The organism is Shinella pollutisoli (assembly GCF_024609765.1).
GTDB lineage: Bacteria > Pseudomonadota > Alphaproteobacteria > Rhizobiales > Rhizobiaceae > Shinella > Shinella pollutisoli.
Genome location: NZ_JANFDG010000002.1, coordinates 164,690 through 222,360 on the forward strand (window position 1 = coordinate 164,690; position 57,671 = coordinate 222,360).

Annotated in this window: 45 protein-coding genes and 1 tRNA gene (2 of these 46 running past the window's edge); 22 read left to right on the forward strand and 24 right to left on the reverse strand. The window is 66.6% G+C overall.

What is annotated here, in order from left to right; genetic code table 11:
• The 3 genes from NNZ72_RS02315 to NNZ72_RS02325 all read left to right on the forward strand — a co-directional run.
• Nucleotides 1–675 carry the 3' portion of an NAD(P)(+) transhydrogenase (Re/Si-specific) subunit beta gene (locus NNZ72_RS02315; protein WP_257312078.1) on the forward strand. The gene continues 723 nt to the left of window position 1, outside the view, so 675 of the gene's 1,398 nt are visible here — the last part of the coding sequence; its start codon lies beyond the left edge, outside the window; it ends in the stop codon at nt 673–675.
• Between the two features lie 117 nt (nt 676–792).
• Nucleotides 793–1,023, forward strand: a complete 231-nt coding sequence (locus NNZ72_RS02320) for an AbrB/MazE/SpoVT family DNA-binding domain-containing protein (protein WP_257312082.1) — start codon at nt 793–795, stop codon at nt 1,021–1,023.
• Nucleotides 1,013–1,411: a PIN domain-containing protein gene (locus tag NNZ72_RS02325; RefSeq protein ID WP_257312085.1), complete on the forward strand. Its 399-nt coding sequence runs from the start codon at nt 1,013–1,015 to the stop codon at nt 1,409–1,411. The genes NNZ72_RS02320 and NNZ72_RS02325 overlap by 11 nt, the downstream gene beginning before the upstream one ends.
• A 2-nt stretch (nt 1,412–1,413) precedes the next feature.
• Here NNZ72_RS02325 and NNZ72_RS02330 read toward each other — a convergent pair whose 3' ends face one another.
• Together NNZ72_RS02330 and rpsU are read right to left on the reverse strand one after the other, a co-directional pair.
• Nucleotides 1,414–2,280: a tetratricopeptide repeat protein gene (locus tag NNZ72_RS02330; RefSeq protein ID WP_371747672.1), complete on the reverse strand. Its 867-nt coding sequence runs from the start codon at nt 2,278–2,280 to the stop codon at nt 1,414–1,416.
• Nucleotides 2,281–2,416: 136 nt separating this feature from the next.
• Nucleotides 2,417–2,644 (reverse strand): 30S ribosomal protein S21, encoded by a 228-nt coding sequence (gene rpsU / locus NNZ72_RS02335; RefSeq protein WP_119256642.1) that lies wholly within the window; start codon nt 2,642–2,644, stop codon nt 2,417–2,419.
• A 322-nt stretch (nt 2,645–2,966) separates the two neighbouring features.
• On the opposite strand from rpsU, the gene NNZ72_RS02340 reads away from it, so the two are divergent.
• Genes NNZ72_RS02340 through NNZ72_RS02355 form a run of 4 tightly spaced genes read left to right on the forward strand, consistent with a single transcriptional unit; the run spans nt 2,967 to nt 8,119 of the window.
• Nucleotides 2,967–4,220 carry a sarcosine oxidase subunit beta family protein gene (locus NNZ72_RS02340; protein ID WP_257312094.1) on the forward strand — a complete coding sequence of 418 codons (1,254 nt, stop codon included), beginning with the start codon at nt 2,967–2,969 and terminating at the stop codon, nt 4,218–4,220.
• A 23-nt stretch (nt 4,221–4,243) separates the two neighbouring features.
• Complete coding sequence (locus NNZ72_RS02345) at nt 4,244–4,588, forward strand: sarcosine oxidase subunit delta (protein ID WP_257312097.1); 345 nt, start codon at nt 4,244–4,246, stop codon at nt 4,586–4,588.
• Nucleotides 4,585–7,578 (forward strand): sarcosine oxidase subunit alpha, encoded by a 2,994-nt coding sequence (locus NNZ72_RS02350; protein ID WP_257312100.1) that lies wholly within the window; start codon nt 4,585–4,587, stop codon nt 7,576–7,578. Before NNZ72_RS02345 ends, NNZ72_RS02350 begins: the two co-directional genes overlap by 4 nt.
• The gene (locus tag NNZ72_RS02355; RefSeq protein WP_257312101.1) at nt 7,571–8,119 is read left to right on the forward strand and encodes a sarcosine oxidase subunit gamma; all 549 of its coding nucleotides are present in this window, start codon (nt 7,571–7,573) and stop codon (nt 8,117–8,119) included. The genes NNZ72_RS02350 and NNZ72_RS02355 overlap by 8 nt, the downstream gene beginning before the upstream one ends.
• A 119-nt stretch (nt 8,120–8,238) precedes the next feature.
• Here NNZ72_RS02355 and NNZ72_RS02360 read toward each other — a convergent pair whose 3' ends face one another.
• From NNZ72_RS02360 to ilvD, 14 genes are all read right to left on the reverse strand, one after another.
• Entirely contained in the window at nt 8,239–8,727 is a 489-nt protein-coding gene (locus NNZ72_RS02360; protein WP_257312104.1) for a MaoC family dehydratase, read from the reverse strand.
• Nucleotides 8,728–8,793: 66 nt separating this feature from the next.
• On the reverse strand, nt 8,794–10,761 hold the full coding sequence (gene glgX / locus NNZ72_RS02365; RefSeq protein WP_257312105.1) for a glycogen debranching protein GlgX: 1,968 nt from the start codon (nt 10,759–10,761) through the stop codon (nt 8,794–8,796).
• A gap of 2 nt (nt 10,762–10,763) precedes the next feature.
• Nucleotides 10,764–12,395 carry an alpha-D-glucose phosphate-specific phosphoglucomutase gene (locus NNZ72_RS02370; RefSeq protein WP_257312108.1) on the reverse strand — a complete coding sequence of 544 codons (1,632 nt, stop codon included), beginning with the start codon at nt 12,393–12,395 and terminating at the stop codon, nt 10,764–10,766.
• Nucleotides 12,396–12,398: 3 nt separating this feature from the next.
• A complete protein-coding gene (gene glgA, locus NNZ72_RS02375) occupies nt 12,399–13,838 on the reverse strand; it encodes a glycogen synthase GlgA (RefSeq protein ID WP_257312111.1) in 1,440 nt (479 codons plus the stop codon).
• Between the two features lie 8 nt (nt 13,839–13,846).
• Nucleotides 13,847–15,109: a glucose-1-phosphate adenylyltransferase gene (gene glgC, locus NNZ72_RS02380; protein ID WP_257312114.1), complete on the reverse strand. Its 1,263-nt coding sequence runs from the start codon at nt 15,107–15,109 to the stop codon at nt 13,847–13,849.
• 22 nt (nt 15,110–15,131) lie between these two features.
• A complete protein-coding gene (glgB, locus tag NNZ72_RS02385) occupies nt 15,132–17,345 on the reverse strand; it encodes a 1,4-alpha-glucan branching protein GlgB (protein WP_257312116.1) in 2,214 nt (737 codons plus the stop codon).
• Complete coding sequence (locus tag NNZ72_RS02390; protein ID WP_371747673.1) at nt 17,345–19,804, reverse strand: glycogen/starch/alpha-glucan phosphorylase; 2,460 nt, start codon at nt 19,802–19,804, stop codon at nt 17,345–17,347. The genes glgB and NNZ72_RS02390 overlap by 1 nt, the downstream gene beginning before the upstream one ends.
• Nucleotides 19,805–20,018: 214 nt before the next feature.
• Nucleotides 20,019–21,212: a pilus assembly protein gene (locus tag NNZ72_RS02395; protein ID WP_257312119.1), complete on the reverse strand. Its 1,194-nt coding sequence runs from the start codon at nt 21,210–21,212 to the stop codon at nt 20,019–20,021.
• A gap of 150 nt (nt 21,213–21,362) precedes the next feature.
• Nucleotides 21,363–22,250 carry a transglutaminase family protein gene (locus tag NNZ72_RS02400; protein ID WP_257312122.1) on the reverse strand — a complete coding sequence of 296 codons (888 nt, stop codon included), beginning with the start codon at nt 22,248–22,250 and terminating at the stop codon, nt 21,363–21,365.
• A 17-nt stretch (nt 22,251–22,267) separates the two neighbouring features.
• A complete protein-coding gene (locus tag NNZ72_RS02405; RefSeq protein ID WP_371747674.1) occupies nt 22,268–24,673 on the reverse strand; it encodes a circularly permuted type 2 ATP-grasp protein in 2,406 nt (801 codons plus the stop codon).
• Between the two features lie 113 nt (nt 24,674–24,786).
• Nucleotides 24,787–28,101, reverse strand: coding sequence for a transglutaminase family protein (locus NNZ72_RS02410; RefSeq protein WP_257312127.1), 3,315 nt, complete (start codon nt 28,099–28,101; stop codon nt 24,787–24,789).
• Between the two features lie 96 nt (nt 28,102–28,197).
• Nucleotides 28,198–28,977, reverse strand: a complete 780-nt coding sequence (locus NNZ72_RS02415) for a VOC family protein (RefSeq protein ID WP_257312129.1) — start codon at nt 28,975–28,977, stop codon at nt 28,198–28,200.
• A 27-nt stretch (nt 28,978–29,004) separates the two neighbouring features.
• Nucleotides 29,005–29,739, reverse strand: coding sequence for a DUF899 domain-containing protein (locus tag NNZ72_RS02420; RefSeq protein WP_257312132.1), 735 nt, complete (start codon nt 29,737–29,739; stop codon nt 29,005–29,007).
• Nucleotides 29,740–29,847: 108 nt separating this feature from the next.
• Nucleotides 29,848–31,683 (reverse strand): dihydroxy-acid dehydratase, encoded by a 1,836-nt coding sequence (gene ilvD, locus NNZ72_RS02425; protein WP_257312135.1) that lies wholly within the window; start codon nt 31,681–31,683, stop codon nt 29,848–29,850.
• A 195-nt stretch (nt 31,684–31,878) separates the two neighbouring features.
• Between ilvD and NNZ72_RS02430 the strand changes: the two genes are divergently transcribed.
• Together NNZ72_RS02430 and NNZ72_RS02435 are read left to right on the forward strand one after the other, a co-directional pair.
• Nucleotides 31,879–32,916: a GntR family transcriptional regulator gene (locus NNZ72_RS02430; protein WP_257312138.1), complete on the forward strand. Its 1,038-nt coding sequence runs from the start codon at nt 31,879–31,881 to the stop codon at nt 32,914–32,916.
• The gene (locus NNZ72_RS02435; RefSeq protein ID WP_257312461.1) at nt 32,916–33,269 is read left to right on the forward strand and encodes a VOC family protein; all 354 of its coding nucleotides are present in this window, start codon (nt 32,916–32,918) and stop codon (nt 33,267–33,269) included. The genes NNZ72_RS02430 and NNZ72_RS02435 overlap by 1 nt, the downstream gene beginning before the upstream one ends.
• Here NNZ72_RS02435 and NNZ72_RS02440 read toward each other — a convergent pair.
• Nucleotides 33,262–34,791 carry a UxaA family hydrolase gene (locus tag NNZ72_RS02440; RefSeq protein WP_257312141.1) on the reverse strand — a complete coding sequence of 510 codons (1,530 nt, stop codon included), beginning with the start codon at nt 34,789–34,791 and terminating at the stop codon, nt 33,262–33,264. The genes NNZ72_RS02435 and NNZ72_RS02440 overlap by 8 nt on opposite strands.
• Nucleotides 34,792–34,954: 163 nt before the next feature.
• On the opposite strand from NNZ72_RS02440, the gene NNZ72_RS02445 reads away from it, so the two are divergent.
• From NNZ72_RS02445 to NNZ72_RS02460, 4 genes are all read left to right on the forward strand, one after another.
• On the forward strand, nt 34,955–35,707 hold the full coding sequence (locus NNZ72_RS02445; RefSeq protein WP_257312144.1) for a FadR/GntR family transcriptional regulator: 753 nt from the start codon (nt 34,955–34,957) through the stop codon (nt 35,705–35,707).
• Nucleotides 35,708–35,756: 49 nt separating this feature from the next.
• Nucleotides 35,757–36,905 carry a galactonate dehydratase gene (gene dgoD / locus NNZ72_RS02450; RefSeq protein ID WP_257312147.1) on the forward strand — a complete coding sequence of 383 codons (1,149 nt, stop codon included), beginning with the start codon at nt 35,757–35,759 and terminating at the stop codon, nt 36,903–36,905.
• A gap of 130 nt (nt 36,906–37,035) precedes the next feature.
• Nucleotides 37,036–37,641 (forward strand): acyltransferase, encoded by a 606-nt coding sequence (locus NNZ72_RS02455; protein ID WP_371747675.1) that lies wholly within the window; start codon nt 37,036–37,038, stop codon nt 37,639–37,641.
• Nucleotides 37,642–37,726: 85 nt separating this feature from the next.
• Nucleotides 37,727–37,861 (forward strand): hypothetical protein, encoded by a 135-nt coding sequence (locus NNZ72_RS02460; RefSeq protein ID WP_257312153.1) that lies wholly within the window; start codon nt 37,727–37,729, stop codon nt 37,859–37,861.
• Between the two features lie 99 nt (nt 37,862–37,960).
• Here the strand turns inward: NNZ72_RS02460 and NNZ72_RS02465 are convergent.
• Nucleotides 37,961–38,035, reverse strand: a tRNA-Val gene (locus tag NNZ72_RS02465).
• 95 nt (nt 38,036–38,130) lie between these two features.
• Nucleotides 38,131–38,493, reverse strand: coding sequence for a response regulator CpdR1 (gene cpdR1 / locus NNZ72_RS02470; protein WP_257312156.1), 363 nt, complete (start codon nt 38,491–38,493; stop codon nt 38,131–38,133).
• Between the two features lie 186 nt (nt 38,494–38,679).
• On the opposite strand from cpdR1, the gene NNZ72_RS02475 reads away from it, so the two are divergent.
• A complete protein-coding gene (locus NNZ72_RS02475) occupies nt 38,680–39,564 on the forward strand; it encodes an N-formylglutamate amidohydrolase (RefSeq protein ID WP_257312159.1) in 885 nt (294 codons plus the stop codon).
• 135 nt (nt 39,565–39,699) lie between these two features.
• On the opposite strand, the gene NNZ72_RS02480 is transcribed toward NNZ72_RS02475, so the two are convergent.
• A protein-coding gene (locus tag NNZ72_RS02480) for an IS5 family transposase (protein ID WP_257312464.1) occupies nt 39,700–40,481 on the reverse strand; the annotation gives its coding sequence in 2 pieces (ribosomal slippage) (nt 39,700–40,151 and nt 40,151–40,481; 783 coding nt in all).
• Between the two features lie 202 nt (nt 40,482–40,683).
• Between NNZ72_RS02480 and NNZ72_RS02485 the strand changes: the two genes are divergently transcribed.
• On the forward strand, nt 40,684–43,110 hold the full coding sequence (locus NNZ72_RS02485) for an SIR2 family protein (RefSeq protein ID WP_257312162.1): 2,427 nt from the start codon (nt 40,684–40,686) through the stop codon (nt 43,108–43,110).
• 373 nt (nt 43,111–43,483) lie between these two features.
• Nucleotides 43,484–44,257, forward strand: coding sequence for a histidinol-phosphatase (gene hisN, locus NNZ72_RS02490; RefSeq protein WP_257312164.1), 774 nt, complete (start codon nt 43,484–43,486; stop codon nt 44,255–44,257).
• A gap of 5 nt (nt 44,258–44,262) precedes the next feature.
• On the opposite strand, the gene NNZ72_RS02495 is transcribed toward hisN, so the two are convergent.
• Nucleotides 44,263–45,225 (reverse strand): alpha/beta fold hydrolase, encoded by a 963-nt coding sequence (locus NNZ72_RS02495; RefSeq protein ID WP_257312167.1) that lies wholly within the window; start codon nt 45,223–45,225, stop codon nt 44,263–44,265.
• A 431-nt stretch (nt 45,226–45,656) separates the two neighbouring features.
• Here NNZ72_RS02495 and NNZ72_RS02500 point away from each other — a divergent pair, with 431 nt between their 5' ends.
• Nucleotides 45,657–46,118 carry an Hsp20 family protein gene (locus NNZ72_RS02500; RefSeq protein ID WP_257312172.1) on the forward strand — a complete coding sequence of 154 codons (462 nt, stop codon included), beginning with the start codon at nt 45,657–45,659 and terminating at the stop codon, nt 46,116–46,118.
• A gap of 191 nt (nt 46,119–46,309) precedes the next feature.
• Here NNZ72_RS02500 and NNZ72_RS02505 read toward each other — a convergent pair whose 3' ends face one another.
• A complete protein-coding gene (locus NNZ72_RS02505; protein ID WP_257312176.1) occupies nt 46,310–47,356 on the reverse strand; it encodes a threonine aldolase family protein in 1,047 nt (348 codons plus the stop codon).
• 524 nt (nt 47,357–47,880) lie between these two features.
• Between NNZ72_RS02505 and gltB the strand changes: the two genes are divergently transcribed.
• A complete protein-coding gene (gltB, locus tag NNZ72_RS02510; RefSeq protein WP_257312180.1) occupies nt 47,881–52,587 on the forward strand; it encodes a glutamate synthase large subunit in 4,707 nt (1,568 codons plus the stop codon).
• Nucleotides 52,588–52,775: 188 nt separating this feature from the next.
• Nucleotides 52,776–54,233: a glutamate synthase subunit beta gene (locus NNZ72_RS02515; RefSeq protein WP_257312185.1), complete on the forward strand. Its 1,458-nt coding sequence runs from the start codon at nt 52,776–52,778 to the stop codon at nt 54,231–54,233.
• A 56-nt stretch (nt 54,234–54,289) separates the two neighbouring features.
• Here NNZ72_RS02515 and NNZ72_RS02520 read toward each other — a convergent pair whose 3' ends face one another.
• Complete coding sequence (locus tag NNZ72_RS02520) at nt 54,290–55,255, reverse strand: calcium-binding protein (protein ID WP_257312191.1); 966 nt, start codon at nt 55,253–55,255, stop codon at nt 54,290–54,292.
• A gap of 58 nt (nt 55,256–55,313) precedes the next feature.
• Nucleotides 55,314–55,589, reverse strand: a complete 276-nt coding sequence (locus NNZ72_RS02525) for a PepSY domain-containing protein (protein ID WP_257312195.1) — start codon at nt 55,587–55,589, stop codon at nt 55,314–55,316.
• Between the two features lie 109 nt (nt 55,590–55,698).
• On the opposite strand from NNZ72_RS02525, the gene NNZ72_RS02530 reads away from it, so the two are divergent.
• The 3 genes in view from NNZ72_RS02530 to NNZ72_RS02540 are tightly spaced (each overlapping or abutting the next) and all read left to right on the forward strand, a layout consistent with a single transcriptional unit that may run on beyond the window.
• A complete protein-coding gene (locus tag NNZ72_RS02530) occupies nt 55,699–56,028 on the forward strand; it encodes a PepSY domain-containing protein (protein ID WP_257312197.1) in 330 nt (109 codons plus the stop codon).
• A complete protein-coding gene (locus tag NNZ72_RS02535) occupies nt 56,028–56,693 on the forward strand; it encodes a response regulator transcription factor (protein WP_257312200.1) in 666 nt (221 codons plus the stop codon). Before NNZ72_RS02530 ends, NNZ72_RS02535 begins: the two co-directional genes overlap by 1 nt.
• Nucleotides 56,690–57,671, forward strand: partial view of a sensor histidine kinase gene (locus NNZ72_RS02540; RefSeq protein ID WP_257312205.1) — the 5' portion only. Its footprint extends 362 nt past the window's final position; 982 of the gene's 1,344 nt are visible here — the first part of the coding sequence; the start codon lies at nt 56,690–56,692; the stop codon falls past the right edge of the window. Before NNZ72_RS02535 ends, NNZ72_RS02540 begins: the two co-directional genes overlap by 4 nt.

Genomic DNA, 57,671 nt, shown 5'->3' on the forward strand with positions numbered 1-57,671 from the left:
CTGATCATCACCGGCGCGCTGGTCGGTTCCTCGGGCGCGATCCTGTCCTACATCATGTGCAAGGGCATGAACCGCTCGTTCATCTCCGTCATCCTCGGCGGCTTCGGCGGCGAGACGGCGGCGGCGGCCGACGACGGCGTCCAGCGCACGGTGAAGCAGGGTTCGGCCGACGACGCGGCCTTCCTGATGTCGAACGCCTCCAAGGTCATCATCGTGCCGGGCTACGGCATGGCGGTGGCGCAGGCCCAGCATGCGCTGCGCGAGCTCGCCGACAAGCTGAAGGAGCAGGGCGTCGAGGTGAAGTACGCGATCCATCCGGTCGCAGGCCGCATGCCCGGCCACATGAACGTGCTGCTCGCGGAAGCCAATGTGCCGTACGACGAGGTCTTCGAGCTGGAGGACATCAACTCGGAATTCGCGCAGGCCGACGTCGCCTACGTCATCGGCGCGAACGACGTGACCAACCCGGCCGCCCGCGACGACAAGTCGTCGCCGATCTACGGCATGCCGATCCTCGACGTCGACAAGGCCAAGACCTGCCTCTTCGTCAAGCGCTCGCTCGGTTCCGGCTATGCCGGCATCGACAACACGCTGTTCTACAAGGACGGCACGATGATGCTGCTCGGCGACGCCAAGAAGATGACCGAGGACATCGTCAAGGCGATGAACCACTGAGGGAACGAGGTCCCGAAACGAAGGAAGCCCGCGAGACGACCGCGGGCTTTTTCTTTATCGCATGGCGTCGTCCATGATATACATTGACTACATGTATATCATTGGGAGCGAGAAGCGATGCAGGTATCGAAATGGGGTAACAGCCTCGCCGTACGGCTGCCGGCCGCCGTCGTGAAGGCGCTGGAACTGAAGGAAGGCGACGAGATCGAGATTCGCGCGATCGATGCGCGCGAGTTCGAGGTGGCGCGCAAGCCGGGCCGCGAGGCGTTCCTGGCGCGGCTCAGGCGTTTCCGCGGAAGGCTTCCGGAGGACTTCGTGTTCGACCGCGACGAGGCGAATGCCCGGTAGCTTCATCGACACCAACGTGATCGTCTATCTCGCTTCGGGCGATCCCGCAAAAGCCGACCGGGCCGAAGGCATCGTCGCGGAGGGTGGAATCGTCAGCGTCCAGGTGCTGAACGAGTTCGTCAACGTGGCCCGGCGCCGGATGAGGCTGTCCTGGGAGGAAATCCACGCCTTCCTGTCGGGGCTTCGCGCCTTGCTGCGGGTGGAGCTGCTGACGCTCGCCGTTCACGAGACGGGCCTGCGGCTGGCGGAGCGCCATGGCCTCTCCACCTATGACGCGATGATCGCGGCCGCGGCTCTTTGGAATGATTGCGACGTCCTCTGGTCAGAGGACCTGCAGGACGGGATGCTGATCGACGGTCGCCTGCGCGTCGCCAATCCCTTCGTCTGACCTCACGCCGTCTTGCCGCGCGTGCGGGCGAGGCCGTCCTTGGCGGGCTGGTAGTTCGGGTCGAGGCGCAGCGCGTGCGAGTAGGATTTCGCCGCGCGGGCCATCTCGCCGCGGCGTTCGTAGATCAGCGCCTGGTTGGCCCAGGATTCGGCGATCTTGCCATTCAGCGTGATCGCGGTGTTGAAATCGGAGAAGGCATTGTCGTCGTCGCCCTGCGCGGCATAGGAGAGGCCGCGGCCGTTGTAGGGTTCCGGCGAGTTCGGCGACAGCGAGATGGCCTTGGAGAAGTCCTCGATCGCCTGCGCGTGCTGGCGGCGGGCCTGGTAGATCAGGCCGCGGTTGTGATAGGCGCGCGGATCGGTCGTGTCGAGCTCGATGGCGCGGTTGAAGTCGCGGAAGGCGTCGTCCAGCCGGCCGGCCTGGCGGTAGAGGTTGCCGCGGCCGATATAGGCGACGTCGTAGTTCGGGTTGAGTTGCAGCGCCCTGTTATAGTCGGCGGCCGCCTCCGCCTGGTTGCCGAGGCTGCGCTGGATCAGCGCGCGGTTGGCGTAGGCCTGGTGGAAGCGCGGGTTGAGCGCGATCGCCTGGTTGAAGTCGTCGAGCGCGCGGCGCGGCTGGCCGGCGCGGCCATAGGCGGAGCCGCGCGTGTTGTAGCCTTCCGGATCCTGCGGGTTGGCGGCGATGACGGAGGAGAGCGAGGCTATGTTCTCCTGCGATCCCTGCTCGCGCTCGACCTTCAGCACATCGGTGGAGGAGGCGGTCGACTGGCAGCCGGCGAGCATGCCCGCCATGCAGGCCGTCATCAGCGCCGCCGCAAGCGGCAGGCGCGCGCGTGCGGACAAGGTTGCGGGAAGTGCTGCCATGGTCAAGTGCTCGTCCTCAAGAGGGAATCCGGCCGGCCCGGCGGAGAACGCGCCCCGCCTCTGCCCCAACGTCAAAAAAGGCGGCGGCGAATACCTCGCCCCCGCCCGGTCTTGCATCCGAAAACGTCGAAAAAACGACCGATCAACGGGCGCCAGGACGACCGCCGATGAGGCCTTCGCGCTGGGCGCGCTTGCGGGCCAGCTTGCGGACGCGGCGGACGGCTTCGGCCTTTTCGCGCGCACGCTTCTGCGACGGCTTTTCGTAGTAGTCGCGCATCTTCATTTCCCGGAAGATGCCTTCGCGCTGCATCTTCTTCTTGAGAGCGCGGAGAGCCTGATCAACGTTGTTGTCGCGGACAAGTACCTGCACGTGAGAATCCCGTTCCTTTGTTCAGTTGTGAGCCGTGCGAGTGAAGGGTCGCCGGGCAAATGAATAACCTTCGTGCAGCCCGTGAGGCTGACGATTGGGGCGTCGGATAACAGATCGGTGACGGGAAGTCCAGTCTCGGCGCGGCGCGGCGCGGATATTTCCGCTTTCCCGCCGCAAAAAGGCTCCATTGGCGACATGTCGCATGCGGTACAAGGCGCGCCTGAATGCGTCGCAACCGATACGTTGTCCGGCCGCGAGATTTGCTTTCTATCTGGTCAGGAAAACACGGCCGGTCGCGGCCGGCAGGACGGAGCAGATTCGGATGCGCAAATATTCGGTTTTCGCCGTGGCGCGCGAGGCGATGCGCGGCCACAAGGGATGGGAGGCGCAATGGGCCTCGCCCGAGCCGCGCAAGGAATACGACGTCGTCATCGTCGGCGCCGGCGGCCACGGGCTGGGGGCTGCCTACTACCTCGCCAAGGAGCACGGCATCACCAATGTCGCGGTGATCGAGAAGGGCTGGCTCGGCGGCGGCAATACCGGCCGCAACACGACCATCATCCGCTCGAACTATCTCTATGACGAGAGCATGGACATCTACGAGCACTCGCTGAAGCTCTGGGAAGGGCTTTCGCAGGACCTCAACTACAACGTCATGTATTCGCCGCGCGGCGTCATGATGCTGTCGCACAACGTCCACGACAAGCAGTCCTTCCAGCGCCACGTCCATGCCAACCGCCTGCACGGCATCGACAACGAATGGCTGACGCCGGAACAGGCCAAGGCCTATTGTCCGCCGCTCGACATCTCCGCCACCGCCCGCTACCCGATCAACGGTGCGGCGCTGCAGCGGCGCGGCGGCACGGCCCGCCACGACGCCGTCGCCTGGGGCTATGCGCGCGCGGCCTCCGACCGCGGCGTCCACGTCATCCAGAACTGCGAGGTCAAGGGCATCCGCCGCGGGCAGGACGGCGCGGTGACGGGCGTCGAGACGTCGAAGGGCTTCATCGGCGCCAAGAAGATCGGCGTTTCGGCCTCCGGCCACAACTCCGTCATCATGGCGATGGCCGACGTCAAGCTGCCGCTGCATTCCGTGCCGCTGCAGGCGCTCGTCTCCGAGCCGATGAAGCCGATCTTCCCCTGCGTGGTCATGTCCAACTCGGTGCATGCCTATATCTCGCAGTCGGACAAGGGCGAGCTCGTCATCGGCGCCGGCACCGACCAGTACAACTCCTATTCCCAGACCGGCGGCCTGCAGATCATCACCCACACGCTCGACGCGATCTGCGAGCTCTTCCCGATGTTCCGCCGCGTCAAGATGATGCGGCAATGGGGCGGCATCACCGACAACACGCCGGACCGCTCGGCGATCCAGGGCGTGACGCCGGTGCCGAACCTCTTCGTCAACTGCGGCTGGGGGACGGGCGGCTTCAAGGCGACGCCGGGCTCGGCGCACCTCTTCGCCTATCTCATCGCGAGAGGCGAGCCGCACAAGCTGGCGGCCGGCCTGACGCTCGACCGCTTCCGCACCGGCCGGCTGATCGACGAGGCCGCCGCCGCCGCCGTGGCGCACTGATCCCACGGACAGGAGAGACCCTTATGCTTCTGATCTATTGCCCCTATTGCGAGGAAGAGCGCTCCGAGCTGGAATTCCGGCACGGCGGCGACGCCCATATCGCAAGGCCGGCTAACATCGCCGACATCACTGACGAGGCGTTCCAGGACTACTTCTTCCTGCGCGACAACCCGAAGGGCCTCATCTTCGAACGCTGGCGCCACATCCACGGCTGCGGCCGCTTCTTCAACGCGGCGCGCGACACGGTGAGCGACAGGTTCTTCGCAAGCTACAAGGCCGGCGAGCCGAAGCCCGACCTGCCGGGCGTCGCACCGGCTTCCGAAAAGACCGTCGAGACCTACGAAGCCACGGAAGGAAACGCGCAATGAGCGGCGCCAATCGCATTGCCGGTCAGGGCCGCCTGACGCCCGCGAGGACCGCGCGCTTCACCTTCGACGGCGTGAGCTACGAGGCGCTCGCGGGCGACACCGTCGCCTCGGCGCTGATCGCCAACGGCGTCCACCTCGTCGGCCGCTCGTTCAAGTACCACCGCCCGCGCGGCATCCTCTCGGCCGGGGCCGAGGAGCCGAACGCGCTCGTCGACGTCGCGCGCGACGCCGCGCGGCGCCAGCCGAACGTGCGCGCCACGGTGCAGGAAGTCTTCGACGGCATGAAGGTGGAATCGCAGAACCGCTGGCCGTCGCTTTCCTTCGACATCGGCGGCATCAACGACTTCTTCTCGCCCTTCTTCGCGGCGGGCTTCTACTACAAGACCTTCATGTGGCCGAAGGCGGCCTGGGAGAAGCTCTACGAACCCTTCATCCGCCGTGCCGCCGGCCTCGGCGTCGCGCCGACGGAGGCCGATCCGGACCACTATGCCAGCCGCTACGCCTATTGCGACGTGCTGGTCGTCGGCGCCGGCGTCGCCGGCCTGTCGGCGGCGCTTGCCGCCGCGGAGGCCGGCGCGCGCGTCATCCTCTGCGACGAGCAGCCGGAAGCGGGCGGCGCGCTCCACTTCGACACCTCCGTCACCATCGACGGCAAGCCGGGCTACGACTGGGCACAGGCGACCGCCGCGCGCCTCGCGGCGATGGAGAACGTCACGGTGCTCAGCCGCACCACGGCCTTCGGCTACTACAACCACAATTTCGTCGGGCTGGCCGAGCGCGTCACCGACCATCTGGCGCGGCCGGACCGGAAGCTGCCGCGCGAGCGTCTGTGGCAGGTCCGCGCCAAGCGGGTGATCCTGGCGACCGGCTCGATCGAGCGCCACATGGTCTTCGCCAACAACGACCGGCCCGGCATCATGCTGGCCTCGGCAGCGCGCACCTATCTCAACCATTTCGGCGTCGCCGTCGGCCGCAAGGTCGGCGTCTACACGGCGAACGATTCGGCCTACGAGGCGGCCTTCGACCTGAAGCGCGCCGGCGTCACCGTCGCCGCCATCGTCGACAGCCGCGACAAGCCGGGCGAGGCGGTGCTGGCCGAGGCGCGCAAGCTCGGCATCGAGGTGCTGACGGGCCATTCGGTGGTGAACACCAAGGGCCATCGCCGCGTCTCCTCCATGTCGGTCGCCCGCAACGGCGGCGGCGCGGCGCGCTGGATCGCGGTCGATGCGCTGCTGATGTCGGCCGGCTGGACGCCCTCCGTCCATCTCTTCTCGCAATCGCGCGGCAAGGTCGCCTATGACGCGGCGAGCGGCCGCTTCCTGCCGGGCACCTACGCGCAGGACTGCCTCTCGGTCGGCTCGTGCAACGGCACGGACGGCCTGCAGGCGACGATCGAGGAGGCGCTGGCCGCCGGCGAGCTGATGGCGCGCGCCACCGGCAACGAGGGCGGCGCCAAGGTCGAGCTTTCCGGCGAGAATGCCTTCGAATGGTCCGGCGGCATGGCCGGCGCCGGCGAGGGGGCGGGCGTCGACACGACCGTCAAGGCCTTCGTCGACTTCCAGCACGACGTCTGCGCCAAGGACATCCGCCTTGCCGTGCGCGAGGGCATGCACTCGATCGAGCACATCAAGCGCTTCACCACCACCGGCATGGCGACCGACCAGGGCAAGCTCTCCAACATCCACGGGCTCGCCATCGCCTCGGAGGTCTTGAACCGCGAGATCCCGAAGATCGGTCTCACCACCTTCCGCGCGCCCTACACGCCGGTGACCTTCGGCACGCTGATCAGCCATTCGCGCGGCGAGCTGTTCGATCCGGCGCGCAAGACGCCGATGCATGCCTGGGAGGAGGCGCACGGCGCCGTCTTCGAGGACGTCGGCAACTGGAAGCGCGCCTGGTACTATCCGCGCGCCGGCGAGACGATGCACGACGCGGTCAACCGCGAGTGCCGCACGGTGCGAGAGGCGGCCGGCGTCTTCGATGCCTCCACGCTCGGCAAGATCGAGGTCGTCGGCCCGGATGCGGCCACCTTCCTCAACCTGATGTACACGAACGCCTGGGACACGCTGAAGCCCGGCCGCTGCCGCTACGGCATCATGCTGCGCGAGGACGGCTTCGTCTATGACGACGGTGTCGTCGGGCGGCTCGCCGAAGACCGCTTCCACGTCACCACAACGACGGGCGGCGCGCCGCGCGTCATGCACCACATGGAGGACTATCTCCAGACGGAATTCCCGCATCTCAAGGTGTGGCTCACCTCGACCACCGAGCAATGGGCGGTGATTGCCGTGCAGGGGCCGAAGGCGCGTGAGATCATCGCGCCGCTGGTGGAGGGCATCGACCTCTCCAACGAGGCCTTCCCGCACATGAGCGTGCGCGAGGGAAAAATCTGCGGCGTGCCGACCCGGCTCTTCCGCATGTCCTTCACCGGCGAGGCGGGCTACGAGGTCAACGTGCCGGCCGATTACGGCCAGGCCGTGCTGGAGGCGATCTGGGCGCGGGCCGAGCCGCTCGGCGCCTGCGCCTACGGCACCGAGACCATGCACGTGCTGCGTGCCGAGAAGGGCTACATCATCGTCGGCCAGGATACCGACGGCACGGTGACGCCCTATGACGCCGGCGTCGGCTGGGCCGTCTCGAAGAAGAAGACGGATTTCGTCGGCATCCGCGGCCTGAAGCGCCCGGACCTCGTCAAGGAGGGCCGCAAGCAGCTCGTCGGCCTGCTGACGAAGGACCCGACGGTCGTGCTGGAGGAGGGCGCGCAGATCGTTGCCGATCCGAACCAGCCGAAGCCGATGACCATGCTCGGCCACGTCACCTCGTCCTACTGGTCGGAGAACTGCGGCCGGTCGATCGCGCTGGCACTCGTCGCCGGCGGCCAGGCGCGCATGGGCCAGACGCTCTACGTGCCGATGCCGGACCGTACCATCGCGGTGGAGGTCTCCGACATGGTGTTCATCGACAAGGAAGGAGGCCGCCTCAATGGCTGATACCGCTCTTCGCCTCCCGCCGCTTGGCCTCCGCCACGGCGGTTCCGCTGCCGCCCGCGTCACGCCCGCGGCCCCCGCGACGCGGCTTTCGCTGCGCGCCGGGCCGGAGGCCCTCGACGCGCTCTCCGCCGCCTTCGGCCTGACGCTGCCGACGCGGCCGAAGGGTTCCGCCTTGGCGAACGGCCGCCATGCGCTCTGGCTCGGGCCGGACGAGTGGCTGCTGATCGACGAGAACGAGGCCGACCTGATGGCGGTCGCCGCCGGCGCTTCGGCGCTCCATTCGGCGACGGATATCTCCCACCGCAACACGGCGATCCTCGTCTCCGGCCCGGCGGCGGCCGGCGCGATCGCCAGCGCCTGCCCGCTCGATCTCGGCAACGCGATCTTCCCGGTCGGCGCGGCAGCGCGCACGGTGCTCGGCAAGATCGAGATCGTGCTCTTCCGCTCCGGCGAGGAGGATTATCGCGTCGAGTGCTGGCGCTCGTTTGCACCCTACGCCTTCGGCCTGCTGTCCGAGGGCGCGGAGGACGCGGGGCTTTGACGGCCTGAACGGGTGCTTCTGCCTCGCATGGGCGTCGAGGATTGGGGAAAACGGTGCGGCATATCCTTCTCCCCGTTTACGGGGAGAAGGATATGCCGGCAGGCCGGATGAGGGGCAGCTCACGCCGTCGTCGGCCGGTCCTTCGGGTCGAACTGGATGATGGTGATCCAGTCCGCGGTGAGCGCGGGCTTCTTCTCGTTCTCGATCTCGACGGTGACGTCGTAGCGGACGGCGAGCATGCCGGCGCCGCGGAAACGGGCTTCGGCAAGCAGGAAGCGGCCGCGCACGCGCGCGCCGCTCCTCACCGGCGCGAGGAAGCGTACCTTCTCGAAACCGTAGTTGATGCCCATCGTCTGCTCGGCGATCTTCGGCACGCAGTCGAAATTCATCGCCGACAGCAGCGACAGCGTCAGGAAGCCGTGGGCGATGGTGCCGCCGAAGGGCGTCTCGGCGGCGGCGCGCGCCGGATCGGTGTGGATGAACTGATGGTCGTCCGTGGCCTCGGCGAAGCGGTCGATCGTCGCCTGGTCGACCGTGATCCAGCGCGAGACGCCGAGCTCCGTTCCGACGAGGGCCGCGACGTCCCTGAGATGGATTTGCCTGGGCATGGAGATTTCCCTTACCGGTCGAGCCTTCCCCGTTTCTAGCCCGGGGTCCTGTGCGATCAATGACATTCAGCGTCTTTCGACAAAAATCTCCACTGTCCGGGGCTCGATCATGCCGGCGAGCGGCCGGTCGGCGACGAGGAGGCTCGTCCAGCCCGCGCCGCTGTCCGGCAGGGCGAGCGCCTGCTCGGCATGGGTGCGGTTGACCGCGACGGCAAGGCGGGTCTCGCCGCCGCGTTCGGCATCCGTCGTGCGGATCAGCATCAGCAGCGTGCCGGCGAGCGGCGCCTCCCAGTCGGCGGGCGCCATGGGCTCGCCGACGAAGGTCAGCCATTCCACGTCGCCGTCGCCGGTGAAGAAGCGGGTCTCGCCAAGGGCGGGAAAGCGCCTGCGGATCGCCGAGAGCCGGGCGGCGTGCGCGACGAGGTCGTCATCCATCCGCGACCAGTCGATCCAGGTGATGGCGTTGTCCTGGCAATAGGCGTTGTTGTTGCCCTGCTGGCTGCGCCCGCCCTCGTCGCCGGCCGTCAGCATGATCGTGCCGCGCGAGAGGAAGAGGCTCGCAAGCAGCGCCCGGACGTCGGCACGCCGCGCGGCGAGCACGGCCGGGTCGGCCGTCCCGCCCTCGGCGCCGTTGTTCCAGGAATGGTTGTCGTTGTGGCCGTCGCGGTTCTCCTCGCCGTTCGCCTCGTTGTGCTTCACCGCATGCGAGACGAGGTCCATCAGCGTGAAGCCGTCATGGGCGGCGAGGAAATTCACCGAGCGGGTCCGCGTTCCGCCGTGGCGGGAGAAGACGTCGGAGGAGCCGGAAAGCGCGGTGGCGAAGGCGCCGAGCCTGCCGTCGTCGCCGCGCCAGAACAGCCGCATGTCGTCGCGGAAACGGTCGTTCCATTCGAGGAAGGGGGCCGGGAAATTGCCGAGCTGGTAGCCGCCGGGGCCGACGTCCCAGGGCTCGGCGATCAGCACGCGGTCGGTGAGCAGCGGATCGGCGCGCATGTCCGCGAACAGCGCGGCGGCCGGGGTGAAGCCGTCCGCCTCGCGGCCGAGGATCGTCGCGAGGTCGAAACGGAAGCCGTCGACGCCGGCGTGCCGCACGAAATGGCGCAGGCTGTCGAGGATCAGGCGGCGCACGACCGGGTGCTCGCAGGCGATGGTGTTGCCGCAGCCGGTATCGTTGACGAGTTCGCCCGGCCGGCCGGGGAGGTGGCGGTAATAGGTGCGGTTGTCGAGGCCGCGGAAGGAGAGCGTCGTGCCGTGCCGGTCGCTCTCGCCGGAATGGTTGAAGACGAGGTCGAGGATGACGCCGATGCCCCCGGCGTGGAGCGCGGCCACCGTCGCGGCGAGCTCGGCCATGCCGCCCGGCGCGAGGCGCGGGTCGAGCGCCATCGGCACGACGGGATTGTAGCCCCAGCTGTTGGAAAGGCCGAGCGGCGGCAGGTGGCGCTCGTCGATCCAGGCGGTGACCGGCATCAGCTCGACCGCATCGACGCCGAGGCGCTTCAGATGGGCGAGCACGGCGGGGTGCGCAAGTGCTGCGACCGTGCCGCGCTGCGTCTCCGGCACGTCGGGGTGGAGCTTGGTGAAGGCGCGCACGGCGATCTCGTAGACGAAGCCGCCCGGCCGGAAGAGGGGCGGGGCAATAGCGACGGGCGCATCGCGGGTGACGACGGCCTTCGGCACGAGGTCGGCGGTGTCCTTGCCGAAGAGGGTGAGGCGGGCGTCGTGCACAAAGGGGCGGTCGAGCTCCTTCGCGTAGGGGTCGACCAGAAGCTTTGCAGGATCGAACCAGAGGCCGTCCTCCGGCGCGAAGGGGCCGTCGGCGCGGAAGCCGTAGCGGGTGCCTTCGGCCGCGCCCTCGACGAAGACGCGGTGGAAGCCGTTCTCGTCCCGGCCCATGGCGAGACGGCACAGTTCCCTGTCGCCGCCGTCGAACAGGCAGAGCTCGACGCGGGCGGCATGCTGCGAATAGACGGCGAATTCCACCCCGTCGCCGGAGAGCGTGGCACCGGGCGCGAAGGTGGGGGCGGAGATCGCCATGGTCAGGTGATCACGCTCGGCGCATTGCGGCCCGTGCGGCTTCGGATGCCGGCGATCTCGTCGGCGACGGCGATCAGGTCGGCGAGCGCCTCCTGCGTGTCGAGGCCGTGGCGGGCGGGGTCGGGCTCGAAGCGCTCAATGTAGACGCGCAGCGTCGCGCCCGAGGTGCCCGTGCCGGACAGGCGGAAGACCACGCGCGAGCCGCCCTCGAAGAGGATGCGGATGCCCTGGTTGCGGCTCACCGACTTGTCGACCGGGTCGTTATAGGCGAAGTCGTCCGCCGTCTCGACGGTGAGCGTGCCGAAGGTCTTTCCGGGCAGCGTGGAAAGCTGGTCGCGCAGGTTCGCCATCAGGCCGTTGGCGGCTTCCGTCTCGACCTCCTCGTAGTCGTGGCGCGAATAGTAGTTGCGCCCGTAGGTCGCCCAATGCTGGCGGACGATGTCGATGACGCTCTCCCTGCGCACGGCGAGAATGTTGAGCCAGAGCAGCACGGCCCAGAGCCCGTCCTTCTCGCGCACGTGGTTGGAGCCGGTGCCGGCGCTCTCCTCGCCGCAGATTGTCGCCAGCCCCTCGTCCAAGAGGTTTCCGAAGAACTTCCAGCCGGTCGGCGTCTCGTAGAGGCCGATGCCGAGCTTTTCGGCAACGCGGTCGGCCGCCCCGCTCGTCGGCATGGAACGGGCGATGCCGGCAAGCCCCTCGGCGTAGCCGGGGGCGAGATGGGCGTTGGCGGCGAGCAGCGCGAGGCTGTCGGAGGGGGTGACGAAGATGCCCTTGCCGATGATCAGGTTGCGGTCGCCGTCGCCGTCCGAGGCTGCGCCGAAGTCCGGCGCGTCGTCCGCCATCATCGTCTCGTAGAGCGCGCGGGCGTGCACGAGGTTCGGGTCGGGGTGGTGGCCGCCGAAATCCGGCAGGGGCACGAAGTTCAGCACGGAACCCTTGGCGGCGCCCAGCCGGTTTTCGAGGATCTCCTTGGCATAGGGGCCGGTGACGGCGCTCATGGCATCGAAGACGACCTGGAAGCCGGAGGCGAGCAGCTCGCGGATCGCGGGGAAATCGAACAGGCTCTCCATCAGCTCGGCATAGTCGGCGACGGGATCGATGACCGTCACCGTCATGCCCTCGATCTCCTGGCTGCCCTCCACGTCGAGGTTGACGTCCGGCACGTCGGCGATCCTGTAGCTGTCGATGGATTTCGTGCGGGCGAAGATCGCGTCGGTGATCTTCTCCGGCGCCGGGCCGCCGTTGCCGATGTTGTACTTGATGCCGAAGTCCTCGGTCGGGCCGCCGGGATTGTGGCTGGCGGAGAGCACGATGCCGCCGAAGGCCTTGTTCTTGCGGATGACGTTGGAGGCGGCGGGCGTCGAGAGGATGCCGCCGCGCCCGACCAGCACGCGGCCGAAGCCGTTGGCCGCCGCCATCTTGATGGCGAGCTGGATGACCTCGCGGTTGTAGAAGCGGCCGTCGCCGCCGATCACCAGCGTCTCGCCCCGGAACCCTTCGAGCGAGTCGAAGATCGACTGGATGAAGTTCTCGGCATAATTCTGCTGCTGGAAGACGGGGACCTTCTTGCGCAGGCCCGAGGTGCCGGGCTTCTGGTCGCCATAGGGCTTGGTCGGAACGGTCTTGATGGTCATGGCTCAGGCTTTCGAAAGAAGGCTGGAATAGAGATCGGCGTAGAGCTTCGCGCTCTTTTCCCACGAGACGTCGGATTTCATGCCCTGACTCTGCAGGCGCGTCCAGGTTCCCGGCCGGTGCCAGGCGGCAAGCGCGCGGCGGATCGCCTGGCGCAGGCCGGCGGCGTCGATCGGCGTGAACTGGAAGCCGGTGGCGACGCCCGCGGAAAGGGCGGCCTCGTTGGCGTCGATGACGGTGTCGGCAAGGCCGCCGGTGCGCGCGACGATCGGCACGCAGCCGTAGCGCAGCCCGTAGAGCTGGGTCAGCCCGCAGGGCTCGAAGCGGGAGGGGATGAGGATCGCGTCGCTGCCTGCCTGCATGAGATGCGACAGCGGTTCGTCATAGCCGATGACGATGCCCATCCGGCCGCGATGGCGGGCGGCGGCGGAAAGCAGCGCCCCTTCCAGCCCCTCGTCGCCCGAGCCGAGCACGGCGAGCTTGCCGCCCTCCTCGACGATCCAGTCGGCGACCTCGGCGATGAGGTCGATGCCCTTCTGCCAGGTGAGGCGGCTGATGACGCAGAAGATCGGGCCGTCGTCGTGATCGAGGCCGAAGCGGTCGGCGAGGGCCTTGCGGTTTGCAGCGCGCTGCTTGAGGGTCGTGGCCGTGAAGGTCTTGGCGATGAGACGGTCGGTGCCGGGGTTCCAGACATCGGTGTCGATGCCGTTGACGATGCCGGTGAGATCGCCGGCGCGGGCGTTGACGAGACCGTCGAGGCCCATGCCATATTGCGGCGTCATGATCTCGGCGGCGTAGGTGGGGCTTACCGTGGTGACGGCCCAGGCGGTGCGCAGCCCCCCCTTGAGGAAGCCGACGTCGCCGTAATATTCGAGCCCGTCGACGCTGTAGGCCTCCGCGGGCAGGCGCAGCTCCGCGAAGATGTCGGCGCCGAACTGACCCTGGAAAGCGAGGTTGTGAACGGTGACGACGGTCGGGATATGCTGGAGGCCGGTATAGCGCATGTAGACGGCGGTCATCGCCGCCTGCCAGTCGTGGGCGTGGACGATGTCCGGCGTCCAGTCGGCAATGAGCCCGCGGGCGATCTCGGCGCCCGCGAGCGAGAGCGCGGCGAAGCGCCGCCAGTTGTCGGTGAAATCCTTGCCGACGGCGTCGACGTAGGGGCCGCCCGGCCGGTCGAAGAAGCCCGGCGCGTCGAGCACGAGGATGTCGAGCCCGGCATGGGTGGCGGAAAGCACCCGCGCCGGCTCGCCGAGCAGGTCGTCGAACGTGGCTGCGACCGTGACGTCGGCGAGCTTGGCCATCACCGCCGGATAGCCCGGCACGAGCGTGCGCATGCGCGTGCCGTGGCCGGCGAGCGCCAGGGGAAGCGCGCCCGCCACGTCGGCCAGTCCCCCGGTCTTGATCAGCGGGAAGACTTCGGATGCCACCGAAAGGATGTTCATCGCGGGCCTCAAAGCTCCAGCTTGTCGATCATGGCCTGGGTGATGAGGCAGATGCCGTTGCCGGAGCGGCGGAAGCGCTTGGCGTCGAGCTCCGGGTCCTCGCCGACGACAAGACCTTCCGGAATGACCACGCCGCGGTCGATGACGACGTTCCTCAGCTGCGCGCGCCGGCCGATCAGCACGTCCGGCAGCACGACCGCGCCTTCGAGCCGCGCATAGGAATTCGCGCGCACGCCGGTGAAGAGCAGGCTGCGGTGCAGCGTCGAGCCGGAGATGATGCAGTCGCCCGAGACGAGCGAGGAGATCGCCGAGCCGCGGCGGTTCTCGTCGTCATGGACGAACTTCGCCGGCGGCTTGATCTCGGCGAAGGTCCAGATCGGCCAGGAACTGTCGTAGATGTCGAGCTCGGGGGTGATGTCGGTGAGGTCGATGTTCGCCTGCCAGTAGGCGTCGACGGTGCCGACGTCGCGCCAGTAGGCCTCGCGCTCGAAGTCGGAGCGCACGCAGGAGGCGGTGAAGCGGTGGGCGACCGCCTTCCCGTTCTTGACGATGTAGGGGATGATGTCCTTGCCGAAGTCGCGGCTCGAATTCGGGTCCTCGGCGTCGCGGCGCAGCATCTCCATCAGGAACTTCGTGTGGAACACGTAGATGCCCATGGAGGCGAGCGCGAAGTCGGGATTGCCGGGAATGCCCGGCGGGTCGGCGGGCTTCTCGACGAAGTCGATGATCTGGTCCTTCTCGTCGACATGCATGACGCCGAAGCCGGTCGCCTCCATGCGCGGCACTTCCAGGCAGCCGATCGTCACCTCAGCGCCGGAATCGACGTGCTGTTGGAGCATCAGCTCGTAGTCCATTTTATAGATGTGGTCGCCGGCGAGGATGACCATGTATTCGACGCCGTAGTCCTCGATGATGTCGATGTTCTGGTAGACGGCGTCGGCGGTGCCCTCGTACCACTGCGTCTCGGAGACGCGCTGGCTCGCCGGCAGGATGTCGAAGCTCTCGTTGCGTTCCGGGCGGAAGAAGTTCCAGCCGCGCTGCAGGTGGCGGATCAGCGAGTGCGCCTTGTACTGGGTGGCGACGCCGATGCGGCGGATGCCGGAATTCAGCGCATTCGACAGCGCGAAGTCGATGATGCGCGCCTTGCCGCCGAAATAGACGGCCGGCTTGGCGCGCCGGTCGGTGAGTTCCTTCAGGCGGCTTCCTCGCCCGCCCGCAAGAACATAGGCCATCGCGTCACGGGCGAGGGGTTGATTCCGCTTCTGCTCCATAGGTGTCCTCCCGACAGTCTGATCATGTGTCCAGCTCGAACATCACCGTCGCCAGCGGCGGCAGGGTGATGGCGGCCAGGATCCTCTCGTTCCCGTGCTTGACGGCCTCAACGGCGCCCCCGTTCCCCTTGCCGCTGCCGCCGTAGATCTCGGCGTCGGTGTTGAGGATCTCCCGCCAGCGGCCCTCCACCGGCAGCGGAATCGCGTAGTTCTCCCGATAGACGGGCGTGAAGTTGGTGACGACGGCGACCGGCTTCTCGCCCGGCGCCTTGCGGAGCCACGCGAAGACGGAATTGTCGCGGTCGTCGGCGATCAGCCACTCGAAGCCCTCGCCCTCGCAATCACGGGCATGCAGCGCCGGCTTGGCGCGGTAGGTGCCGTTGAGATCGCGCACGAGGCGGCGCATGCCGGCATGCGCCGGATATTCGAGGAGGTTCCAGTCGAGCGCGCGCGCCTCGCTCCATTCCTGCCACTGCGCGAATTCCTGGCCCATGAACAGGAGCTTCTTGCCGGGATAGCCCCACATGAAGCCGTAATAGGCCCTGAGATTGGCGAACTTCTGCCAGTCGTCGCCGGTCATCTTGGCGATCAGCGAACCCTTGCCGTGCACTACCTCGTCATGGGAGAGCGGCAGCACGAAATTCTCCGTGAAGGCGTAGAGCAGGCCGAAGGTCATGTCGTTGTGGTGGAACTTGCGGTGCACCGGCTCGCGCGAGAGATACTGCAGCGTGTCGTGCATGAAGCCCATGTTCCACTTGAAGCCGAAGCCGAGCCCGCCGGCATGCACCGGATGCGAGACCTTCGGCCAGGAGGTCGATTCCTCGGCGATCGTCAGGATGCCGGGATGAGCGGCATAGACATGGGCGTTCATCGACTGCAGGAAGCGGACGGCCTCCAGGTTCTCGTTGCCGCCGTATTCGTTCGGCACCCATTCGCCGTGCTTGCGCGAATAGTCGAGATAGAGCATCGAGGCCACCGCATCGACGCGCAGGCCGTCGAGGTGGAACTTCTCCGCCCAGTAGAGCGCGTTGTTGATGAGGTAGGCGAGCACCTCCTGCCGGCCGAAATTATAGATCGCCGTGTTCCAGTCGGGGTGGAAACCCTTGCGCGGGTCCTCGTGCTCGTAGAGCGCGGTGCCGTCGAATTCGCGAAGCCCATGTGCGTCGGTCGGGAAATGCGCCGGCACCCAGTCGAGGATGACGCCGAGACCGACCTTGTGGCAGCCGTTGACGAAGCGGGCGAAGCCCTCCGGCTCGCCGAAGCGGGCGGTCGGCGCATAGAGGCCGGTCGTCTGGTAGCCCCAGGACGGGTCGAAGGGATATTCCGAAATCGGCAGGAACTCGATGTGGGTGAAGCCCATGTCGACGCAATAGGGGATCAGCCGGTCGGCGAGCTCGTCCCAGGTGAGCATGCCGCCGTCGTCGTGACGCTGCCAGGAGGCGGCATGGACCTCGTAGATCGAGATCGGCTGGCGGCGGGCGTCCGCCTTGGCCCAATGGGCGAGATGCGCCTCGTCTTCCCATTCCTGCGCGATCTCGCCGGTCGTCATCGAGGCGTTGGCGGGGCGCAGCTCCGAGCGGCGGGCGAAGGGGTCGGCCTTGAGCGGCAGCACCTCGCCGTGGATGCCGACGATCTCGTACTTGTAGGCATGCCCCTCGGTGATGCCGGGCAGGAAGATCTCCCAGATGCCGGTGTCCCGGCGCAGCCGCATCGGATGGCGCCGGCCGTCCCAGTCGTTGAAATTGCCGACGACCGAGACGCGCCGGGCGTTCGGCGCCCAGACGGCGAAGTGGAAGCCCTCGACGCCTTCCAGCGTCATCGGATGGGCGCCCATCTTGTCGAACAGGCGCAGGTGCGAGCCCTCGCGGATGTAGTAGTCGTCCATCGGCCCGAGCACGGGGCCGAAGCTGTAGGGGTCGATCGCGGTCCACTCGCCGCCGCGGTTGCGGGCGCGGTAGAGGATCGGCTGGCGCTTCTTCACCGAGACGATGCCTGCGAAGACGCCGGCCGGATCGAGCCGGGTCAGCGTGCCGATCTCCTTGCCGGCGAGCGTCTCGGCGACGACCTCCTCGGCGCCGGGCAGGAAGCAGCGCGCGACGAACCTGTCGCCCGCCGCGTGCAGGCCGAGGACGGAGAAGGGATCGGGATGCCGGCTTCCCAGAATTGCGTCTATGTCCGCTCTCGCCAGAAGCTCGGACGGCGTTTCCGTCGGGCCTTTCGTCGGCGATGCGGTCATCACACTCTCCAGATTTCCTTGGCGTATTGGCGGATGGTGCGGTCGGAGGAGAACCAGCCCATGCGCGCGGTGTTGCGGATGGTCTTGGCGTACCAGGAGGCCTTGTCGGCCCAGATGGCGTCCACCTCGCGCTGCGCCTTCGCATAGGCGTCGAAGTCGGCGGCGACCATGAACCAGTCATGGTTGTAGATGCCGTCGACGAGGCCGGCGAAGCGGTGCGGGTCGTCGGGCGAGAAGACGCCGGAGGAGATGGCCGACAGCGCCTGCGACAGCTCGCGCGAACCCTCGATGACGGCGCGGGGATTGTGGCCGTCGGCACGGACCTTGGCGACCTCCTCGGCCGTCATGCCGAAGATGACGATGTTGTCCTCGCCGACATGGTCGCGCATCTCGACATTGGCGCCGTCGAGCGTGCCGATCGTCAGCGCGCCGTTCAGCGCGAACTTCATGTTGCCGGTGCCCGACGCCTCCATGCCGGCGGTGGAGATCTGCTCGGAGAGGTCGGCGGCCGGCACCATGATCTCGGCGAGCGAGACGTTGTAGTTCGGCACGAAGACCACCTTGAGCAGGCCGCGCACGGAGGGATCGTTGTTGATCACCTTCGCCACGTCGTTGGCGAGCTTGATGATCAGCTTGGCGTTGTGGTAGCTCGGCGCCGCCTTGCCGGCGAACAGCTTCACACGCGGGACCCAGTCCAACTCGGGATGCGAGCGGATCTGGTCGTAGAGCGCCACGGCCTCGATGATGTTGAGCAACTGGCGCTTGTATTCGTGGATGCGCTTGATCTGGATGTCGAACATGGCGGCCGGGTCGATGCGCACGCCCATGCGGCTGCCGACGAGATTGGCGAGCCGGTTCTTGTTCTCCCGCTTGATCGCGGCGAAGCGGGCTTGGAACTCGCGGTTCTCGGCGAAGCCGTCGAGCGCCTTCAGCGCCTCCAGGTCGTCCATGAAGGCATCGCCGATCGCCTCGCGGATCAGGCTGAACAGGCCGGGATTGCACTGCATTAGCCAGCGGCGCGGGGTGATGCCGTTGGTCTTGTTGTTGATGCGATCCGGATAGAGCTTGTGCAGGTCGGCGAAGACCGTCTCCTTCATCAGTTCCGTATGCAGCGCCGACACGCCGTTGATCGAATGCGAGCCGACGAAGGCGAGGTTGCCCATGCGCACGCGGCGCTCGCCCGATTCCTCGATCAGCGAGATGTTGCGGATGCCCTGGTCCTCGAAGCCCTTCTCCTTGCGCGCCTCGATGAGGATCTTGGCGTTGACGGCGTAGACGATCTGCATGTGGCGCGGCAGCAGGCGCTCGAACAGCGGCACCGGCCAGCTCTCCAGCGCCTCCGGCAGCAGCGTGTGGTTGGTGTAGGAGAAGGTGCGGCGGGAAATGTCCCAGGCGGCGTCGAAGTCGAGCCCGTGCACGTCGGTGAGGAGGCGCACCAGCTCGGCGACGGAGACGGCCGGATGCGTGTCGTTGAGCTGGATGGCGACGGCGTCCGGCAGCGAGGTGAAATCCGGATATTGCTGCAGGTGGCGGCGCAGGATGTCCTGGAGCGATGCGGAGGAGAAGAAGAACTCCTGCCTGAGACGCAGCTCCTGGCCGGCGGGGGTCGCGTCGGCCGGATAGAGCACGCGCGTCAGGCTCTCGGCCTTGTTGCTCTCGCGCAGCGCGCCGATGTGGTCGCCGGCGTTGAAGGCTTCGAGCAGGATCGGGTCGATCGGGTTCGCCGCCCACAGCCGCAGCGTGTTGACGCGCTTGGCGCGCCAGCCGACGGCCGGCGTGTCGTAGGCGGTGGCGATGACGCGCTCGGCCGGCTTCCAGACGAAGCGCTGCTTGTCCTCGCCGATGGCGATCGTCTCGACCGAGCCGCCGAAGCCGATCTCGTAGGAGCTCTCGCGGCGCTCGAATTCCCAGGGGTTGCCGTGGGCGAGCCAGGTCTCCGGCAGCTCGACCTGCCAGCCGTCCGCCATCTGCTGGCGGAACAGGCCGTGGACGTAGCGGATGCCGTAGCCGTAGGCCGGCACGTCGACGGTCGCCATGCTCTCGATGAAACAGGCGGCGAGCCGGCCGAGGCCGCCGTTGCCGAGGGCCGCGTCCGGCTCGATCTCGGCGATGACGTCGATGTCGACGCCGAGCGAGGCGAGCGCGTGGCGCATCTCGTCCATGATGCCGATATTGGTCATGGCGTCGCGCATCAGCCGGCCGATCAGAAATTCCAGCGAGAGATAGTAGACGCGCTTTGCGCCCGTCGCATAGGTGCGCCGGGTGGAGTCCATCCACTTGTCGGTGATGCGGTCGCGCGCGACGAGGATGGCGGCCGTCAGCCAGTCGTGCGGCTTGGCGACGTTGGGGTCCTTGCCGATGCGGTATTTCAGGCGTTCGAGGATTTCCGTCGCAAGCTGTTCGCGATCCGACGACCGGGGGGCGGGGGCGAGGTCGTTTGTGGATACCCGGTTCATCATCGGCTCGCTTCGCCCCTTATTTTCTCTTCGATCGCCGACGCGAAAATCGACTTTAAATCAATTAATGCATCTATCCGAAGCGCTTGCAATATGCCTTTTCAAGAAAGCCTGTGTGCGCCGGACGCATGGCGGGAAGAGCCGCGGCGACGACGGAAAGGCCCGCCGACGCGGGCTGCGTGGCGGGCCTCGAGCGGGCGGAACGGCCGGTCTGCGGTCACTTCGTCAGGCGGGACACCACGGCGGAAGTGCGCTCGCCGATCGCCTTGAAGGCCTTGACGAGGGCGGCCATATCCTCCGCCTCGAAATAGTGGCTGGCGCTCGTCGCGCAGTATTTCAGAAGCTCCTGGCCGCGGTCCGGCGCCATGAAGGCGACGGTGTAGACCTCGATCTTGTCGTTGCGGGCATTGTCGCAGATGGTCTTGGTCTTGGTGTCGTCCGACTTGTTGTTGTTGTCGCCGTCGGTCATGAAGACGATGTATTTCGTCGGGACCTGGCCGTTCTTGTTCTTGTGGGCGGTGTTCTCGGAGGCTTCCTTGAGCTTCTCGTAGGCCGTCTTCATCGCCCCCGTCGAGGCCGTGCCGCCGTCGGCGACGAGGTTGTTCACGTAGGTGAGGGCGGTGGACACGCCCCAGTCGAGCGTGGTCGGCGTGTAGGAGTAGAGGTCATAGGAGACGGCGGCGGTGCGGACGTAGGTCTTCGTCGGGTCCGCCACCGTGAGCTGGGTGAAGAGGCTTGCGACCGCGAGCTTCAGCGCGGCCATCTTCGGGATGTAGCAGGGGCTCGACGGCGAGACCTTCTTGCCCCAGTTCTTCTCCGTCCAGTTGATGCAGGAGGAGACCGACGTGTCCTTCTCGTTGGTGATCCAGGCCATCGAGCCCGACTTGTCGAGCACGAGGAACATCGACAGCGCGTTCTTCGATTCCGTGGCGCTTTCGGCCGTGCTCTTCGAGGTCAGGGTCGCCGAGGTCTGGCCGAGCAGCCGGGTGAAGGCGTTGAACTCGAGCGTGTGGTTCATCGACACCTCGACCTTGAACGACTTGCCGGTGCCGACCAGCGCCTTCTCGGTGATGTCGATGAGGGTCTCGGATTCAATGTCGTTCTCGTCCTTGGAGCTGCTGTCGACCGTGTTGCCGCCATGCACCTGCGTCTTGAGGAAGCGAAGCGCGACCAGCCTCGCCTCCGTCGCCGTCATGCCGTCGTTGGCGAGGGCGGAGGCGGCCGCGAGCGCCGCCGAATCCGTCGCGTCCTGAAGGGCCGCCTTGGTCATGACCATGTTGGTCAGATCCATCGCCACCCCGCCTGCCGCGAGCATGATCGGGAAGATGATGGCGGTCATCATCGAGAAGTTCCCGAAGCGGTCGCTCAGGAAACGGGAACCCAATGTCCGTTTTTGCGCATTCTTCGTCATGAGGAATCTTCCGCCATTGTCGTCACGTGGGCGAAAGCTACCAGCGAAGTGTTATTTAACGGTTCGGCTGCGTGGTATAGTTTTCGTAAAATTGCGCGCGTCCCGCAAATCCGGCGCTTGTCGTTGTTTACAAACGGGATTTTTCTCCGCTCAGGCCGTCTGGCGCACGGGGATGACGTCGACGGCCTGGGTGGTCTTGTGCTGGCCGTAGCCCTTCAGCACGCCGATGACGGGCGCGACGTCCGCATAGTCGCGGCCATGGGCGACGACGATGTGGTCGGAGCCGGAGGGCATGTCGTTGGTCGGGTCGAGCTCCATCCAGCCGTTGACGCGCCCGCACCAGAAGCGCACCCAGGCATGCATGGCGTCCGCGCCTTCGAGCCGCTCCTTGCCGGGCGGCGGGATCGTGCGCAGGAAGCCGCTGACATAGCCGGCCGGGATGCCGAGGCTGCGCAGCGCCACGATCATGACATGGCTGAAATCCTGGCAGACGCCGCGCTTCAGGCGGAAGGCCTCGCGCGGCGTGGTGTCGACGCTCGTCGCCTTGGTATCGTAGGTGAAGTCGGCATGGATGCGCGCGCAGATCGCCGTCGCCGCGGCGCGGATCGTCATGTCGGGCGTGACGATCGCGCGGGCGTAGTCGGAAATCTCCGGGCAGGCGGGCAGGCGGGGGCTCGCGCCCGTGTAGTGGTGCGGCGCGCCGGCGTCGAGCGACCAGTAGCCGGCGATATCCTCGGCGAGGCCGGAGACCGGGGGCGAGAAGTCGGCGGCCGGCTCCGGCGTCTCGACATGGACGCGGGCCTGCATACGGATGTCGAGCCGGTCGTGCGGGCTGCGGAAGAGGATCGAGCTCATCGGGTTGTCGAAGAAGTCCGTCCGGTCGGCGCGCTCGCCGGGCGCCGGATCGACGGACAGCGCGCCGGCGACGAGACGCTGGCGGCCGGGGATGGAGAGCGGCAGCACGCGCACCATGTGGCGGCCGCCGGAAACGGGCGTGTCGTAGCGGTAGCCGATGGTGAGGTTCACGTCGTAGAGCATATGCCGGTTGCCTCCGCTCAGCCGAGATAGGTCTGGCCGAGGATATCGGAAAGCCGTTCCAGCTCGGTCTCGAAACGGCCGTAGATCCTGTCGCTCATCCCTTCCGGCGTCATCACGGCGAGCCCGGCATGGAGCCGCATCGCCTCGCGGTAGAAGGGCGACATCTGGCCGTTGACGAAGGCGTTCGGAAGCTGCTCGACCTCGTTCTTGATCTCGTTCAGCTGGTAGAGGACAGAGCGCGGGTTGAGCGGATCGAGCGCAAGCAGGTCGGTGACGGTGAGCCGCGCCGTCGCCACCGCGTAGCGTCGCCTGTGGGTCATGACGCTGTCGCCGATTTCCAGCAGCATGTCGAGCGCGCCGTCGGGCGCGTCCTCGCCGGACAGGTGGCCCAGGAGCCGCGTCATGTGCAGGCCGCGCTCCAGGTAGCGGCCGATCGACAGGAAGCGCCAGCCGGTGAAGCGGTACATGTTCTCGTGCACGAGGCCGGCGAAGCCGGCGAGCTTGCGCAAGAGCACCGTCATGGCCCGTGTGGCGTCGTCGCCGGGCTCGATGCTGGTGTGGAAGCGGCGGGCGGTCTTCGACAGGTCGTTGAGCGCCAGCCAGCCGTCCGGCGAGAAGCGGTCGCGGATGGCGCTCGCCGAGAAGACGGCGCTGTCGATGTTGCGGATGAGGCTGGTCGGCACGGGTTCGGCCGTGTCGATGTCGAGGGCGTCGAGGTAGCGTGTGACGTCCTTGAGGAGCGGCTGCCCGGGATCGGCATATTCGGCGTAGCGGCCGTGCCAGGCGCGCAGGATGCGCAGCGCCCCCTCCGCCCGCTCGATGTAGCGGCCGAGCCAGAACAGGTTGTCGGCCGCCCGGCTCGGCAGGCTGCCCGGCATGGTGCGGGTGAAGTTCCTGTCGGCCGGCAGCAGCGTCGAGCGTTCGACCGGCCGGGGACTGACGATCCAGACGTCGGCGGCCGAGCCGCCCCGCTGCATGGCGATCGCCGCCACGTCGTCGCCGGCGCCGATGCGGGCGAAGCCGCCCGGCATGATCTGCCAGCCGTCGCGGGTGCGGGCGGCGAAGACGCGCAGGCTCATCGGCCGCGGCACGAGCCTGCCGCCGACCCAGGCGGGCGTGGTGGAGAGCGTCACCGCCTCTTGGCCGACGAGGTGCGCGCCGTCGCTCGCGAGCCATTCCATGATGGAATCGCGTGCGGTCTCGCGCAGCGTCGAGCCCAGCACCGAGCGGCCCTCGTCGTCGAAGAAGGGGCGGGTGGAATAGGCCGGGCCGATCACCATGCGGCCGATATGGGCGGCGACATGGGCGCGCTCCGTCTCCTGCCCGCACCACCAGGTGGCGACGGACGGCATGATCTGTTCCTCGCCGAGCACCTGGCGACAGATGTTCGGCAGGAAGGCGAGCATGGCGCGGGTCTCGACGATGCCGGCGCCGAGCGCGTTGACGATGCTGACGGAGCCCGCGCGCAACGCCTCGACGAGGCCCGGCGTGCCGATATGGGAGTTCTGGTCCAGTTCCAGCGGGTCGGCGAAGGAGGCGTCGAGCCGGCGCCAGAGCACGCCGATGGGTTTCAGGCCGGCGACGGTGCGCACCATCACCTTGCCGCCGACCACCGTCAGGTCCTCGCCCTCCAGCAGCATGAAGCCGAGATAGCGGGCGATATAGGCGTGCTCGAAATAGGTCTCGTTGGCGAGCCCCGGCGTCAGCACGGCGATGCGCTCCTCCGGCGACTGGCGGCTTGCCTGCAGCGTGTCGCGGAAGGCGCCGAAGAAGCCGGCGAGCCGGTGGGCGTGGGTCTCGGCATAGACGTCGGAGAAGGCGCGGGCGGTGGCGACGCGGTTCTCCAGCGCGAAGCCGGCGCCGGACGGGGCCTGCGTGCGGTCGGAGAGCACCCACCAGTTGCCGTCCGGCCCGCGGCCGATCTCGAAGGAGACGAAGTGCAGGAAATGGCCGCCGGCGGGCTTAACGCCGACCAGCGGGCGCAGGAACTCGGCGTTCTCGCCGACGAGCGCGGGCGGCAGCAGGCCGTTCGCCACCAGCTCGTTGCGACCGTAGATGTCGGCGACGACGGCTTCCAGCAGCTCGGCGCGCTGGACGAGGCCGCGGCTGACCCCGGTCCATTCCGCCTCGTCGATGAGGACCGGGATATGGGAAAGCGGCCAGGCGCGGTCGACGTCCGCCTCCTTGCCGTAGGAGCGGTAGAAGACGCCGGCGTCGCGCAGGTAGCGGTCGGCGCGGGCGAAACGGCCGGCGAGCTCCGTCTGGTCCATGCGGCCGAGCGCGGCGAGGAAATGGCGCCAGACGGGGCGCACGGCGCCGTCCGCGTCGATCATCTCGTCGGCGACGCCCGGCAGCGGCGCATAGCCGTGCGCCGGCACCTCGATGCGTCCTGCCTCTGCCTTCGTCGTCTTCAACCCGTCCACTCCGTCCGGAGGCTAGAGCGTTTTCGCTGTTCTTCGAACCGCGAGAACGCTCTATCTTTGTTTCTGCGCATTGTCCTTATGCAAAACCGCTTCGCACTTTTGCTGGAAATGCTCTAGATGCCGGGCGGCCGGCGCAGATCCAGCGTCAGCGGGAACTCCGCCGCCGGCGTCTCCTGCCGCACCGCATAGGTGCCCGCCTTGTGCCCCCATGGCTCGAACCGCGCCAGCCGGCGCGCCTCGGCCTCGTTTCCGTTCACGGGGAAGGTGTCATAGTTGCGTCCGCCCGGATGGGCAACGTGATAGATGCAGCCCCCGATCGCCCGCTGCGACCATGTATCGTAGATGTCAAACGTAAGCGGTGTGTTGACGGGCAGCACCGGATGCAGGCCGGAGGCGGGCTGCCACGCCTTGAAGCGCACGCCCGCCACCGCCACACCGTTCGTGCCGGTGGGGCGGAGCGGCACGGGCCTGCCGTTGCAGGCGACGGTATAGCGCTCGGGATTGGTCGTCTCCAGCTGCACCTGCAGGCGCTCCACCGAGGAATCGACATAGCGCACGGTGCCGCCGATCGCGCCCTGCTCGCCCATGACGTGCCAAGGCTCCAGCGCCTGCCGCAACTCCAGCGTCGAGCCCTGGTAGTCGACCGCGCCGCAGAAGGGGAAGCGGAATTCGAGCTGGGCGGCGAACCATTCCGGCCGAAGCTCGAAGCCGTGCGCGCGAAGGTCGGAAAGCACGTCGAGGAAATCCTGCCAGACGTAATGCGGCAGCATGAAACGGTCGTGGAGCGCCGTGCCCCAGCGCACGAAGCCGCCTTCGGCCGGCGCCTTCCAGAAGCGGGCGATCAGTGCACGGATGAGCAGTTGCTGGGCAAGGCTCATGCGGGCGTTCGGCGGCATCTCGAAGCCGCGGAACTCGACGAGACCGAGCCGCCCGGTCGGCCCGTCCGGCGAGAACAGCTTGTCGATGCAGATCTCCGAGCGATGGGTGTTGCCGGTGACGTCGGTCAGGAGATTGCGGAACAGGCGGTCGGTGAGCCAGGGCAGGGGCGGCTCGCCCTTGCCGGGGGCGGGCACCTGGGCGAGCGCGATCTCCAGCTCGTAGAGCGAATCATGGCGGGCCTCATCGATGCGCGGGGCCTGGCTGGTCGGGCCGATGAACAGGCCGGAGAAGAGATAGGAGAGCGAGGGGTGGCGCTGCCAGTGCAGCACGAGGCTTTTCAACAGGTCGGGGCGGCGCAGGAACGGGCTGTCGTTCGGGTTCCTGCCGCCGACGACCACGTGATTGCCGCCGCCGGTGCCGGTGTGGCGGCCGTCGATCATGAACTTGTCGGCGCCGAGGCGCGACAGCCGCGCCTCCTCGTAGATCGCCGTGGTGATGCCGACGCACTCGTCCCAGCTCGATGCGGGATGGATGTTGACCTCGATGACGCCGGGGTCCGGGGCGACGCGGATGACGTTGAGGCGCTCGTCGTGCGGCGGCGCGTAGCCCTCGATATGGACGGCCAGGTCGAGGCGGGCGGCGGCGCGCTCGGCCGAGGCGACGAGGTCGAGATAGTCCTCGACGTCGACCGTCGGCGGCATGAAGACGCAGAGCCGGCCGTCGCGCGGCTCGACGGAGATGGCGGTTCGCACATGGCCGTCGATCTCGTCGGCCGATTGCGGCACGATCGTCTGGCGCGTGCCTTCCCGCGGCTGGAACAGCGCCGCCTGCCGTGGATTGCCGGCGAAATCCGGCAGGTCGCCGCGCTCGACCGTCGGGTCGGTCGGGTTGATGTAGGGATAGGATGCGGCCGGCAGCCAGGGCAGCGAGCCGAGCGGCAGGCGGTAGCCGACCGGGCTGTCGCCGGGCACGAGGAACAGCCGGCCGCGGCGGGTGTGCCAGGCCTCGCTCAGCCAGCGGCGGGGCCCGGCGCGGCTGTTCCAGGCCTGCACCGGCAGCACGTAGCCGGTCGGTTTCGTCAGGCCGCGGTCGAAGACGCGGGCGATGCGGCTGCGCTCCTCCGGATCCTCGAGCTTCGAGTTCTCCGGATCGACGTTGCCGGGCAGCTTCGCCTCCTTCAACAGCCATTCGGCCGGGTCCTCGAAGGCGGGCACGACCATGCCGGCGTCGATGCCGAGCTCGTCGGCGATGGCCGCAAGCAGCCGTCCGGCATCCGCCTCCGTCACCGTGTGGTCGCTGCCCTCCTCAGCGATGAGCGCCGGGTCGCGCCAGATCGGCCTGCCGTCGCGGCGCCAGTAGAGCGAGAAGGTCCAGCGCGGCAGGCTCTCGCCCGGATACCATTTGCCCTGGCCGTAATGCAGGAAGCCGCCCGGCGCGAAGCGTTCGCGCAGCCGCCGGATCAGCGTGTCGGCCTTCTCGCGCTTGGTCGGGCCGACGGCGGCTGTGTTCCACTCGTCCGATTCGAAATCGTCGATCGAGACGAAGGTCGGCTCGCCGCCCATGGTCAGGCGCACGTCGCCTTCGCCAAGCACCCGGTCGACCTCGCGGCCGAGCGCGTTCAGCGCCTCCCAGCTCTCGTCCGAGAAGGGTTTGGTGATGCGCGGATGCTCGGCGACCCGGTCCACCCGCATGTCGAAGGCGAACTCGGTGTTGGCCTCGCCAAAATAGTCGCCGGAAATCGGTGCGGCGTTGCGGTAATGCGGCGTGGCGGCAAGCGGGACGTGGCTCTCGCCGGTGAGCAGGCCCGAGGTCGGGTCGAGGCCGATCCAGCCGGCGCCGGGGATATAGACCTCGCACCAGGCATGCAGGTCGGTGAAGTCGACCTCGGTGCCGGAGGGGCCGTCGAGCGCCTTCAGGTCCGGCGTGAGCTGGATCAGGTAGCCGGAGACGAAGCGGGCGGCGAAGCCGAGGTTGCGCAGCACCTGCACGAGCAGCCAGCTCGAATCGCGGCAGGAGCCGCGCGCGAGCGTCAGAGTTTCCTCCGGCGCCTGCACGCCCGCCTCCATGCGGATGACGTAGCCGATCTCCTGCTGCAGGCGCGCGTTGAGCCCGACGACCATGTCGACGGTGCGCTGGCGCGAGCGGTCGACCGTCGCCATGAAGGCGTCGAGCGCCGGACCCGCCGGCTCGGGCGTGCGATAGATATTCAGGTCCTCGCGCAGGTCCTCAGGATAGTCGAAGGGCCAGTGCTCGGCCTCCTCCTCGACGAAGAAGTCGAAGGGATTGTAGACCGTCATGTCGGCGACGAGGTCGACCTCGATCTTCAGCTCCGTCACCGGATCGGGGAAGACGTAGCGGGCGAGGTAGTTGCCGTAGGGATCCTGCTGCAGGTTCACGAAGTGATTGGCCGGCGAGACCTTCAGCGAATGGCCGATCACCCGCGTCCGGGAGTGAGCGGCCGGCTTCAGCCGGATGATCTGGGGTCCGAGACGGACCGGTCTGTCGTATCTGTAATGGGTAAGGTGGTAGAGTCCGGCCTTGATCGACATACGCTGGTTTTTTCCCCTCGGTGGCGGTCTTCGCCGCCATCGCGGGGAGTTTGTGCAATGCGAAGAGAGATTGCAAGCGCTTCTCCGGCGCGGGCGTCAGCGTTTCATCGAGACCAGCGCGAAATAGGCGCCCTGCGGATCGAAGCAGTTGAGGATCCAGGCGCCGCCGGGAACCTCCATCGGCCCCATCAGGATGCGCCCGCCGCCCTCGGTCACGCGGCTGCCCGCGGCATCGAGGCCGTCGACGACGAAATAGAGGCCCCAGTGCGGCGGCGCCGGCATCTCTGCGGGCTTCGTCATCATGCCGCCCACGGCATCGCCGCCGCGCACGGAAAAGATCTGGTAGACGCCCTTGCCGCCGCCCTCGGCCATGTCGTAGGCCGTGTCCTTCGTCCAGCCGAACAGCTCGGAATAGAAGGGCCAGGCCTCGTCGAGGTCGCCGGCCATCAGCTCGTGCCAGCCGATGTGGCCGGGCGTCATCATCGGCGGCGCCTCCGGGTCGTCGTCGTCCGTGCTGAACAGGCAGAAGATCGCGCCATGCGGATCGGCGACGACGGCGAAGCGGCCGACGCCCGGGATGTCGGCCGGCGCGCGATGGACCGTGCCGCCCTTGTCGGCGACGGCCCTGGCGGTCTCCTCGATGTCGCCGGCATAGACATAGGCGCTCCAGGAGGGCGGCATGCCGGCGGCCTCGGCGGGAATCGCCATGAGACCCGCCACCTGCCGGTCGCCGGCATAGGCGAGCGTGTAATTCTGTCCCGGCATGCCGGAATCGCGCGTGGTCCAGCCGAGCACCGAACCGTAGAAGCGCTCGGCGGCGGGAACGTCGGTGGTCATCAGCTCGTACCAGCAGAACTTGCCGTGGTTCTTGTGCATGGGATCGTCCTCGTGCTTGCGGTTGGATCAGCTGCAGCAGGCATGCGGCTTGGCGGCAGTCTCGTATTCGTCCTTGCGCTTGACGAAGCTCAGCGTACCGGTCTCGTTGCGGCCCTTGGGCGCGCGGTCGAGGATCATCAGCGTGCCGAGCAGCTCCTCGCCGCCGCGGGCGTAGTCCGAATAGGTATGGTAGACGGCGCCGTCCTCGTCCTTGAAGAAGGCGCTGAGGCCCGGGAGCTCGTCGTTCGCGTCGGCCGCCTCTATTTCTTTATAATTGTAGAACACCTTGCCACTGGCAAGCTGCTCTTTTGTGAAGGAGACATGATAATCGAAATTGAAGTCGCTGCCATGGGAGGAGACCCAGGGGAATGTCCAGCCCATGCGCCGGCGGTAGGCCTCGATCCTGTCGAGCGGCGCGCGCGAGACGGCGATCAGGGTGACGTCGTGGTTGTTGAGATGTGGCAGCGTGCCGTCGAGATGGTCGCAGAGGAAGGAGCAGCCGGGGCAGCCCGCCTCCCAGTCCGGCCCGAACATGAAATGATAGACGACGAGCTGGCTGCGGCCGTCGAACAGGTCGGCGAGCGACCTGCGGCCGGAAGGCGTGTCGAAGACGTAGTCCTTCCCGACCTTCACCCAGGGCAATGCCAGGCGGGCGGCGCGCACCCTGTCGCGCAGCTTCGTCTCCTCCTTCTCCAGCGCCAGCAGCGCCCTGCGTGCGGCGAGCCACTCCTCTTCGGATACGATCGCGTGGTCGGGTCTCATGCGCGCAACTCCTCCTCGCGGGTGCCTTCGACGAATGCGTTGGTATCAACATTTTTTGCCGATGTCAAAAGCGGGCGCGGCCCGGGAGGGCCGCGCCCGCCGGAGGGATCATTCCGGCAGGATGCGCACGGCGCCCTTGTCGGCGCTGGCGGCGAAGGCGGCGTAGGCCTTGAGCGCGGTGGTGACGTTGCGCTTGCGGGGTGCTGCCGGCTTCCAGCCGAGCCGGTCCTGCTCGGCGCGGCGGGCGGCGAGTTCGGCTTCCGGGACCGCGAGGTTGATCGTGCGGTTCGGGATGTCGATCTCGATGATGTCGCCCTGGCGCACCAGGCCGATCGCGCCGCCCTGGGCGGCTTCCGGCGAGGCGTGGCCGATGGAGAGGCCGGAGGTGCCGCCGGAGAAGCGGCCGTCGGTGATGAGCGCGCAGGCCTTGCCCAGGCCCTTCGACTTCAGGTAGCTCGTCGGATAGAGCATCTCCTGCATGCCGGGGCCGCCCTTCGGGCCTTCGTAGCGGATGACGACGACGTCGCCGGCCTTCACCTCGCCGCCGAGGATGCCCTTCACCGCCGCGTCCTGGCTCTCGTAGACGACCGCCGGGCCGGTGAATTTCAGGATCGATTCGTCCACGCCAGCCGTCTTCACGATGCAGCCGTCGAGCGCGATGTTGCCCTTGAGGACCGCAAGGCCGCCGTCCTTGGAGAACGGGTGCTCGACGGAGCGGATGACGCCCGCCTCGCCGTCGGTGTCGAGGTCGTCCCAGCGGGCCTCCTGGCTGAAGGCCACCTGGGTCGGGATGCCGCCCGGGGCGGCCTTGAAGAAGGTACGCACCGTCTCGCTGTTGGTGCGGGTGATGTCCCAGCGGTCGATGGCGTCGCCGAGCGTCTCGGCATGCACGGTCGGCGTGTCGCGGCGGATGAGGCCGCCGCGGTCGAGCTCGCCGAGGATGCGCATGATGCCGCCGGCGCGGTGGACGTCCTCCATGTGGACGTCGGCCTTGGCCGGCGCGACCTTGGAGAGGCACGGCACCTTGCGCGACAGCCGGTCGATGTCCTCGAGGGTGAAGTCGATGCCGCCCTCGTGGGCGGCCGCCAGGATATGCAGCACTGTGTTGGTCGAGCCGCCCATGGCGATGTCGAGCGACATGGCGTTCTCGAAGGCGTGCCTGTTGGCGACCGCGCGCGGCAGGATGCTCGCGTCGTCCTGCTCGTAGTAGCGGCGGGCGAGATCGACGATCAGATGGCCGGCCTCGACGAAGAGGCGCTTGCGGTCGGCGTGGGTGGCGAGCGTCGAGCCGTTGCCGGGCAGCGACAGGCCGAGGGCTTCCGTCAGACAGTTCATCGAGTTGGCCGTAAACATGCCGGAACAGGAACCGCAGGTCGGGCAGGCGGAGCGCTCGATCGCCTTGACGTCGTCGTCGGAGACGCTGTCGTCGGCGGCGGCGACCATGGCGTCGACGAGGTCGAGCGCGTGCTTCTTGCCGTGGAGGACCACCTTGCCGGCCTCCATCGGCCCGCCGGAGACGAAGACGGACGGGATGTTGAGGCGCATGGCGGCGTTCAGCATGCCGGGGGTGATCTTGTCGCAGTTGGAGATGCAGACCATGGCGTCGGCGCAATGCGCGTTGACCATGTACTCGACCGAGTCGGCGATGATCTCGCGGCTCGGCAGCGAGTAGAGCATTCCGTCATGGCCCATGGCGATGCCGTCGTCGACGGCGATCGTATTGAATTCCTTGGCCACGCCGCCGGCCGCCTCGATCTCGCGGGCAACGAGCTGGCCGAGGTCCTTCAGGTGCACGTGGCCGGGCACGAACTGGGTGAAGGAGTTCACGACCGCGATGATCGGCTTGCCGAAATCTCCGTCCTTCATGCCGGTCGCGCGCCAGAGGCCGCGGGCACCGGCCATGTTGCGGCCGTGGGTGGTGGTTCGGGAGCGATATGCGGGCATGATCTGGTTCCTTGGACAGTCGGACACGGCCGCCCGCGAGGGGCGGCAGCCTTGCGTTGCGTGTTCCCTATCGCAAAACACCCCGCGCGTCACGAAAGGATTGCGGTTTTTTCGCCGCGCGGGCGCAATTTCCTTGCTTACCGCGACGGAAACATGACCGTTGTCGGCAGAATGCATTTGTGAGATGGTCCGCGCATGGACGGCACGAGGCAGGCGATGGCGGCAACAGGCGGCGAGGCCGCGGCGGACAGCGGACCGCTCTATCTGCGCATCCGCGACGCGCTCGCAGGCGCCATCGCCGCCGGGCGGCTGCCGAAGGGCGCGCTGCTTCTCGAAGGCCCGGTCGCCACCGTCTTCTCCTCCACCCGCACGCCCGTCCGCCAGGCCTTCGCGCTGCTGGAAGCGGCGGGGGCGATCCGCCGCTTCGAGGGGCGCGGCTTTCTCGTCGGACAGGGCCGCGGCGGGCCGCGGCGCGTGGCGCTGACCCCCGACATGCTCGGGCTCGGCGAGGAGGCGCAGGGGCTGCGCAAGGCGCCGGCCTGGGAAGCGATCTACGAGGCGCTGGAGCGGGAGATGGTGCATCTCTCCGTCTTCGGCCGCCACCGGATCAACGAGGTGGAGCTCGCCCGCGCCCGCGGCGTCGGCCGACAGGTGGCGCGCGACGCGCTGACCCGGCTGGAGGCGCTCGGCATCGTCGAGAAGGACGAGCGCATGCGCTGGACGCTGGTGCCGCTCGACGAGACGCGCATGCGCGACCTGCACGACATCCGCCTCGCGCTGGAGCCGCTGGCGCTCGCCCAGGCCGCGCCGCGCATTCCGGCCGATGTGCTGGAGGAGACGATCCGCCGCCATGAGGCCGCGCTTGCCGGCTATCCCGACCTGTCGGTGGAGGCGATGGACGGGCTGGAGACGGACCTGCACATCGTCCTTCCCGGCTACGGCCCCAACCGCGAGCTTTCGATCGCGCTTCGCCGCGCGCGCTTCATGCTCAACGTCAGCAAGCACGTCATCGGCGTGTCGCACCGGATGCCGGCGCGCGAGCCCTTCATCGCCGAGCACCTGACGGTCCTGCGGGCGCTTGCCGCGGGCGATGTTGCGGATGCGGCGGAGGCACTACGCGAGCATATCGCGGTGTCGCTGTCGAAGGTGATCCGGCGGGTGGGCGAGTTGCGGGAATCGCACCGGCCGGAGACGCCGGCCTATGCGAGCCCCGCCGGGCGGGGAGGGGCATGATGAAGGTCAAGCGCATCGTCGCCAACATCGCGACGGCGGAGCCGGCGGCGGTCGCCGGCTTCTACCGCGACGTTCTGGGGCTCGACCTCCTGATGGACCACGGCTGGATCGCCACTTGGGGCACGGAGGGCGCGGCCCGGCCGCAGGTGAGCTTCGCCTGCGAGGGCGGTTCGGGAACGCCGGTGCCGGCGCTCTCCATCGAGGTGGACGACGTAGATGCGGTTCACGCGGCCGCCATCGCCGCCGGCCATCCCGTCGAATACGGGCCGGCCGACGAGCCCTGGGGCGTGCGGCGCTTCTTCGTGCGCGATCCGGCCGGCACGCTCGTCAACATCCTCATGCACGTCACGTGACGGCGCCGACCTGCCACGGCACGAACTCGTTGTCGCCGTAGTCGTAGGCCTCGCTCGCCGTCTTGCGGCCGGAGGCCGTCTCGATCACGAATTCGAAGATGCGCCGTCCCGCCTGCTCGATCGTCTCCGTGCCGTCGACGATGGTGCCGCAATTGATGTCCATGTCCTCCCTGATGTGCTCGTACATGGGCGTGTTGGTGGCGATCTTGATGCAAGGCGCGGGCTTGTAGCCGGAGACGGAGCCGCGGCCGGTGGTGAAGGCGACGAGGTTGCAGCCGCCGGCGATCTGGCCGGTGACGGCCGCAGGGTCGTAGCCGGGCGTGTCCATGAAGACGAAGCCGCTTTCCGTCACCTGCTCGGCATATTCGTAGACGGCGTTGAGCGGCATGGAGCCGCCCTTGGCGACGGCGCCGAGCGATTTTTCCAGGATCGTCGTGAGACCCCCGGCCTTGTTGCCGTGCGAGGGGTTGTTGTTGAGCTCGGCGTCGTTCTTCGCCGTGTATTCGCGCCACCAGTCGATGCGCGACAGCAGCTTCTCCGCCACCTCCGGCCGGGCGGCGCGCCGCGTCAGCAGGTGCTCGGCGCCGTAGATCTCCGGCGTCTCGGAGAGCACGGTCGTCGCACCCTCCCTCACCAGCATGTCCGATGCGACGCCGAGCGCCGGGTTGGCGGAAATGCCGGAATAGCCGTCCGAGCCGCCGCATTCGAGCGCGAGCCTGATGCCGGAGAGCGGCTGCGGCGTGCGGCGGATGCGCGAGACGTCCGGCAGCATGTCGTCGATCATCTCGCAGGCGGCCTCGATCGTCTTGCGGGTGCCGCCCTGGTTCTGGATCATCATCGTGCGGAAGGTCTTGCCCTCCTCCAGTCCGGCCTCCTCGACCATCGGGCCGTACTGGAAGGTCTCGCAGCCGAGCCCGATCATCAGGATGCCGCCGAAATTGGGGTTCTTCGCATAGCCCTTGAAGGTGCGGGTGAGGATGCGCCCGCCCTCCGACTTGAGGTTCAGCGCGCAGCCGCCGCCATAGGTGAGCGCCACGACGCCGTCGATGTTCTCGTGGCCCGTCTCGCGGAAGCGGCGGGCATAGTGCTCCGCCACGTAGCGCGAGACGGTGGCGGAACAGTTCACCGTCGACAGGATGCCGATGTAGTTGCGGGTGCCGATGCGGCCGTTGCCGCGGTCGTAGCCCTCGAAGGTGCGCCGCTCGGCCTCCGGCACCATGACGGGCGGGGCGTTGTCGACGCAGAACTCGTGCTTCAGCGCCACGTCGAGGATGGCGAGGTTCTGCAGGTGGACGTGCTCGCCCGGACGGACCGCCCGCGTCGCATAGCCGATGATCTGGCCGTATTTCAGCACCGGCTCGCCTTCGGCGATCGGCGCGATCGCCACCTTGTGGCCGCGCGGGATGCGCTCGAGCGCGCTGACGCCGTTCACCAGCGGCCGGCCGGCGTCGACATTCGCCGGCACGACCCCGACATTGTCTTTGGCGTTGAGAACGAGAATGGCGGGGACTTCTGCGAGCATGGCGGTTCCTGCGAGCCTGTGGGGACGGGCGACAATGTGCACTTTGTCGGCAAAAGTCAATATTCCGGCCGGCATTTATTCATCATACGAATTTCTTGTATTTGTATGATAATATGCTAGGCTTGCTTCCATCGGGACAGGCATCGTTTTTCGAGAGGGCGAGGTGGCGGGAGGCAGGCAGGACGAGGGGCATCGGCCGTCGCTGCGGCGCCCGCGCGTGCGCCACACCGTAACGGCCGCGATCGGCGCCGACATCTGCGGCGGGCGGTATCCGCCGGGCACCGTGCTGCCGCGCGAGAACGACCTGTGCGCGACCTACGGCGTCAGCCGCACGGTGGTGCGCGAATCGCTGAAGGTGCTGGAGACCAAGGGCCTCGTGCGCGGGCGGCCGCGCGTCGGCACCATCGTCTGCGACCGGGCGGAATGGAACGTGCTCGACGCGCAGATCCTCGAATGGATGGGGCCGGACGTGCTGTCGGCCGATCTGCTCGGTGCGATCCTCGAGGCCCGCCGCACCGTGGAGCCGGCCGCCGCCGGCCTTGCCGCGGAGCGTGCGAGCGCGCAGGAGATCGCCGACCTGGAGCGCGCCTGCGACGAGATGGCGGCGGCAGCCGACGACCTCGAAACCTTCACGGTGGCGGACGCGCGCTTCCACGAGATCCTTCTCCGGGCGAGCCACAACCAGGTCTTCCACCAGCTCTCCTCGATCATCCATGCCGCGCTCTCCCATGCGCTCCACGTCTCCAACCGCGCGGCGGCGCAGCGCGAGGAGGCGCTTTCCGTGCACCGCGAGTTGGTGGACGCGCTCCGGCTGCGCGACGCCGGGCGGGCGCGGGCCTGTTCGCTGCGCATCCTGGACCTTGCCGCGCGCGACCTTTCGACGGCCATCGGCGCGGGCCGCCCGCCCGGCCCGTGAGGCGCGGGAAGCCCCATTCGAAGACTTTGAAACACGAGGGATGGACCCCATGAAGATCACGAAGCTCACGACCTATATCGTTCCGCCGCGCTGGCTGTTCGTGAAGGTGGAAACCGACGAGGGGATCGCCGGCTGGGGCGAGCCGGTGGTGGAAGGCCGGGCGCTGACGGTGGAGGCGGCGGTGCACGAGCTCTCCGACTATCTCGTCGGCAAGGACCCGCTGATGATCGAGGACCACTGGCAGGTCATGTACCGCGCCGGCTTCTATCGCGGCGGCGCCGTGCACATGTCGGCGCTCGCCGGCATCGACCAGGCGCTCTGGGACATCAAGGGCAAGGCCTACGGCCAGCCGATCCACGCGCTGCTCGGCGGCCAGGTGCGCGACCGCATCAAGGTCTACAGCTGGATCGGCGGCGACCGGCCGTCCGACGTCGCCAACAACGCCCGCGAGGTCGTCGCCCGCGGCTTCAAGGCGATCAAGCTCAACGGTTGCGAGGAGATGCAGATCGTCGACACCTGGGACAAGGTCGACAAGGCGGTCGCGACCATCGCCACGATCCGCGAGGCGATCGGGCCCCATGTCGGCATCGGCGTCGACTTCCACGGCCGCGTGCACCGGCCGATGGCCAAGGTGCTGGCGAAGGAGCTCGAACCGTTCAAGCTGATGTTCATCGAGGAGCCGGTGCTGTCGGAGAACCGCGAGGCCCTGAAGGAGATCGCCAACCATTGCTCGACGCCGATCGCGCTCGGCGAGCGGCTCTTCTCGCGCTGGGACTTCAAGTCGGTGCTGTCGGACGGCTATGTCGACATCCTGCAGCCCGACCTCAGCCACGCCGGCGGCATCACGGAATGCCGCAAGATCGCGGCGATGGCGGAGGCCTACGACGTGGCGCTGGCGCCGCATTGCCCGCTGGGGCCGATCGCGCTCGCCGCCTGCCTGCAGGTGGACGCCGTCTCCTACAATGCCTTCATCCAGGAACAGAGCCTCGGCATTCACTACAACCAGGGCAACGACATCCTCGACTACATCTCCAACAAGGAGGTGTTCCACTATGCCGACGGTTTCGTGTCGATCCCGCAGGGTCCCGGCCTCGGCGTCGAGGTGGACGAGGCCTATGTGATCGAACGGGCGAAGGAGGGCCACCGCTGGCGCAATCCCGTCTGGCGCCACGCCGACAGCAGCGTCGCGGAATGGTAGGATCGGATACCGCCCGTACGGCGACGTGCCGTGCGGGTGGCCGCCGCCTCTGGCGCAAATCTTTCCGATCTGCTTGATTGCGGCCCGCGGTTGCATGAAGGGCGGCCGAATCGGAGGAATTGTGACGTTCGTGCTGTTTTTCGTCGATCTGCTGGGGCGCTTCCGGCTCTGGCGCTTCTCTCGCCGCAACATCCTGGAAGGGCGGCCGAAGCGGATCACAGGCCCGCTCGTGATCCTGTCCACCGGCGGCAACCGGCTGGTGTTCGAGGACGACGTGGAGCTGCGCGGTGCGGCCATCGTCTTTTCCGGCAGCGGCAATACGATCGTCTTCCGCAAGGGCGTCAGCCTGTGCGGGCAGTTCGCGGCCTCGGTCGGCGGCGCCATCGACATCGGCGAGGGCACGCGCTTCAACAAGCCCTGCCGGATACGCGCCCAGTCGGGCAGGTCCATCCGCATCGGCAGGAAATGCCTGTTTGCCAATGTCGGAATCCGGACGTCGGATATCCACAAGATCATCGACGGCAAGACGCGCAAGCGCGTGAACCCGCCGGCCGACGTCGTCGTGTCGGACCGCGTCTGGATCGCCGAGAACGCCGCCGTCTACAAGGGCGTCACCATCGGCGCCGATGCGGTCGTCGGCGCGCATTCCGTCGTCACGCGCGACGTGCCGGCGGGCTCGGTCGTCGCGGGCGTCCCGGCGCGGGTGATCCGGACGGGGATCACCTGGAGGCGATAAGGCCGCCCGGGTTGTGGACGGAACCGGCGCGAGCCCGTATCTCTTGATTCGACAGGTCATTCACAGAAGGCACAAGGAGAAGATCATGCGCCTCACATCCGGTTTGCTCGCCGCCGCGCTCGCGGTCCTGACGCTTGCAGGCTGCAGCAGGACGGCCGGCGACAACACCACCTACGCCCGCCCGCCGGCCTCCTCCGGCTTCCAGATCCCGATCGACTGACCGGCGGCCCCGTCTTCCGCCGGAGGACGGGGCACGGCCCGGACGCGGCCGACACGAAAAAGGCCTCCCGGTCTCCCGGAAGGCCTCTGGAAATTCGAATGGTGGGCGTGACAAGGATCGAACTTGTGACCCCTACGATGTCAACGTAGTGCTCTCCCGCTGAGCTACACGCCCATCCGATGCGGCGCATAGACCACAAAACCGCGTCTGGCGTCAATAGGCTTTCTGAAGCTTTTTTTCGCCGCCGATTTTGCGGTCTTTTCCGCGTGTTAGGCGGCGAGCATCTTGTTGACCTCGTCGACCAGATCGCGCAGGTGGAAGGGCTTGGAGAGCACCTTGGCGTCCTTCGGCGCCTTGGAATCCGGGTTGAGCGCGACGGCGGCGAAGCCGGTGATGAACATCACCTTCAGGTCGGGGTCGAGTTCCGTCGCGCGGCGCGCAAGCTCGATGCCGTCCATCTCGGGCATGACGATGTCGGTGAGGAGCAGCGAGAACGGCTCCTCGCGCAGCCGGTCGTAGGCGCTCGCGCCGTTGTCGTAGGACATCACCTTGTAGCCCGCCTTTTCCAGCGCCTTCACCAGGAAGCGGCGCATGTCGTTGTCGTCTTCTGCGAGGAGAATCTTGGGGGTCATGGAATCCGGGAGCCGTTGCTGTGTTTGTCTGCCCTTTCGGGGCGTTCGGTTACGAAAGCGCACTCCGGTAAATATCCGGTGAATGTGGCGATACAAGTCCGGCGTGCGGCTTGCCAGTATGGACACGGGCGCGGTCGGCTGGCAACATGGCGGCACAGCGGATCGCGGGCAGGGCAAAGGGTACAGATGGCGGCGGATACGAGCGAAAACAGCGACTTCGAGGTCCTCGAACCGGTTTCGCAGACGCTTCCCCTCGTGTTCAACTCGCCGCACAGCGGACGGCGTTATCCACAGGACTTCCTCGAAGGCTCGCGGCTCGACGCGCTCGCCATCCGCCGCTCCGAGGACCACTACGTCGACGAGCTGTTCTCCGTCGCCCCCGCGCTCGGCGCGCCGATGCTGGTCGCCCATTTCCCGCGCGCCTTCCTTGACGTCAACCGCGAGCCCTACGAGCTCGATCCGCGCATGTTCGAGGGACCGCTTCCCTCCTATGCCAACATCAATTCGATCCGTGTCGCCGGCGGGCTCGGCACGGTGCCGCGCGTCGTCGCCGAGAACATGGAGATCTACCGCCGCCGCATGTCCGTCGACGAGGCGCTCGACCGGATCGAGACGATCTACAAGCCCTATCACGCCTGCCTGCGCCGGCTCGTCGTGCGCACCCACGTGGCCTTCGGCTTCGCCGTCCTGATCGACTGCCATTCGATGCCCGGCAACATCCGCGTGGCCGGCTCCGGCGTCAGGCCCGATTTCATCATCGGCGACCGCTACGGCACGAGCGCATCCGGCGAGCTCTCGCGCACGGCGACGCGGCTGCTCGAGGACATGGGTTTCTCGGTCGTGCGCAACAAGCCCTATGCCGGCGGCTTCATCACCGAGCACTACGGCCGGCCCGCCAAGGGCCTGCACGCGCTGCAGATCGAGGTCAACCGCGGCCTCTATGTCGACGAGGCGACGCTCGCCAAGCGGCCGGACTTCGCCGTCGTCCAGACCGCGATCGCCGGCTTCCTCGAGGCGTTTTCCGACTATGTCGAGGAATACGGCGCCGACCGCTCGCTCGCGGCCGAGTGAGGTCAAAAAAAACCGCGCTTGCGGCGCGGTTCAAGTCTAAACAAGATGTGATGAAGGAACGCACAACGCCGGGTATGAAAATCGCTATGGCGACTCGCTTTGGGTGAAGAGCATTCGCGACACATTGATGGGGTACTAGGTCCTGTTGACAAAGTGTGGTAGCCATATTTTTGCGGCAGCCAGGGCGAGGAATGCTGAGAAGGATTTTCGGGTCTTGTCGTATCGGGTCGCGACGCGACGGAACTGCTTGAGGCGGTTGAACATCCGTTCGATGCGGTTCCGGTCTTTGTAACCCTGGAAATCGCAGGCGGGCGGGTTCTTTCGGTTGGCCTTCGGGGGAATGACCGGCCTGATCCCGTGGATCAGGAGTTCCTCCCGCAGAAAGTCACCGTCGTAGCCTTTGTCGGCAAGGAACAGCCTCGGCTTGCTGACTGGTATCGCCAGCAAGTCAGGAACGGCGTTGTAATCCGATGCCTCGCCGCCTGTCAGGACAAAGCCAAGAGGGCGTCCTTGACCGTCTGCACGGGCGTGGATTTTCGTCGTAAAGCCGCCGCGTGATCGACCAAAAGCCTCCTGATAAGTCCCCCTTTAGCGCCCGCAGCCTGAGAGTGGCCGCGAACCGTGGTGCTATCGATCATGTGCTGCCAGTCATCCGTCAGCCCCAGTTCGACCAGGGTTTCAAGCAAAGCGTCCCAAACGCCTTGTTCTGCCCAACGGCGGAAGCGCACATAGACCGAATTCCACTTGCCGTAGCGCTCATGCATGTCGCGCCAGGGGCATCCGACCCGAAGAACATGCAGCATCCCGTTCAGGTATCGTCGATTGTCGTGCGAGGGCCGGGACTTCCTACCGCGTTCGGTAGGCAATAACCCCTCGATGATCCGCCATTCCATATCCGTGAGGTCGCCGCGAGCCAGAACCGCCTCCTAAAAGGTAGTCTTGAATCACGCTTCCGCTGATTTGGGAATCCACTTTGTCAACAGGGCCTAATTGGAGTAAATAATTTTTCAAGAATAAGTATCTCTTTTAAGAGAAATAGAATTCAAGGTTTGTTTTAAAAAATTTGCGAGAAAACAACACTCCTGTAGAGTGGTTTATAAATATGGAGAAAGATAAGCGATGGTTGTTGACGAGTTTCCCAGGAATTTCGATCCCACTAGGTGCATCCTGTTTCTCGGGGCAGGATTTTCTGCGGACGCCTTGAACAAGGCGGGAGGGAAGCCTCCTGTAGGGCGCGGCTTAGAAAGGGAGGTGAAAAAGCTTGCGAAGCTCGATGAGGATGACAGCGCGGATTTGATGGACGCGGCGGGATACGCGCTGAAGCAGGGCGCTGATCTTTATGGGCTCCTGGAGGGATTGTATACCATTCGAGCGCTGACGCCGCTACAGCGCGCAGTCCTAGCCCAGCCTTGGCGGCGCATCTATACGACGAATTACGACAACTCGGTCTCGGTCTTCAGAACGGAGCAGGGGAAAAGTGCGACGAACGACATATTCGATATCGCTGATCATGCGCCACGGCAACTAAGGCAAGGTGCGGTCGTTCATTTGCATGGCTCGATATCCAAATGCCAACCGGCCAATGTGGACGAGTCTCTGGTCTTGTCCAGAAGGTCGTACGTCCAGCAGCGCGTGAAAAAGTCAGCCTGGTGGGAGTGGTTTGATAGGGATATCAGGATTTCACAGTTCATATTCTTCTTGGGATATGATCTGAATGATTTCGAGCCTGCCGGTTACTTAATAAAATACCCTGGCATGAAAAATGTTCGGCATTTTATCCTGAGGGATGCAAGAAGCCCGGTCGCTTCATCGAAATTGGCAGACTACGGCATTCGTCATCCATTCGAGATGGCCGGCTTCGTCGATCGACTCTCCAATGCAAAGGTGATGCCGACCCCCAGGCATGAGAATGAATTGCAGGCGTTTCGCTATGTAGATTTGTCAAAGGACGACAAGCTTGTTTCAAAGCCTACCTCTGCGGAAATTCAGGAATTGCTTGCGTTCGGCAAGCTGAGATTTGATGGTATCCGTGTTACTGCCCCAACTTCTGAATATGTTGTGTTCCGTGATAAGTTAATTGGCCGCTGTATCGATTTGTTGAGCGAAAAAACCACCCTGATCATTCATAGTAAGATTGGGAATGGGAAGTCGGTTCTGGCGAATGAATTGAAAATAATCATGGCGCAGGGAAAATGGAACTGCTTCGAAGTTCGCGAGAATGTTACCCCGCCTCCCCAAGATTTTGAATTCTTACTGAACATGGAGGAGGTCGTTGTCTTCTTCCCGAGTTATGACAGTGCTGTCGCGAACATGCATCTCTTTGTAGATATGGATGCGAGTACACGGTATGTTGTGGAGATGCAGACTAGTACGCTTCAAGTTCGTTTCCAAGAAGTGAGCCGCCTTCTTGGAAGCAGCATCGCAAGAATCAACATAGATGAATTGGATAAGGGGGAGTGTGAAAAACTGCGCTCACTCTTGGAGGAGGCGGGGTTGTCCTCATTGGCGAAATCCGACCGGATAAAGAAAGGGCTGGAATTCCGTGACTTCTTGCTTTTTGCTTTCGAGGAGCCGGAAATCGCGGCGAGACTACGGTCTGTTATCGAGCCGATGCTTTCGAAGAGGGAAGCGAGGAAGGTTGTATGTGTTAGTGCGATTTTCAAGGCGGCAGGTCAGCAGGTCGATACAAGCTTCATTATAGACGCGACGGGGGAGGATCCGTACACGGTTATGACCGAATTGGGGGAGAAGGCTTGGGACCTTTTCAGGTATGACATTGATCAGGTCGAACCTCACTCCGCTGTGGTTTCAGAGCATCTTTTAAAGAAATATATTCCGCCAAAGGACTTCACTGACGAGATACTGAATCTTGCTCGCGAAGCCGCCCGACGATTGGATGAATCCGATGACTACAGTTCCGAGCGATTCCGTCGAGCCAGAGCGCTGCTGTCCTCGGTCATCCGGTTTAGTTTCATCGAAAGCGTGATCGGGAAGGGGCCGGACAAGCGCGCACTCGTAAAAAAAGTATATGAAGGCTGCCGCCGAGATGAGTTGGTGAAAAAGGAACCGCTCTTCTGGTTGCAATACTCGATATTCTGGCAGGATGAAAAGCGTTGGGACCTGGCGGAATCACATATGGTCGAGGCTTATGAGAGAGGATCCGCCCGACCAGGCTTTAAATTCTATCAGTTGGACACCAACAATCTTGGCTTACTGTGTGACATTGAGCGCTTTTCTCTGGCTGGAGAGGCTATTTCACGCTTCGACAAGATTGTTGAAGCTATGGAGAAATGCGGAGAAATGGTGGACGATGGCAACCATAGGGACCACGTCATCAAGGCTTTCCTGAAAGTTGAGGCGATGGTTAGGGTACGAGCACGGGACTTCACCCGATCCCAGGCAACGGCGCTAACATATGGACTCAACTTGATCATCCAGAAGCTCGAGGCGCTGACGCCGAGTGAGCGGGCGATCTGGGGAACCGATCCGTGCAAGGATAGCTTGAAGAGCAGCGTAGAGATTCTTACCGCTAGATATTATCACTGAGAACGCAGGATTGTTCACTTAATCCGCTCCACAGCGGCGAAATCTACGGGACGGCTGTCGGCATTAGAGTGTTGAGCCGGAAAAAATTCAATATTTTAAAAAAATCCAGTATTTTCAAAGGATTGTAAGTTGAATCAGTAAAAAAAACCGCGCTTGCGGCGCGGTTCAAGTCTAGGGAGGAAACACCCAAGGAGGGTATTTACAGTCACGGGTGACTGTGAGGAAAAGATAATGTTGCGGCGCACAAAAGTCAAGTGCGTCTGCAGCATGAAATTGCCGTCCGTCAGGCATCGTGCCATTTCAATCCGTTTCCGTTTTCCCGGACGATGCTTTATGGAGAAGGCCGGTTTCCTCCTTGCCGAAGAGATGTGACATGCTGCCTGACCGTGCCTTTTTCGACCTTCTCGCCGATGCCGCGAGGAAGGAGACCCTGCCGCGCTTCCGCGTCGGCGCCGACGTGATCGACAAGGGGGCTTCGGTCTTCGACCCGGTCACGGAGGGGGACCGGGCGGCGGAGGCGGCGATCCGCGCGCTGGTCGAGACGCATTTTCCCGACCACGGCATCCTCGGCGAGGAGCACGGCTCGGTCGGGCTCGACCGCGAGTATATCTGGGTCATCGACCCGATCGACGGCACGCGCGCCTTCATCTCCGGCGTGCCGGTCTGGGGCACGCTGATCGGCCTCTACCGCAACGGCGAGGCGGTGATGGGCCTCGTCGACCAGCCCTTCACCGGCGAGCGCTACTTCGCCGACGGCTCGGCCTCGCGCTACTCGGGCCCGGACGGCAGCCGGGTTCTCGCGACGCGCGATTGCGGCGCGCTCGGCAACGCCATCCTCTTCACCACCTCGCCGCATCTCTTCACGGACGGCCGCAAGGACCGTTTCGAGGCGGTGCAGCGAGAGGTGCGCCTCGCCCGCTACGGCTGCGACTGCTATGCCTATGCGCTGCTGGCGGCCGGCCATATCGACCTCGTGGTCGAGTGCGAGCTGAAGCCCTACGATGTCGGCGGCCTGATCCCGGTGATCGAGCAGGCGGGCGGCATCATCACCAGCTGGGACGGGGGACCGGCGGAAATGGGCGGCGAGATCATCGCGGCCGGCAGCCGCGCGGTCTACGAGCAGGCGATGGCGATCCTCAAGGCCTGAGCGGCTCACGCGCCGAGGCTCGTACCCTCGTCGTCGCTGCCGGGGATGAAGGCCTCGATCGCCGCCAGCGCCTGGGCGCGGTAGCGGTCGGCCTCCTGGAAGAGCTCATGGCGGGCGCCGTCGATCTCGATCAGCCGGCCGGCGCGGAAGATGCGGGCAAGCGCCCCGACCGCCCGGCGCGGCACCAGCGCGTCCGCCGTCGGGCAGAGCAGCAGCGTCGGGATGCGGATGCGCGTCAGGTGCTCCTGTCTCGTCACCCGGCCCATGGCGCGCAGCACCTCGTCGAGCCAGCGCGCCGTCGGCCAGCCGACGGCAAGCTCGGGATGGGCGGCGAGGATCCCGGCATTGCGGGCGAAGCGGCGGGCGTCGGAGGTCAGCACGTTGCCGTCGAAGCCGAGCGGCGATGCGGCCCGGCGGAACGTGTAGCGGCCGAGGCCGGAGAGCGCGGCGAGGCGGGCGATGACGGCGATGCGGCCCTGGCTCATCGACTGGCCGGCGAGCGCCACGAAGGGCGACGAGAGCACCATGCGCTCGATGCGGTTCTCCATCAGCGGCGCCTGCGACAGCGCCACCAGAGCGCCGGTCGAATGGGCGACGATGAAGAAGGGAAGCCGCGCGTCCGGCAGCACCACCTGCTCGAGGAAGAGCGACAGGTCCGCCTCGTAGTCGGCAAAGCGCAGGAGATGGCCGGCGCGGCTGTCCGTCAGCAGCCTGTCCGAGCCGCCCTGTCCGCGCCAGTCGAAGGTGGCGACCCACAGGCCGCGCGTCGTCAGGTCCTCGATCGTCTCGAAGTATTTCTCGATGCACTCGTTGCGGCCCTGCAGCAGCACCACCGTTCCCTTCGCCTCCGGCTGGCGGCAGCGGAACACCGCGTAGCGGACCTTCACGCCGCCGCGGCCCTCCAGGAAGCCCGCGAAGTGGTTTTTGGGAGCGGGGTTGCCGGCGGTGGCGTGGAGGATGGAGTCCATGGCGGGAGCGGGTCTCGGCAGGCGTCGATGCCAAGATGGATAGGCGGTCGGCCCGGTATCGTCAAAGAAAAAAGCCGGCTGCATGCGGGCAACGGGGGTGGCGGCGCATGCAGTCCGGCATAATTTGACCGGAGAGGAAGGGACGTTATCGCTCCGGTCGTCGAAGGCTCACGCTTTCGATGATGGCATTCTGGCAGGGCGAAGCTGAACGATATCCGAAGGAGCCGTTCATGCGCCGTTCATCGTCTTTTCGCGGCTTTTCCCCTTGAAGGCCGTGGCGCGGATTCCCATCTCGATGGCACGGGCGCCGAAAGGGCCCGTCGCGGTTTCCGTCGCCTTTCCGGGGCGGAGGCCCGATGAACCGGGGCCGCACTCTTGGAAATCGGGTGCCGCCTTCAACGATCGCAAACCGTTGCTCACAGGAGGACACCATGCGTCACGTCGATTTCTCCCCCCTCTACCGCTCCACCGTCGGCTTCGACCGTCTCTTCACCATGCTCGACAGCCTCGGCCAGCCCGACCAAGCCCAGAGCTACCCGCCCTACAACATCGAGCGCACCGGCGAGAACACCTACCGCATCACCATGGCGGTGGCCGGCTTCGACGAAAGCGAGCTTTCGATCGAGGCGCGCGAACATGCGCTGACCGTCAAGGGCGAGAAGAAGGAAGAGGCCGCCGACGAGGGCCAGTATCTCTATCGCGGCATCGCCAAGCGCGCCTTCGAGCGCCGCTTCCAGCTCGCCGACCACGTGGAGGTGCGCGCCGCCTCGCTGAAGAACGGCCTTCTCCACATCGATCTCCTGCGCGAGATCCCGGAAGCCATGAAGCCGCGCCGCATCGAGATCGCCGCCGTCCAGCGCGAGCCGAAGCAGATCGAAGCGCAGAGCAGCTAAGCCCGCGCGAAGGGATGCAAAAGGGGGCGGTGCCGCAAGGCACCGCCTTTTTTGTTTGGCGAGCCCCCTCATCCGCTTGCCGGCTCCTTCTCCCCGACGGGGGAGAAGGAGGAATGCCGCGAGCACCCCGATCCTTTCTCCCCTGTGGGGAGAAGGTGCCCGAAGGGCGGACGAGGGGGGCGTTTCCGGAGCTAGAGGGCGGAGAGGAAGCCGGCGATTTCCTCGTCCGTCGTGGCGAAGCTGGTGACGAGGCGGATCAGGGTCTCGTCTTCCGCCATCGTCGCCTTGACGGCGGGGCCGGCCGGCCAGTCGTAGAAGACGGCGCCCTTGTCGCGCAAGGCCTTGATCGCGTCGTTGCGGACGATCGCGAACAGCTCGTTGGAGCCCGTCGGCCAGGCGAGCCGCGCCGTGGCGGAGCGGCCGATGCCCTCGGCAAGCCGCGCCGCCGTGCCGTTGGAGCGGCGCGCCAGCTCCAGCCACAGGCCGTCGCGGAAATAGGCCTCGAACTGGGCGGCGATGAAGCGCGACTTGGAGAAGAGCTGCGCGGAGCGCTTGCGCAGGAAATGCATCTGCCGCGCCTTGCCCGGATCGAACAGCACCAGCGCCTCGGCGCACCAGCAGCCGTTCTTCGTGCCGCCGAAGGAAAGGATGTCGACGCCGCGCTTCCAGGTCATCTCCGCCGGCGTCGTGCCGAGGTGGACGAGCGCGTTGGCGAAGCGCGCGCCGTCCATGTGCAGCGGCAGGCCGGCCTCGCCCGCCACCGCGGCGAGCGCCGCGATCTCGTCCAGCGTATAGGCGGTGCCGGCTTCCGTTGCCTGGGTTATGGTGACGGCCATCGGCTGGCCGCCGTGGATGAAGTCCGGCGGGAAGCGGCCGATGGCGGCGGCAAGCGCGTCCGCCGGCATCTTGCCGGCGGGGCCGTCGACCGGCTGGAGCTTCGCGCCGCAGGCGAAGAATTCCGGCGCGTTGCACTCGTCCACGTTCACATGCGCCTCGCGATGGCAGAACACCTGTCCGCCGGGGCGGGTGACGCTCGCGAGCGCCAGCGAATTGGCCGCCGTGCCGGTGCCGACGAAGAAGACGGCGACGTCGCGCTCGAAGATCTCCGAGAAGGTCTTCTCCACGCGCTTGTCGAGGTCGCTGGTGCCGTAGGCGGAGGCGAAGCCGGCGGCGGCCTCGACGAGGCTCTCGGCGATTGCGGGATGGGCGCCGGCCCAGTTGTCGGAAGCGAAGAACATGCGGTTTCCAGTGCTGCGGGGACGTTCGGGCGGACCATAATCCAGATACGGCGGCGATCAATCGCCGGTCGCGGCCGGACCCCGGCTTTTCACCGAAATCGAAAGGAACGGAAAGAATCGTTCGGAAAAGCGTAATTTAATTTCAGGCAAGCGGAGGCAAACGGCAATTTTTCTTCATGACGTCGTGAATATTTGGCATGATGGCCTTGCGGATAGGGGTGCTTTCTGGCATAGAGCCTATGAAATAGGACAGTGTTGCTGTCCTATTTCGGTCAGTGACCGAACAGGCCTCTTCCACCGATGTCGGAGAAGGCCGGGATGGCGCCGGACGGGAGGTTCCCGACGATCCGGCGGCTTGCGACGGTCCGATGCCTGGTCCGCCGTCGCACATGTCCGCGGCGGGACAGGTTCATGCACAGACGACGCCCGCGGGGCCGGATTGCGAGACGCGCAAGCCGGCGGCCGCGCGGGTGCCACGCTTGCCCGCTGAAGAGGGGCGCAGAGGAGTGAAGACGATGGTGGTGATGACTCAAGCACGAGATTTGCGGCAGTCCCGGGCGCAGGCGACTGCGGCGGGCGCCAAGACGCGCGCTTCCACCCCGGGCCTGCCGAAAAAACAGGGACTTTACGATCCGCGCAACGAGCGGGACGCCTGCGGCGTCGGTTTCGTGGCGCACATGAAGGGCATCAAGTCGCACCAGATCGTCAAGGACGGTCTCTTCATGCTCGAAAACCTGACGCATCGCGGCGCGGTCGGCGCCGATCCCCTGATGGGCGATGGCGCGGGTATCCTCGTCCAGATTCCGGACCGTTTCTTCCGCGAGGAGATGGCGAAGCAGGGCGTCACCCTGCCCAAGGCCGGCGAATATGCCGTGGGCCACATCTTCATGCCGCAGGACGAGAAACTGGTCGCCCATTTCAAGAAGACGCTCGCCGACGTGACCGCCGAAGAGGGGCAGGTGCTCCTCGGCTTCCGCGACGTGCCGGTCGACAATTCCTCGCTCTCCAAGGCGCCCGAGATCGTGGCGACCGAGCCGCGCCACGTGCAGGTCTTCATCGGCGCCGGCCGGGATGCCGCCACCAACGACGAGTTCGAACGCCGGCTCTTCACGCTGCGCAAGGTCGTCTCCAACCGCATCTACGACGAATATGCGGGCGAGGAGAGCAATTTCTATCCCGTCTCGCTGTCCTCGAAGACCATCGTCTACAAGGGCATGTTCCTCGCCTATCAGGTGGGCGCCTATTACAAGGACCTCGCCGACCCGCGCTTCGAGAGCGCGGTGGCGCTCGTCCACCAGCGCTTCTCCACTAATACCTTCCCGTCGTGGAAGCTCGCGCATCCCTACCGCATGGTCGCCCATAACGGCGAGATCAACACGCTGCGCGGCAACGTCAACTGGATGGCGGCGCGGCAGGCCTCCGTCTCCTCGCCGCTCTTCGGCGACGACATCACCAAGCTCTGGCCGATCTCCTACGAGGGCCAGTCGGATACCGCCTGCTTCGACAACGCGCTCGAATTTTTGGTGCGCGGCGGTTACTCCATGGCGCATGCCGTGATGATGCTGATCCCCGAAGCCTGGGCCGGCAACCAGCTCATGAGCCCCGAGCGCAAGGCCTTCTACGAATACCACGCCGCGCTGATGGAGCCGTGGGACGGCCCGGCGGCGGTCGCCTTCACCGACGGACGGCAGATCGGCGCGACGCTCGACCGCAACGGGCTTCGCCCGGCGCGCTATCTCGTGACGGACGACGACCGCGTCATCCTCGCCTCGGAGGCCGGCACGCTGCCGGTCGCCGAGGAGAACATCGTCCGCAAGTGGCGTCTCCAGCCGGGCAAGATGCTGCTGATCGACATGGAGGAGGGGCGCATCATCTCCGACGAGGAGGTGAAGTCGCAGCTCGCCGCCAAGCATCCCTATCGCGAATGGCTCGACCGCACCCAGATCATCCTGGAGGACCTCGGCCCGGTGGAGCCGCGGGCGCTGCGCCGCGACGTGTCGCTGCGCGACCGCCAGCAGGCCTTCGGCTACACGCAGGAGGACACGAAGCTGCTGATGTCGCCGATGGCGACGACGGGGCAGGAGGCGATCGGCTCGATGGGCACCGACACGCCGATCTCGGCGATGTCCGACAAGCCGAAGCTGCTCTACACCTATTTCAAGCAGAATTTCGCGCAGGTGACGAACCCGCCGATCGACCCGATCCGCGAGGAGCTGGTGATGAGCCTCGTCTCCTTCATCGGCCCGCGCCCGAACATCCTCGACCACGGTGGTGCTGCCAAGGCCAAGCGCATGGAGGTGCGCCAGCCGATCCTCACCAACGGCGACCTGGAGAAGATCCGCTCCATCGGCCATGTCGAGGATCGCTTCGACACCAAGACGCTCGACTTCACCTACGATGTCTCGCGCGGGGCCGAGGGCCTGCCGGAGATCCTCGACCGGCTGTGCGAGCGCGCCGAGCAGGCCGTCGGCAGCGGCTACAACATCATCGTGCTCTCCGACCGGCAGATCGGCCCGGACCGGGTGGCGCTGCCGGCGCTGCTCGCCACCGCCGCCGTGCATCACCACCTGATCCGCAAGGGGCTTCGCACCTCGGTCGGCCTCGTGGTCGAATCGGGCGAGCCGCGCGAGGTGCACCATTTCTGCCTGCTCGCCGGCTACGGCGCGGAGGCGATCAACCCCTATCTCGCCTTCGACACGCTTCTCGACATGCACAAGCGCGGCGAGTTCCCCAAGGAGGTCGATGCGGAGGAGGTCGTCTACCGCTACATCAAGGCGATCGGCAAGGGCATCCTCAAGGTCATGTCGAAGATGGGCATATCGACCTACCAGTCCTATTGCGGCGCGCAGATCTTCGACGCGGTCGGCCTCTCCTCGGAGCTGGTGGACAAGTACTTCTTCGGCACGGCGACGACCATCGAGGGCATCGGCCTCGACGAGATCGCGGTGGAGACCTTCAACCGCCATCGCTCCGCCTTCGGCCGCGATCCGCTGCTCGCCAACACGCTCGACATCGGCGGCGAATACGCCTTCCGCATGCGCGGCGAGGAGCATTCGTGGACGCCGGACGTGGTTGCCTCGCTGCAGCATGCCGTGCGCGGCAATGCGGAAGACCGCTACAGGGAATTCGCCGGCTTGGTGAACGCCTCGTCGCTGCGCATGAACACGATCCGCGGCCTGTTCTCCATCAAGGGCGAAGGCCGCAAGCCCGTGCCGCTCGACGAGGTGGAGCCGGCGGCCGATATCGTCAGGCGCTTCTCGACCGGGGCCATGTCCTTCGGCTCGATCTCCCGCGAGGCGCACACCACGCTCGCCATCGCCATGAACCGGATCGGCGGCAAGTCGAACACCGGCGAGGGCGGCGAGGAGGCCGACCGCTACCTGCCGCTGCCGGACGGCTCGATGAACCCGGAACGCTCGGCGATCAAGCAGATCGCGTCCGGCCGCTTCGGCGTGACGACGGAATATCTCGTCAATGCCGACGTGCTGCAGATCAAGGTGGCGCAGGGGGCGAAGCCCGGCGAGGGCGGCCAGCTTCCCGGCCACAAGGTCGACGCGACGGTCGCCAAGACCCGGCATTCGACGCCGGGCGTTGGCCTGATCTCGCCGCCGCCGCACCATGACATCTATTCGATCGAGGATCTGGCGCAGCTCATCTACGACCTGAAGAACGTCAACCCCGAGGCCGACATCTCCGTCAAGCTCGTCTCGGAAGTGGGCGTCGGCACGGTCGCGGCGGGCGTCGCCAAGGCGCGCGCCGACCATATCACGATCGCCGGCTTCGACGGCGGCACGGGGGCCTCGCCGCTCACCTCGCTGAAGCATGCCGGTTCCCCCTGGGAGATCGGCCTTGCCGAGACGCACCAGACGCTGGTGCTGAACGGGCTGCGCTCGCGCGTCGCGCTCCAGGTCGACGGCGGCCTCAAGACGGGGCGCGACGTCGTCATCGGCGCGCTGCTCGGGGCCGACGAGTTCGGCTTCGCCACCGCCCCGCTGATCGCCGCCGGCTGCATCATGATGCGCAAGTGCCACCTCAACACCTGTCCGGTGGGGGTCGCCACGCAGGACCCGGTGCTGCGCAAGCGCTTCAAGGGCACGCCCGAGCACGTCATCAACTACTTCTTCTTCGTCGCCGGGGAGGTGCGCGAAATCCTTGCCTCGCTCGGCGTGCGCTCGCTCAACGAGATCATCGGCGCCTCGGAACTCCTGGAGAAGGAGCGGATGATCTCGCACTGGAAGGCGAACGGCCTCGACTTCTCCCGCATCTTCCACAAGGTCGATGCGCCGAAGGAGAAGACCCACTGGACCGAGCGGCAGGATCATCCGATCCACGACATCCTCGACCGCAGGCTGATCGAGCAGGCGAAGCCAGCGCTCGAAGCGAAGACGCCGGTCGCAATCGAGGTGGACATCAAGAACGTCGACCGCTCGGCGGGGGCGATGCTCTCCGGCGCGGTCGCCAGGCGCTACGGCTTCAAGGGGCTGAAGGACGATACGATCTCCGTGCGCCTCAACGGCACGGCCGGGCAGTCCTTCGGCGCCTTCCTCGCGCGCGGCATCACCTTCGATCTCGTCGGTGCCGGCAACGACTATGTCGGCAAGGGCCTGTCGGGCGGGCGCATCGTCGTGCGGCCTCCGGAGGGAAGCAAGACGCTGCCGCACGAGTCGATCATCGTCGGCAACACGGTGCTCTACGGGGCGATCTCGGGCGAGTGCTACTTCAACGGGGTGGCCGGCGAGCGCTTCGCCGTGCGCAATTCCGGCGCGGTCGCCGTCGTCGAGGGCGTGGGCGACCACGGCTGCGAATACATGACGGGCGGCGTCGTCGTCGTCATCGGCCAGACGGGGCGCAACTTCGCCGCCGGCATGTCGGGGGGCGTGGCCTATGTGCTCGACGAGGAGGGCGATTTCGCCCGCCGCTGCAACATGGCGATGGTCGAGCTGCAACCGGTGCCGGAGGAGGACGACATGCTGGAGAAGCTGCACCACCACGGCGGCGACCTCATGCACAAGGGCATGGTCGACGTCTCCGGCGACATGACGCGTCACGACGAGGAACGGCTCTACCAGCTCGTCTCCAACCACCTGCACTATACCGGCTCGCCGCGGGCCAGGGAGATCCTCGACCATTGGGCCGAGTACCGACCGAAATTCCGCAAGGTCATGCCGGTCGAGTACCGCCGTGCGCTGGAAGACATGGAGCGGATGCAGACCGCGGAAGCGGCCGAGTAGTCTCGGCAAAAGCCCCTCATCCGCCTGCCGGCACCTTCTTCGCGTAACGGGGAGAAGGGACACGCGGCAAGGCGGTGCGGCATCTTCCTTCTCCCCGCCTGCGGGGAGAGGTCGCGGCAGCGGGATGAGGGGCCAACCCTGGCGTCCGATAGGCGCTCGTTGAAAACACCAGGATTCAGGACAATACGATGGGCAAGGTTACAGGTTTTCTGGAGATCGACCGGCAGGTGATGAAGTACCAGCCGGCATCCGACCGCATCCGCCATTTCCGCGAGTTCACCATTCCGATGTCGGACCCCGAGGTCCAGAAGCAGGCGGCGCGCTGCATGGATTGCGGCGTTCCCTATTGCCACGGGCCGACCGGATGTCCGGTCCACAACCAGATCCCCGACTGGAACGATCTCGTCTATAACGGCAACTGGGAGGACGCGATCCGCAACCTCCATTCCACCAACAACTTCCCGGAATTCACCGGCCGCGTCTGCCCTGCGCCCTGCGAGGAGGCCTGCACGCTCAACCTCGAGGATACGCCGGTCGCCATCAAGACCGTCGAGCAGGCGATCGCCGACAAGGCCTACGAGATGGGCTATATCGTGCCGCAGCCGGCGACGGTGAAGACCGGCAAGAAGGTGGCCGTCATCGGTTCCGGCCCGGCCGGCATGGCCGCCGCCCAGCAGCTCGCCCGCGCTGGCCACGAGGTCCACGTCTTCGAGCGCGAATCGAAGGCCGGCGGCCTGCTGCGCTACGGCATCCCGGACTTCAAGATGGAGAAGAACTTCATCGACCGCCGCGTCGAGCAGATGCGCGGCGAGGGCGTCACCTTCCATTGCGGCGTCAATGTCGGCGTCGACAAGCCGATGGACGAGCTGCTCGCCGAGCACGATGCCGTCGTCTATTGCGGCGGCTCGGAGACGCCGCGCGATGCCGGCATCCCGGGCGTCGACCTTGCCGGCGTGCACGACGCCATGCCCTACCTCGTCCAGCAGAACCGCCGCGTCGGCCGGGAGAACATCGACAGCACCGGCTGGCCCTCCGCACCGATCCTCGCCGGCGGCAAGCATGTCGTCGTCGTCGGCGGCGGCGATACGGCGTCGGACTGCGTCGGCACGGCCTTCCGCCAGGGCGCGGTGAAGGTGACGCAGCTCGACATCCGCCCGCAGCCGCCGGAAAAGGAGGACAAGCTCGCCGTCTGGCCGTTCTGGGCGACGAAGATGCGCGTCTCCTCCTCGCAGGCGGAGGGCGCGGTGCGCGAGTTCCAGGTCGGCACGCTCGAATTCGTCGGCGACGAGGACGGGGTGCTGACGGGCGTGAAGTGCTGCCAGGTGGACGATCGCCGCAAGCCGATCGCCGGCACCGAGTTCATCATCAAGGCCGACCTCGCCTTTATCGCCATCGGCTTCCGCGGCCCTTTCACCGACGGCGTGCTGAAGGACCTCGGCGACCGGCTGGAGATCCACACCGACCGGCGCGGCTCCTCCAACGTCGTGGCCAACGACCGCGACTACCGGACCTCCGTGGAGAAGCTCTGGACCGCCGGCGACGTGCGTCGCGGCCAGTCGCTCGTCGTCTGGGCGATCCGCGAGGGGCGGCAGGCGGCCCGCGCCGTCGACGAGGCGCTGATGGGCACGACCACGCTGCCGCGCTGAAAAACGAAAAGGCGCGCCGGGGGACCGGCGCGCCCTTCCTCCTCCGTCCGGGCGGCTCAGACGAAGAGGAAGTCGGACGAGGAGAGCTCAGAAAGACGCGTGTCCTCCAGCCGCAGCTCGTACTTGCCGAAGTCGAAGACGAGGTCCTCGCCGCCGTCGACGGTGCGGGCGGTCGCCTTCAGCTGGCCGAAGCTCGAGACGCCGAGGCCCTTGTCGATCGTGATCCGGTCGACGCCCGAACGGAAGTCCTCGATCTCGGTCTTGCCTGCGGCGAAGACGAAGGTGTCGCTGCCGGCGCCGCCTTCGAGCTCGTTGTAGCCCGTTCCGCCGTTCAGCCTGTCGTTGCCGGAGCCGCCTTCGAGGTCATCATTGCCGGCGCCGCCGGAGAGGTAGTCGCGCCCGGAGCCGCCCTTCAGGTCGTCATGGCCGTTGCCGCCGTAGAGCCTGTCGTTGCCGCCGTCGCCGTTCAGCCGGTCGTTGCCGCCGTGGCCGAAGATCCGGTCGTTACCGGCGCCGCCGGAGATCTTGTTGGCGCCGCTGTTGCCGTGCAGCGTGTTGTCACCGGACAGCGGGTCCGTCGGTTCGCGGGTGTTCACCGAGGTGAAGGTGAAGTGGCTCGCCTTGAGGCTCGAGAGCTTCACGTCCTCCAGCGTCAGCGTGTGGCCCCGGCCGAAGTCGATGCGCACGTCCTCGCCGCCGTCGATGGAGCGGGCGCGGGCCATCAGCTCGGAGAAGCTGTCGACGCCGAGCTTGGTGTCGATGACGATCTTGTCGCTGCGGGTGGAGAAGTCCTCGATCTCGTCGCGGCCGCTGGTGAAGACGAAGGTGTCGCGCCCGGAACCGCCGTGGAGGTCGTCGTTGCCGGTTCCGCCCTGGAGCCGGTCGTTGCCGGAGCCGCCGTTCAGGTCGTCGTCGCCGCCGTAGCCGTAGAGCTTGTCGTTGCCGCCCTTGCCGTAGAGGTCGTCGGCGACGGACTTGCCGCGCAGCGTGTTGGCGTTGGAGTTGCCGATGATTCGTGCCATGGGAAGATATCCTTCTGTTGGGAGGCCCGCGCCGCGGGCCGGCGTTCAAGGGAAGCGGTCAGCGCTTGCGTTCGATGCGACGGATCTCGCCGGTGGTGCCGTCGATCACGGCCTTGCTGACGACGTTCTGCGGATCGACGACCGTCGCCTCGAAGTGGCCGTCGTCCATCTCGATTTCCCGGATGAGATAGCCCTTTGCGGAAAGGTCGACGACGACCTCTTCCAGCGTCTTCTGCGTGCGGATCTGTGCGGGGGAGGTTTCCGCCCAGCCGGCGGCGGCCGTCATGAGGAGGCCGGCGGCGAGCGCGGTGAAGCGGAGGAGACTGGTGGGCATGGCGAGGTCCTTTCCTGCTGCGATGGGACGGGTTTGGCACGGATCGCCTTTTCGCCGCCTGACAGGGCCTGTCAGCGATTTGTCAGCCGCGAGCCCTTATAGGGACGGCATGATCCGACGTCTTTCGAGCCCTCTCTCCGTCACGCTTGCCGTGCTCCTGGCCCTCGGCGCCGCACCGTCCGTCGATGCGAACACGGACGACGACGCGCAGGAGCACGAGGAGGCGCGCCAGGCGCTGGAGCAGGGGCTCGTCCGCCCGCTGGAAGAGGTGATCGCCGAGGCGCGCAAGCATGTCGAGGGCGACCTCATCGAGATCGAGCTTGAGCGCGAGAACGGCCGGTATATATACGAGCTGGAATTCATCCAGCCGACCGGACAGATCATCGAACTGCAGATCGATGCCAAGACCATGGCGATCGTGGAGGATGACGGGGACTGATGCGCCTGCTTCTCGTCGAGGACGATGCCCGTATCGCATCGGACGTGGCGGCCGTGCTGACGGCTGCCGGCTATTCCGTCGAGACCGCCTCGGACGGCAAGGAAGCCTGGTTCCTCGGCGACACCGAGGACTACGACCTCGTCATCCTCGACCTCGGCCTGCCGGGCATGGACGGCATGACGGTGCTGAAGCGCTGGCGGGCGAACGACCGGCACATGCCCGTGCTCGTCCTGACGGCGCGCGGCAGCTGGGCCGAGCGGGTGGAGGGCATCGACGCGGGCGCGGACGACTACCTGCCGAAACCCTTCCAGTTCGAGGAGCTCCTGGCGCGCGTGCGTGCCCTCATCCGCCGTTCGGTCGGCCACGGGGCGGCGACGATCGCCATCGGTCCCGTCACCATCGACACGCGCGCCATGCGCGTCAGCGTGAACGGCGTGCCGCAGGCGCTGACGCCGCTCGAATACCGGCTCGTCAGCTATCTCGGCCACCATCGCGACCGCATCGTGCCGCCGACCGAGCTGCAGGAGCATCTCTACGGCGACGACTACTCGCGCGACGCCAACGCGCTGGAGGCGCTGGTGGCGCGGCTGCGCAAGAAGCTCGGCGCCTTCGCCATCGGCACGCGGCGCGGCTTCGGCTACTACATGGGCGAGCACGCGCCATGACGCCGCGGTCGCTGCGGCTGCGTCTCGCGCTGGCGGGCGCCGCCTCGATCGCCGCCGCCCTCGTGGCGGCGTTCTTCGTTCTGTCCATGCTGTTCGAGCGCCATGTCGAGCGGCGCATCGCCGCCGAGCTGACCGCGCACCTCAACCAGATCATCGCCGGCATCTCGGAGCAGCCGGGCGCCGCGCTGCATCTCGTCCGCCCGCCGGTCGACCCGCGCTTCGAGCGCCCGCTCTCCGGCCTCTATTGGCAGATCGAGGGGGACGGGGAGCGCCTGCGCTCGCGCTCGCTGTGGGACGGCGTGCTGGCGCTGCCGGCGACGACCCCCGGCGCCATCCGCACGGAGACGATCGACGGGCCGGGCGGCGTGCCGCTGCTGCTCGTCGAGCGGGAGGTGGTGATGCCGGCGCGCGCCGGCGCCCGCCCGCTCCGGGTGGCCGTCGCGGTCGACCGCGGCGACATCGCCCGGGCGACGAAGGAGTTCGAGGGCGACCTCCTGCCCTATCTGGAGGCGCTCGCGGCCTTGCTGCTCGCGGCGAGCTTCGTGCAGATCGTCGTCGGCCTCAGACCGCTCGCCACGCTCACCGGCCGGCTTTCGGCGATCCGCGCCGGCAAGGCGGAGCGGCTCGGCGGCGATTTCCCCGACGAGGTCCTGCCGCTCACCGGCGAGGTGGACGCGCTCCTGCAATCGCGCGAGAACCAGCTCCGCAAGGCGCGCGAGCGGGCGGCCGACCTCGCGCACGGCTTCAAGACGCCGTTGCAGATACTCTCCGGCGACGTGCTCCGGCTGCGCGAGAAGGGCGAGGAGGCGATCGCCCGCGACATCGAGGCGATCATCGCCCGTATGCGCCGGCACGTCGACCACGAGATGGCCCGGGCACGCCAGGCGGAGCGCGGCCATACCGCGCGCAGCGACCTCGCCCGCGTTGTCTCGCAGGTGGTGAGCGTCGTCTCGCGCACGCCGGCCGGCCGCATGCTCG

Bases quoted from the DNA above. Each gene is read 5' to 3' on its own strand.
- NNZ72_RS02345 (WP_257312097.1), top strand. From the start codon at position 4,244: ATGCTTCTGATCTATTGCCCCTATTGCGAGGAAGAGCGCTCCGAGCTG.
- NNZ72_RS02400 (WP_257312122.1), bottom strand. From the start codon at position 22,250: ATGCTCTACGACGTGAACCTCACCATCGGCTACCGCTACGACACGCCC.
- NNZ72_RS02410 (WP_257312127.1), bottom strand. From the start codon at position 28,101: ATGTCGATCAAGGCCGGACTCTACCACCTTACCCATTACAGATACGAC.
- NNZ72_RS02325 (WP_257312085.1), top strand. From the start codon at position 1,013: ATGCCCGGTAGCTTCATCGACACCAACGTGATCGTCTATCTCGCTTCG.
- NNZ72_RS02505 (WP_257312176.1), bottom strand. From the start codon at position 47,356: ATGTTCTTCGCTTCCGACAACTGGGCCGGCGCCCATCCCGCAATCGCC.
- glgA (WP_257312111.1), bottom strand. From the start codon at position 13,838: ATGAACATCCTTTCGGTGGCATCCGAAGTCTTCCCGCTGATCAAGACC.
- cpdR1 (WP_257312156.1), bottom strand. From the start codon at position 38,493: ATGACCCCCAAGATTCTCCTCGCAGAAGACGACAACGACATGCGCCGC.
- NNZ72_RS02535 (WP_257312200.1), top strand. From the start codon at position 56,028: ATGCGCCTGCTTCTCGTCGAGGACGATGCCCGTATCGCATCGGACGTG.
- NNZ72_RS02370 (WP_257312108.1), bottom strand. From the start codon at position 12,395: ATGACCATCAAGACCGTTCCGACCAAGCCCTATGGCGACCAGAAGCCC.
- NNZ72_RS02500 (WP_257312172.1), top strand. From the start codon at position 45,657: ATGCGTCACGTCGATTTCTCCCCCCTCTACCGCTCCACCGTCGGCTTC.
- NNZ72_RS02355 (WP_257312101.1), top strand. From the start codon at position 7,571: ATGGCTGATACCGCTCTTCGCCTCCCGCCGCTTGGCCTCCGCCACGGC.
- NNZ72_RS02340 (WP_257312094.1), top strand. From the start codon at position 2,967: ATGCGCAAATATTCGGTTTTCGCCGTGGCGCGCGAGGCGATGCGCGGC.
- NNZ72_RS02350 (WP_257312100.1), top strand. From the start codon at position 4,585: ATGAGCGGCGCCAATCGCATTGCCGGTCAGGGCCGCCTGACGCCCGCG.
- NNZ72_RS02440 (WP_257312141.1), bottom strand. From the start codon at position 34,791: ATGCTCGCAGAAGTCCCCGCCATTCTCGTTCTCAACGCCAAAGACAAT.
- glgX (WP_257312105.1), bottom strand. From the start codon at position 10,761: ATGGCGATCTCCGCCCCCACCTTCGCGCCCGGTGCCACGCTCTCCGGC.
- hisN (WP_257312164.1), top strand. From the start codon at position 43,484: ATGCTGCCTGACCGTGCCTTTTTCGACCTTCTCGCCGATGCCGCGAGG.
- NNZ72_RS02495 (WP_257312167.1), bottom strand. From the start codon at position 45,225: ATGGACTCCATCCTCCACGCCACCGCCGGCAACCCCGCTCCCAAAAAC.
- NNZ72_RS02525 (WP_257312195.1), bottom strand. From the start codon at position 55,589: ATGCCCACCAGTCTCCTCCGCTTCACCGCGCTCGCCGCCGGCCTCCTC.
- glgC (WP_257312114.1), bottom strand. From the start codon at position 15,109: ATGGAGCAGAAGCGGAATCAACCCCTCGCCCGTGACGCGATGGCCTAT.
- NNZ72_RS02460 (WP_257312153.1), top strand. From the start codon at position 37,727: ATGCGCCTCACATCCGGTTTGCTCGCCGCCGCGCTCGCGGTCCTGACG.
- NNZ72_RS02420 (WP_257312132.1), bottom strand. From the start codon at position 29,739: ATGAGACCCGACCACGCGATCGTATCCGAAGAGGAGTGGCTCGCCGCA.
- gltB (WP_257312180.1), top strand. From the start codon at position 47,881: ATGACTCAAGCACGAGATTTGCGGCAGTCCCGGGCGCAGGCGACTGCG.
- dgoD (WP_257312147.1), top strand. From the start codon at position 35,757: ATGAAGATCACGAAGCTCACGACCTATATCGTTCCGCCGCGCTGGCTG.
- NNZ72_RS02520 (WP_257312191.1), bottom strand. From the start codon at position 55,255: ATGGCACGAATCATCGGCAACTCCAACGCCAACACGCTGCGCGGCAAG.
- ilvD (WP_257312135.1), bottom strand. From the start codon at position 31,683: ATGCCCGCATATCGCTCCCGAACCACCACCCACGGCCGCAACATGGCC.
- NNZ72_RS02515 (WP_257312185.1), top strand. From the start codon at position 52,776: ATGGGCAAGGTTACAGGTTTTCTGGAGATCGACCGGCAGGTGATGAAG.
- NNZ72_RS02360 (WP_257312104.1), bottom strand. From the start codon at position 8,727: ATGCCCAGGCAAATCCATCTCAGGGACGTCGCGGCCCTCGTCGGAACG.
- NNZ72_RS02390 (WP_371747673.1), bottom strand. From the start codon at position 19,804: ATGATGAACCGGGTATCCACAAACGACCTCGCCCCCGCCCCCCGGTCG.
- NNZ72_RS02395 (WP_257312119.1), bottom strand. From the start codon at position 21,212: ATGACGAAGAATGCGCAAAAACGGACATTGGGTTCCCGTTTCCTGAGC.
- NNZ72_RS02430 (WP_257312138.1), top strand. From the start codon at position 31,879: ATGGACGGCACGAGGCAGGCGATGGCGGCAACAGGCGGCGAGGCCGCG.
- NNZ72_RS02530 (WP_257312197.1), top strand. From the start codon at position 55,699: ATGATCCGACGTCTTTCGAGCCCTCTCTCCGTCACGCTTGCCGTGCTC.
- glgB (WP_257312116.1), bottom strand. From the start codon at position 17,345: ATGACCGCATCGCCGACGAAAGGCCCGACGGAAACGCCGTCCGAGCTT.
- NNZ72_RS02485 (WP_257312162.1), top strand. From the start codon at position 40,684: ATGGTTGTTGACGAGTTTCCCAGGAATTTCGATCCCACTAGGTGCATC.
- NNZ72_RS02435 (WP_257312461.1), top strand. From the start codon at position 32,916: ATGAAGGTCAAGCGCATCGTCGCCAACATCGCGACGGCGGAGCCGGCG.
- NNZ72_RS02475 (WP_257312159.1), top strand. From the start codon at position 38,680: ATGGCGGCGGATACGAGCGAAAACAGCGACTTCGAGGTCCTCGAACCG.
- NNZ72_RS02320 (WP_257312082.1), top strand. From the start codon at position 793: ATGCAGGTATCGAAATGGGGTAACAGCCTCGCCGTACGGCTGCCGGCC.
- NNZ72_RS02415 (WP_257312129.1), bottom strand. From the start codon at position 28,977: ATGCACAAGAACCACGGCAAGTTCTGCTGGTACGAGCTGATGACCACC.